Genomic DNA, 57,671 nt, shown 5'->3' with positions numbered 1-57,671 from the left:
ATCTACAAAGAGGCTTCCGTGGCTTGGTAAGGTGGTTATCGTATACGTCAAACCTGTACCGCTATCATCTACATCGCTTGCAGACAGCGCAGAATTCGTGATGTTTATCGTTGTGCCTACATCAAGCGTTAAACCCGTATTCGTTGCGACAACGGGCGCATCATTAACGTTTGTAACCGTAATGGTGAAGCATTGCTCACTAGTCTCAGTACCATCGGAAACAATTAAACAAATATAGTGATCGCCAACATCGTCGTTGGTCGGTGTACCTGTTAAGGTCGTTTCAGCAGGTGATATCTTTCGAATACGATGGTTACCTGTATCTGCAACGTACACAACGTCATTACTGTCAACCGCAATACCATAGGGTTGACTAAAGCGTGCCACACTTACTAGGCCGTCGGTATTTCCTGAAGCCCCTGCGCTTCCTGCATAGGTTGTTACCACTCCAGTACTGGTGATTTTACGAATGGTGTGTGCAGCTTGCTCGGTTACATAAAGGTTATCTGCGCTATCTGCGGCCACATCATAAGGTTTATTAAAGCTTGCTTGCGTTCCTGTACCGTTTGTTGAACCTGCAGAGCCTGTGCCTGCAAAAGTGGTTACAACACTTGCCGAGGTGACTTTACGAATAGCGTGATTGTTGCGGTCAGCAATAAATAGGTCGTTATTGCTATTACTGCCACCATTATAAGGGAAGTTGAATGTTGCAGATGTTCCTGTTGCGTCCGTAAATCCCGACGAATTTTTACTACCTGCAAATGTAGTTACGACGCCTGCAGGTGTAATTTTACGAACAATATGAGGGTTTGTCTCTACGACATAAAGATTCCCGTTGCTGTCAATAGTAATCCCAGTTGGTGCTGCGAAGGTTGCGGCCGTACCCGTTCCATCATCGCTACCGTAGGTGCCGCTACCAGCAAAGGTCGTTACTACACCTGCTGGCGTAACTTTACGAATAGTATTGTTAGAAGAATCTGCAACGTAAACATTACCAGATGAATCTAGCGTAACGGCTTTGGGGAAGTTAAACGAAGCTGCGCTTCCTGTTCCGTCGTCAGAGCCTGCACTTCCAGAACCAGCTAGTGTCGTTACTACCCCTTCAGGGGTTATTTTACGGATAACATGGTTACCATAGTCAGCGACGTACACGTTACCGTTACTGTCGGTTACCAAGTCATACGGCGATTTAAACGAGGCGGCAGTGCCTGTACCATCTGCATAGCCCGAACTTTGACCTGCAAGGGTCGACACCGTTGCCTCTGTGCTTGTGTTTAAGCTTAACCAGCTAGGAAGCGGAGTACTAGCCGAGACGGAAACGGTGACTGCGTCTTTGTCTGGGTCGCTAGTTGTCACTGAATATTTGTATACTGAATCCTCAGTTGATGCAGTGACCGCTGTAGAAGTAAACGTTGGCTTATCGTTGACTGCCGTGACGTTTACTGTGCTGGTTGCGGCACTACCATCAACGGTACCATCATTCGGCGTAACCGTAAGCGTCATCGCCGTTGTAGCGTCTGCTGCCGTGGTAATGTTGAGTTTAGTCGTCACATCGAGGTAGGTATTAAGCGCAGCCGCCGACCCACTTAATGTCATACTTGCGGTACCACTTCCAGCTATTGTGACGCTGCTCACTGTACCATTGCCATCAGTGCTTGCGATGGTGCCGCTGTCCAGCGCTAAGGTGACTGTTAAGTTGTCATCTTCTCCATCAGCTAACGTTACTGCAGAGAGAACAATCGTTGTCGCGACATCTTCTGTCACAGTAAAACTTGTTGGTAAATTGCTAATTGTAGGAGCTGTGTTGGAGATATTAGCGTCTAGATAGGCTGACTCATGCCATGCAACACAGATAAAGTTGATAGCGTTATTACAGGGGATACTACCAATTAATGCATACCAGCTGCCATTTTGATTGACTATTCCTTTGACGCTACTTGAGGATGAAGTACCTCCTGAGCAGTTGCTTGCGGTACTTAGAGTGCCATTGGATTCTGAAAAGCTCCAAAAGTATTTAACGTTACCTGAAGATTCTAATATATCTGGCGCATTACTGTTAAGAGAGCTCAATGTTCCATTAACAAAATCATCCCAATCTGTATCTGCCAGTTTTGTGCCACCGGTATTATAGACATTGACACTAGGCATACTGTAATTGGTGTCAAGGCTGGCAATATCATCCGATGCAGTGAATGACATAACTGCGTGTGCGTTGACGGGTCCATTACTTACAGCGGTTGGCGCTGAACTATCAATTATATTGTTTAAACGGCTATGCTTGCGTATAAATTTACTTTTGCACATTGCATCAGCATTCGCTCTGGCTTCTGCTGCAGTTGCACCAAAGTTACCATTACTCAATTCGCTTGTTTGGTCGGCGTAGTCAAATACCATGAGTTTATCTGAAGCAGGCAACGTTGTGCCATTACTAACATAGTAGGCCTCAAATACTTCAGGTTTAATACGGTTACTCGCCGGTAACAACGAGACAACACCATTGTAGCTGGCAAGGTCACCTCCAGAGAGCGTAACGTGGTAAATCGAGCTATTACCCGAGTCGACGGTGACTTGTGTGACTGATGCGGTTGTTTTACTACCTGTGTCAACAGTTGTGTTGTTGTCAGTGTCTTTCTCATCACCTAGTATCGTAAAGTCACTGGCAGTTGGTGCAACGGTATGTGCATTAACAAACGTGACTTTAAAGACCAGTTCATCAGCATTTGTCACTTCATCTGATGGCGTGAGTCGTTCGACTTTCTTCCAATTTTCGAGTGCAAATGCGGATGAGGTTAAGGCGAAAAATATACTGCCAGCTATGCAGCTGTTAGAGACAATCTTACGAACACGGCTTAAAAGTGAGCGCTGTGTAATCATAGTGACCCCTGAGTGTTTCAGTTACTAGGTTGATAACATTAATAGAACTGCTTTGAATGACATCTTTGTGGGTTTTTTATACAAAGATGTCATTTGAGTGTAGTTGATGTTTTGAAGCCTAGTATCGACAGTTATTAAAAACCGTCACCTAAAGCAGGGACTTATAGGATTTTTGTTTTTATTTTTGCAATTGTTTTTTTCGTAAAAATTTAATAGAACAAATTTATTAACAATATTTCAATGTAATTTGATGAATAAAGTTATTAATTGGTCGGGTTTAATATCGTTCGTTTTGTTAATGTCAATTATTGGGTTGGCGTTCATTTTTGACTAGAGGAGGCTGGCTGTGTTGTTACTTTCAAAGCTACATCAACTTCCTCTGTTGTTATATTTATGTTATTGGAGAAAACTGAAGCCGCTGTTTATCAATCATCATTTCCAATAGGTACGAAATACTGGTATCAAAATCTTGATACGCTTTACCGAACTTTGTACGCAATGTAGCTTGTAATGATTCTTGTATCTTTGCTGGCGTTGTACCTTTTACTAGTGCTTCATGTACTGCATTCGAGGCATAAGTTAAAAATTGAATATCTCTAGAAACTGATTTCACCGAGGTATTTTCCCCGTGTCCGGTTAGTACGAGGAGAGGGCTTAATTGCTCCACTTCTTTGAGTACCGAAATGAGCTGGGTAATGTTACCTCTAGGTGTCATAATGGGCATAAAGTTGGAGTTTACTACGTCACCACCAATTAGAATGCGTTGTTTGGGTAGCCAAAGCATAACATCACCTGGCGAATGGCCATCGTTGGCGAATACAAATTCAACTTCAGTATCACCAAAAGTACGGGTTTGTTGATGTAAAATGATTGAGGTAGGGATGACGAGTGTGCTCTCACCAGTTGCGCCTTTAGTCATATTAAAAAATGCCTTAACATCAACCGGTCCATCGCTTTTCATCGTCTCAGCGGACAAAGAGGTGGAGATAAGCTCTGCACCGAGCTTTGCAAAAGCGGCATTACCAAGCCAATGATCGGCATGGCTATGAGAGTTGACTACCCAGCGAATTGGCTGTTCAGTTACACGTTTAATTGCTGCGATAATAGCGTTACCAATGTGCTCGGATGAACCAGAATCGAACACTAACACACCTTGAGTCGTAATAATAAAATGACTGTTTGAATTCCACCCTTTATTTTCAACTGTTGGTCTGCCATAAAAAGGAGATATTACGCTATAGACATTCTTTGAGACCGAAACGGCTTCTAACTCAAGTGATTGAGATTGTGCACTGACGTGAGCACAGAAGAGCCCAACAATCATGAGCCCTGATTTGATTCGATTTAGCATCGTTTATCCATATTGTTATTATTTATATCAGTGCTTGAAGCTGTCTACTTCAAAGACCAATTGAAACTACATTTTCTCCAAAATGAGTTCAAGCGCTTACGCTGCTTAAAGTGTAAGCAAGCGTGTCACCTTATTAAACTCGCTTTTTAAAGCCTCAAATTATCGTTCAGCAGTCGAACATCGATGATCTTATGCATACGTATTCAATAGATTGTTTAGCTAGGAATTCTATATTGTTAATCTTGTGTGAATAAGAGGCGCAATAATGAAAAATATAAAACTAAACCAAATTGCAGCGGGAGTGTTGTTAACATCCAGTTGCGTTACACCAGCACATGCCGCTGAAGGCGACCCAACAACATTCGTTCATTTATTCGAATGGTCTTGGCCAGATGTTGCTACGGAATGTGAAACGTTTTTGGGGCCAAATGGCTACGCGGCAGTGCAAGTATCACCACCCAATGAGCATATTACAGGGGATCAATGGTGGACTCGTTATCAGCCAGTCAGTTATGAGATTGCGAGTCGTAGTGGCAGTCGAGCCGAATTTGCCGATATGGTCGCGAGGTGTAAATCTGCCGGAGTAGATATCTATGTTGATGCCGTTATAAACCACATGGCTCATGGCAGCGGGACCGGAGTTGCGGGTAACACTTTTGGCAACAAACAATATCCTATCTATAGTCCACAAGATTTTCATGAAACCTGTGCAATAAACCCTGAAGACTACGGTAATAATGCATGGCGAGTACAGCACTGCGAACTCGTAGGGCTTCATGATTTAGACACCGATGCGAGCTACGTACAAAATACCCTAGCGGGCTTTTTGAACGATTTACAGTCTCTGGGCGTGGCAGGGTTTAGGTTAGATGCAAGCAAGCACATGCCTGCAAGTGATATTGGCGATGTGTTAGCCAAGTTAAATCAACCAGCGGTCGTTTTCCAAGAGGTGATTGATCAAGGAGGCGAGGCGGTTTCTGCTTCTGAATATCATCAAAATGGTTTAGTCACTGAGTTTAAATACAGCATTAAACTGAGCGAGACATTTAAGCAAGGCAAGTTGGCTTGGTTAAAAAGCTTTGGCGAAGCTTGGGGTATGATGCCAAGTTATAAAGCCGTGGTATTTACAGACAACCATGACAACCAACGCGGGCACGGTGGTGCAGGCTCCATCGTTACCTTTCATGATGGTAAACTGTATGATTTAGCGAATGTATTTATGCTGGCATATCCTTATGGTTATCCTAAAGTGATGTCGAGCTACGAATTTAATGGCGACACTGATGCTGGTGGCCCTTTGGTGCCTGTTCATCAAAATGGTAACCTCAATTGCACCAGTCAATTATGGCAGTGTGAGCATCGTCGCCCAATGATTGCAGGTGCAATGCAGTTTAGAAATCATACTAATGGCAATTGGACGGTGGCAAATTGGTGGGACAATGGTAATAACCAAATTGCATTTTCTCGAGGTGATTTAGGCTTTGTCGCCATTAACCGCGAATCTTCTAGTATGGTCCAAAGCCTGCAAACGGGGCTTTCTGCCGGAACCTATTGTGATGTGCTAAGTGGAGGTATCGGCCAAGAAAACTGCGCGGGTAGAAGCATCGAAGTTGATACCAATGGTTACGCACAAATTAATTTAGCTGCTATGGATGCCTTAGCCATTCATCATCAAAGTAAACTGGCAACACCACCAGAGATTGGTGATTGGCAACGCACATTAGTCTTTATTAAAGCAGAAACTCAATCTGGCCAGGATATGTTCGTTCGAGGTGGCCTTGATCATGCCGCAGCATTGCAGCGCGGGATTGATTGTAGCGCCAATCCTATTCTTTGCTCTTTACCTATCAAGCATTTGAACATCCGAAACATGACAACTGCGGCTTGGAAAGTAGCTGATAACAGATTGGATTGGCTAGCGGCTGAAACTGGGCAGTCTAGTGATGCCCAAGGGAGTCCGCTGGATTGGACAACCAATATTTGGCCTGCTAACTGGGGCGTGGAAAAACGTTACGACAGCGATGGTTTTGGCGTCATGTCACTCAATCAATGGGGAGCACATTACTGGTTGCTGGAAGTAGAAATGGACTGTAGCAAAACATTCAACGGTTGGTTTGAAGTAAAAGCATTCGTTAAAAATGGTCAAGGTTGGGAAGGGGATATTAACCAACAAGACACGCCATATACGAGCAATAATCACTTTGCTCAATGCGGAAAGTTGAACGTGTTTGAGTTTGGCACAAACTCAGTCTCTATCTCTTCATTATAATAAAGATGGACTAGGGCTAACCTAGTCCAGATTTACATTCCTTAGTTCTGTAAAGATTACATCCAATCAATACATTAATCTTTAATGTTTATATATATCATAAGGTTATATGGTGGTATCAATTCTGCATGTGCTTCTATCTCAATATCAGTAACGTATTGAAGGAGAGAATGATGACGGAGTCAGACAATATTTCAGTCGCGATCTTAGCCACTGATGGATTCGAACAAAGTGAGCTGATTAAACCCAAGCAGGCGCTTGAAAGCGCAGGATTTAATGTTGATATCATTTCATTAAAAAAGGGAGATATTACCGCTTGGGATGAAGACCATTGGGGTGAGAAAGTCGCCGTTGATTTAACCTTGGGTGAAGCCAAACCCAGTAAATATGCGGGGCTCGTTTTACCAGGCGGGTTATTCAACCCTGACAGACTAAGGCAGGAAAAATCGGCGGTTAAATTTATTCAAGCCTTTTCACAGTTTGGTAATAAGCGTCCAATTGCAGCGATATGCCACGGCCCTTGGCTGTTAATCGAAGCCCAGTTGGTGGAGGGAAAAACGCTTACCTCTTTCCCAAGTATCAAAACCGATCTTAAAAATGCAGGCGCAGACTGGATTGACCTTAAAGTTGCGGTAGACGACAACTTGATCACAAGTCGCAATCCAAATGATCTTGATGCTTTTAATGAAGCAATTATTGAGGCTCTGCAACAAGATACTATCAATTAATTGAAAGAGTGGGTTTGTGCCGTTTCAAGCAGACGCTAATTGGTATAAATAAGGAGAAGATAATGTCAGACATAAAGAAAACTTTTTGGGAAGCGCTAGACAGCAGCCCCAATGTGATGATTGGTTTGAGTGATGACAATAATCACCATGAGCCAATGCGAGCACAGTTGGATAAAGATGCCAACGGCGAGTTTTGGTTTTTTACCAGTAAAACAAATCGTATTGCTAAGTGTGGCAAAGCAACAGCACAATTTTCCAGTAAAGGGCACAATGTATTTGCTTGTATTCGCGGACACTTAATTGAAGAAACACGACAAGACGTACTTGATGCTCATTGGTCAAGACAGGCCGAGAGCTGGTTTGAAAAGGGTAAAGATGACCCCGAGCTTATCATGCTCCGTTTTGAACTGGATGATGCTGAAATTTGGCATGTTAGCCCCGACTTGAGCGGCTTATTAAAACTAGCCGTGGGTAAAAATGTGGAACCGGAAGAAATGGGTGAGCGAGAAACCATCCGCTTTAGGTAGCTATATCACCCAATATAAAGAAACAACTAGGGCGCAAAGACGGTACTTGTTTTTGCGTCTTCATTGCTTCCACTTACATGAAAATGTTCCCAAATGTATTGTTGGTAGTTTAAATATTTAGGACTTTGGGGAATTCTCTGGACAACGGCTAACACTGTGATAACAATGAATGTATTGATTTAAAAGTAAGTTGTTTCAGCTAATTCAGGAGTGTACATGGCCACCGGGGATACCTTTGATAATTGGCAACAGGCCTTATCTGCCAGTTACGAGCAATTAATCAATCAACTTGTTACTCATACACCGCAACTATTGGGCGCGGCACTTATGCTGCTCGTCGGATGGATAGTGGCGTGGCTATTGAGCAAACTGACTATTTCGTTATTTAAGCTTTGCAATCGCGCATTGGCGGGCTTGAGCCAACGAGTGCAAACTGAACAAACGCTTCAGCTAAATCTAAAACACGCTCGATTAATAGGGAAAACCGTGTTTTGGGTCACGATGATGTTTTTTATCGCAGCAGCCACGTCCAGCCTTGGCTTAAACTTCTTCAGTGATTGGATCTCCTCGCTACTTAGTTACTTACCAAATCTACTCGCTGGTATATTTATTATCGTTGGTGGTTATCTGCTTGGTAATTTGGCCAGTGCCATGGCAAGAGCCGGAGTGCAGTCAGTTGGGTTTGCGCGAGTCGAAGTTGCGGGTAACATAGCCAAACTCGCTATCCTATTTACCGCAACGGTAATCGGTATTGAGCAATTAGGGATCAATATTCAATTTGTGACCAATATGGTGGTGGTGCTGACAGGCGTATTGTGTGCAGGAGTTGCATTGGCCTTTGGTCTTGGGAGTCGAGAGCTAATCGCAAATACCGTCGCGGCAAAACAAGCGCTGCGTCACTGTCGAATTAACGATCAAATTGAAATTGCAGGCGTTTCAGGTACGCTCACCGAAATCACGGCAACGATGCTAGTGATTGAAACCCAAAAAGGGAGAACCCTAATACCGGCAAGGCAATTTTTAAAAGAATCGGCACATATTACCGCGACACACAGCCATTCAAGTAAGCAGTAGGGAGGCTCTATGTCAGCGTTAAACCTCAAAATTGCGCAACACTTTTTACAAGAAGAGCCAGCTGGCGCCGCGCGCTTACTTTCTTTGCAAACGCCAGATGTAGCTGCCGAGTTACTAAAAACGTTACCAAATGAAGTTGCTTTAAACGTGCTTAAAGTCATGCAGCCCCGCAGTGCAGCGGAAATTCTGATAACGCAAACGGATGTGGATATTGCTAGGTGGCTTGGCAAAATGAAGTTGGCTGATATTGCAGCTATCTTTAGGCATTTACAGGATGAAGAACTTGCCCGTTTTCTTAACCTCATCTCAGTAAGACGACAAACACTCTGTAAGATGTTGATTAGCTACCCTGATTATACCGTGGGAGCATGGGTTGAAACGGACGTATTAATTCTTGAAGAAACAATGACAGTTGAGGAGTCACTGCTGCGCTTAAAAAAACGTGACTATATCGGGTTTACGCTAGTTTATGTGGTAAACCAGCATCGCCATGTGGTGGGTCAGCTATCACTAACTCATTTGCTTCGCAAAGCGCCGCAACAGAAAATTGCAGATTTAATGGATACTCACGTCGTTTCTCTAAGTGGTTATACCGAGTTGCATAGTGCATTGAAATCGCCCGTTTGGGCGCAACAAGATCAGGTTGCAGTTGCCAATCGAAGTGGTGATTTTATTGGGGTATTGCCACATCACAGGGTGAGAAGTGCACTGGGTCGAATGGATGAAACAAAAGACAAGCCAAGCGAATCTTTAGATTTGTTAGATACCTACACCAGTTCGTTTGCCAGTATGTTAGATACATTGGTGCCAGTTAAGGTCAAGGGGAAATAAGCGATGGGCGCAGCAAAAGATACATTAGAGTCAGCGGTAGAGCAGCTCAGTGATGAGTTTTTAAATAAGTTTCCGCTCAAAAGTGCGCAGCTCCTTGGCACTTTACCTCCAGACGAAGCCGCTGAATTATTACAACAGCAGGCACAACATATCATTTATCGTTTATGGAAATATTTGCCGCCGGGAGCCGCTGAACAAATTTTCCAGCAATTTCCGGTGGATTATCAAGCACAATTTATCGTGAGCCTAGATAGCCATATTGCGGTCGGGCTTTTGAACAAGCAGTCGCAGGAAGCGCAGCAGGTGCTACTCGCTAAATTAAAAGAGCAGCATTCAACCATAGCGAATGAGCTCAGTGAGTTGCTGGTTTTTCCTGAAAATACCGCTGCGAGAATGATGAACAAAAAGGTGCAAGCGTTTTACTCAGATACAACACTACGTGAAGTGCTCGCGCAACTGAAACGATTAGACGGTAAAGTGCCAGACGTCATCTACGTATTAAACGAGCAGCAGGATTTAGTGGGTGAGACAACACTCAATGTTTTAGTGGGAAGTTCCTCAAGTAAAACGCTAATGCAGGTTGCGACGCCGATCCGAGTCACGCTAAATGTGATGGATCATAAAGATCAGGTCGTGGAAGCGTTTGAAGGGCACAAAGTGCGAGCAATTCCAGTACTTGATGCGCAGCAACAGCTAGTTGGGCAGATCCGATTTTTTGATGCCTACCAGTCAACCAAAGAAGATTTAGCGAGTGATATGCAGACCATGGTAGGTGCAAGTAAAGACGAAAAAGCCCTATCAAGTAGTTGGTTTGCAGTAAAGAAACGGCTTCCGTGGTTACAAATTAACTTGTTAACCGCATTTGCAGCCGCTGCCGTAGTGGGGGCATTTGAGGGTTTGATTGCTCAAGTTACCGCTTTAGCTATTTTGCTGCCAGTAGCAGCTGGGCAGTCGGGTAACGCAGGGGCTCAAGCTTTGGCTGTAACGATGCGAGGCTTAACACTACGAGAAATTTCAACGCGACACTGGTATCAGGTGATGCTAAAAGAAATGATGGTTGGGCTGTTAAATGGCATAGCAATAGCGGTTACTTGTGGCATTGGCGTATATTTGTGGAGTCAATCACTCGGCCTTGCACTTGTTATTGCGCTGGCGATGATATCGTCTCTTGTCATTGCGGGAAGCTCAGGCGCCATTGTACCAATAGCATTGAAAAAATTTGGACTCGACCCTGCGCAATCTTCATCAATTGTACTTACGACAATTACAGATATAGCGGGTTTTATGTCATTTTTGGGGATTGCGTTGTTACTGTCAGATATGTTGCCGAAAGGCTAAGTGAGGAGTGGGGGAATTCGTAGAGCTAGTGCAGGCACTAGCTCTGAGCAATACGTATTAGTTAACTACTACGTTGCTTGCTTGAGGACCTTTCTGGCCTTCTTCAACTGTGAAAGACACTGATTGGCCTTCAGTTAAAGTTTTGAAACCGTCAGAAACGATAGCACGGAAATGTACGAATACATCTTTACCGCCGTTTTCTTGAGTGATGAAACCAAAACCTTTCTCTTCGTTGAACCACTTAACTGTGCCGTTTACTGTGTTAGACATAATTGAAACCTTTTTCAAAAAATTAAATATGTGGTGAAAATCACCGATAAAGCGATAGATAAAACTTAGCTAGTAACGCATTGGTATATCTATAAACGACTTTTTAAAAAAAAGAGTATCAAGAAAAAACAGTGCAGCAGTAGTAAGTGCTCTAAGTATCTAAAGCCTGCATATAGTATAGCGTTCTTAAGGCGCTGTCCAATGAAGTTTGCAACTTTTTGTTTAAAAAGTGAGCAAAAGTGAATTTTGAGCGGATTTATTGGTGTCACGTTGATTAGGATGGACGAATTTGAAACATGTGTTTTCTAGCCTTGCGTGTTTAAAATCTACGGTTGTACAAGACTTCGCTTAGAGCTATCTTAACGAATACCTATTTGCTCGGAAGCGCTGAGAGATAACGCTTCCAAACTTCTAACTATTTGTATCTGTTGATTTCAACTTGGATCACCCCATCTTCAGGCGTTGAATTAAAGTAGAAGGGGTGATCTTGCCAGCGTTTATCGCTCCCAAATATTTTACCAATAGCCGTTGCGGTTTCGATTGGTTCATCTTTATTGATATATATATCCACTCGACAGGCCGTTTCACGGCAGTCAATATTAGTTACGCGTAGCTTGTTTAGAATGTTGTTTTCCATGAAAAAGTAATGAATTTGATCGGAAAATTCGAATGCCCAAGTTTCGTCTACAGATTGTTCGTTAAAGCCCTTATCATTCGAAGGCGTGATTGTTCTTTCCTCACTTTCTTTAGGTGTTTTGATTTCAGTATATTGGTTAGTGCTATTCTCATCCGCAAACTTACCATTAGGCTTTGGCTTGCTGATAGCTACTTCTTGGAGGTGTGGCTTTAAATTGTCGGAAGCTTTAATGTTGCTGGAGAGAGCTGCGATACGCTCCTCCAAATTATCTCGCTCAAACTCTAAGTCTGAGATTACCGTATTCAGATAGATAGAGTAAGCAGCTAATAAAAAAGTCCCTATTGCTGTAAGGTATCGCATAGTAAATCCTTGTTTATATTGTAATTATTATATTTTTAATAGTTTTCTCTATCATTCAGTCATGGTAAACGGAACTGAGCTAATAGTGTTTTAGCTTCAACACTATCAAATTGCCCACCAATATGCAGTATGTGTTGGCTAGATTTGTTAAAGATAAAAAGCTCATCAAAACTACGAGTGTTGTTGGTTAGCGATACGGCCAGCCAGTCTCCAGTGTTAAATATGCCAATGTCGTTAGGTGATGTAAGCTCATGGACTTGATAGGCAATATTGTAATCAATGGCTGGCTTATCTTTGTTTTTCAATGCGATAAAATAAGACGCAAGATCAAGCTCATACTTACTATGTAGACCGCCGGTAATATTCTCAGCCGTTTGTATCTGAAAAATGACTTCACCATACTCAGTTGTAACGGTGAACGAGGGTAACTCTGAATGAAGAATATTGAGATGAGTAACGTTTTGCTTGGGGATGCAGAGCTTCACTGTACTAAATTCAAGCCAGTATGGCTCGCCTTGGCATTGTGGTTTAGGCCAGCTTTCTGCATAGCTAGAGGTGGGTAATAGCGCAAAAAGTACAATTGATAATAATAACTTCATTGTTACACTCCAATGGCTGCAGACTCCTTTGTAAAATGCGCTTACAGTATTTTTAGCCGACTTCTCTTTGTTCATTTTTACGTCCTTATAAATGATACATTTAACAAAGAGGAGCATATAATGCATGAATAAATACTTAATTAAACTTGAATTTTAATCTGAATTCCTTTTTTACGAACGGCTTACTCTTCTGCCGCTGCTGCGTTGTCTATTACCTGCCTCAATGCTGCATCCATCTTTAGGATAAAATCTTGTTTAAATGGATATTTTTCTTCAAATCCTTTTAAGTACCCAATGTGGGCAGTGCGACGCATTACTATTTTATCTTCAACAATATTACTGGTGTTTAAACTTGGTGTTATCTGTGACATTTTATTAATACCAAGTAACGTGGAAAGGCGATCATTGACGTAACAATCAATGCGCCCACGTGCGAGCTTTTCGATATTTGAACGTGTGCTTTTGTTTTCCCAAAGTTGAATAAGTCCTTGTTTTTGCGCTTCCATTAGGCTTTCATCTAAGATGATATAACCGGCATTAATACCAATATTAAGCACTCTTTCTGGTTTTACATGAGGCAAGTTTTTTAACGTGATCCCCTGATTGCAAAAGGCAACCACCACCTCTTCTTGAAGAGGAATTGAATACGGCCAGATATAGGGGCGTTTTTTGATATGAATATAAGGTGGCATTAACGCCATTGCATCACCGGATGCCATAGAGGAAACACCTCGCTTCCAAGGTACCGCTTGCAAGTTAACTTGATATTCATGACTCAGCAAACGCGCAGCTTGCTTCACTATATCGACATAGATGCCATAAAGCTCGCCGTTAATTTGATAACTATAGGGTGGGTAAGCATCGTCGACCAAAATGGTTACTTTAATGGGTGCCGAGTATTCAGGTTTATGGGGAGCAGCGCTAGATAAAAGCGGCAGAGAGATACAGTAGCAAATAAAAACAAAGCGAAATAAATTCATTTTTCACTTATGTACGGAGTAGTCATTTTTTAAATATAGCCAACAAATAGCTAGTTTGTTAGGAGAGGGTACTAAACTTGTGTTATGGAGAACTTGGGCTAAAAATTCCCAATATTTATGTATTTAATATGCTTCATCAATGCTTAGATTGACGCACTTAGGTATTGACACTGCTAAAGTATATTTAACCTGAGCTGCGGATAATTAATGTCTTTCTAGCAGCCAGTTTTAGCGCTAACTGCGTTGAATTCACTTCCAATAGCAAGCTATTGGTGCGTAAATTCGCCTTGTTTTCCCTAAAACTCTCTGGCTAGACAAGGAAAAAACTAAGTTGTGCTTTAGCAACAATGAGTTGGAACATTCCTTATCCAAACCTCAGGTTATTTAGATCTTTTTAGGGAAAATGTGTACTAAAGAAAGTCAGTTGAATAGTTGGGCAAGAGCAATCAAAGGAGGCTGAAGCCTCCTTTGTATAATGTGAACGTTTACTACAGTTTATTCTCAGCAAGTGCGATAAAGAAACTATAACTTAATGCGACATCGTGGATACGCTTAAAGCGACCAGACGCACCACCGTGGCCTGCTTCCATATCAGTTTTTAGCAGCAGTAGATTATCGTCTGTTTTATATTCGCGTAGCTTAGCGACCCATTTCGCAGGCTCGAAGTACTGCACCTGAGAATCATGCAAACCCGTGGTTACAAGCAGGTTTGGATATGCTTGGGCTTTAACTTGGTCGTAAGGTGAGTAAGACAGCATGTAATCAAAATACGTCTTCTCATTTGGGTTGCCCCATTCGTCGTACTCATTTGTAGTTAGCGGTAGCGTTTCGTCAAGCATGGTATTGATCACGTCTACAAATGGAACTGCCGCATGTACACCATCGTACAACTCTGGCGCTTGGTTAATGACTGCACCCATCAATAGGCCACCTGCGCTGCCACCTCTGGCATAAATACGTGAAGCATCCCCATACTTTTGCTCAACGAGTGCTTTAGTGACATCAACAAAGTCGTTAAAGGTGTTCTTTTTGTTTAACTTTTTGCCATTATCATACCAAGGACGGCCAAGCGTTTCTGAACCACGAATGTGTGCAATAGCATAGACAAAACCACGATCTAAAAGGCTTAATCGGCTTATTGAAAAGGTTGGCTCAACATTAGAACCGTATGAACCATAACCATATTGTAATAACGGGTTTGAACCATCTTGCTTAAACTTATCTTTACGATAAACAATTGAAACCGGTACTTTTATGCCGTCACGTGCGGTGATAAAAATACGTTCAGATTGGTAGTTTTCAGGTGCAAAGTCGCCCAATACTTTGTCTTGCTTTAATAATGTTTTGTCCAAACTAGCAAGGTCGACATCATACACAGAAGCCGGGGTCGTCATACTCTGATAACCAATTCTTACCGCATTTGCATCTAGGTTTTCGTTACTAGTTAAATAAACGGCGTAAGCTGGGTCATTAAAGGTTAAACGCTTGCTTTCGTTATTATCTAAATTTAATACAGTGATTTGGCTAAGGCCATTTTCACGCGTTTCGTAAACTAGGTGCTGATTAAATAGCTCAAAGCTGTCTAGTTTTGCATCGGCATTGTGCGGTACAACGGTTTGCCATTTTGAAACGTCACTTGCATCACTGGCTTTAACGCGCATCAGCTTAAAGTTTACGGCATCTTTATTGGTGTGGATGTAATACCAGTCGCCAAGTTTAGCAATGCTATATTCGTGACCACTTTCTCTTGGAATAAAGCGCTCAGGAGTTGCTTTTACATTATCAGCGTCGAGTAAAGATACACCTGACGCCTCGGTACTTGAATGGTGAATGTATATTTTGCTCTTGTCTTTACTCTTTGAGATATACGTGTAATAGCTGTTATCTTTTTCTTCGTAAATTAATTCATCTGTGCTTTGTGCTGTGCCTAGAGTATGGCGGAACACTTGATAACCAAGCAAAGTAACCGGATCTTTTTTGATGTAATAGATAGTTTTGTTGTCATTTGCCCAAACGATAGGACCCGAAGCGCCTTCAATCGTATCGTCCAATAACTTACCTGTCGTTAAATCTTTGATTCGAATCGTATAAATTCGACGGCTTAATGTATCTTCAGCAAAAGCTAACAGGTTTTCGTTGGTTGAAATGGAAAGACCACCGACACCATAATAGTTTTGACCTTCAGCGCGGATATTCGCATCAAAGATAGCTTCTGCATTTTTACCATCTTGATGTTCGCTGCGGTAATAAGTGAAGTATTCTTTGTCACCCTCAGTGGCACTAAAATAATAATAACTGCCGTTTAATACTGGCACGCTGCGGTCATCTTTGACCACTTTGTTTTTAATTTCGTCAAATAAAGTTTGTTGGAGTTGCTCTGTGTTTACAAGCTTACTGTCGGTATAGGCATTTTCTTTGTTTAAGTGTGACAACACCTTTTCGTCACTTCTGGTATCGTCACGTAGCCAGTGATAATTATCAACAAGTTCTTGACCGTGAATGGTGGTCTTGTGTGGGATCTTTTCAGCTACAGGTGCAGTTACCGCTGTGGATTGTTCAGCTGTGACTTCAGACTTTGTGCGTTGTGACGGCGCTTCTTGACAACCGAGTACAGCAACCAAAGATGCTGCTACTAATGTAAATTTAAATTTCTTCATTTTTATTCTTCTGTAATAAATCAATTTATCGAGTCTAACTAGTTCTTATTATGAGGACAACTAATTGAGACGATATTTTGTCACAATTGCGAAAAACAAGATATTAGTTTTCTATTCAGTCAATATCAAAGCGGCCAACCAAACGCTCTAAGTCTTTGGCTAAGCTAACTAATTGGTCAGCACCTGCATTTAATGCGGCTGTTTCTTCTCCGACTTGTCGTACAGAAACATCCACCGAGTCAATCAAACGTCTAGTGTGGCCTGCATTTTCTCCTTGTAATGAAGCTTGTGATGCTATATTTGAAACCGAAGTTTTAATTCTTGATACTGCCTGCGCGATATCAGTAAATGCTTGCTGCGCGCTTTGTGATTGTTTGATAGTCGTCTCTGACTCGCTTACGCTTGACGTCATTTGGGCTGATACCGTCCTCGTTTGGGCGATAAGATTGGTTAACACTTGCTCTATTTCCTGCGTGGCGTCATGTGAGCGCTGCGCAAGGGTTCTTACTTCATCAGCAACCACCGCAAAGCCCCGACCTTGTTCACCTGCACGGGCAGCCTCAATCGCTGCATTTAACGCTAAAAGGTTAGTTTGCTCTGCGATAGAACGGATCACGCCCAAAATATTAGTGATATCTTGGCTTTCACTTTCGAGCTGGTTCATGGCGTTGGCGGATTCAGCCAACGAATGATTAAGCCTCGCAACCTGCGATACTGTACTTTCTATTGTGCTGTTACCACGCTGTGCGTGTCCGTCCGCAGTGACGACATCCTCCAAAGTATGACCGCAGCTTTCACTTATTTCAGTGGCAAGTTGTTCTACGGTTTCAGTGGTTGTGGTAGCACTGGCGGAGTCTTCAGCCTGCGCATGGCATTGATTACGGATATCATTGATACTCTTTTGTGACCCTAATGCAGCATCATTCAATGTTGAGGCATTGCTTTGAATATCTTTTACGAGCGAGTTAATTGAGTCCAAGAATTTATTGAACCACGCGGCCAGCTCTCCAATTTCATCATTGGTGATGACTTTTAAACGTTTGGAAAGGTTGCCTTCACCTTGTGCTATTTCTTTTAAACCATCAGACACCATTTCAATAGGTTCAACTATTTTATTGGCAAGTGTGATTGCAATAATAATAAATAAAATCACCATGATGACTGCGATAATAGTGATACTAATCGTCATATCGTAAGCTGAAGCTAAGATTTCATCTTCATCGATCACCGCGATAAATTGCCAACCGAGTGTGTCAGAGCGATAAATCTTAGCATCATAGGTTTTATTATCAGTTTCAATAGTGAGGTAGGGTTCGTTTGTGGCGCTGCGAATGGCCTTGTAAAGTGGGCTGGTGAGATCTTTAATGTGTTTAAAGTTATGATTTTTATTTTTAGGATCGGCAAGTACAGTGCCTTCGGCATCAAGAAGGATTAAATATCCTGACTCCCCAAGACGAATATTGCTAACGATATCGGTCAGTGTAGCAAGCGTTACGTCTAATGATTGTACGCCAATTACTTTGCCGTCACGTTTTATACCTGTGGCAACAGAAACCATGGCTTGTCCTGTTACTCCTTGATAAGGCTCAGTAAGGATAACTTTGCTGGGATCTTTAGAGGCATTTTGATACCAAGGGCGTTTTCTTGGATCGTAATCGCCAAGGGGCTCCGCAGGATACTGAATAAAACCACCAGATCCAGTGCCAAGATATACAAACAATAATTCTTCGTGGGTTTGTCCAAATGCCCGATAAAGCTCAAAAATATTGCTTTCGGTTTGACCGTTTTGTAGCGGAGTCATCGGTTTCTCTGCACCAAAATAAGTGGTGGTGTCTTGACCCACTTGTTGCACAGCCTTGGACTCGGCGAGGAAGCGAGCATTTTTCTTCATCTGCTCAAAAAACAGTACAAAAGACTGTTCGGCTTGTCTTATCTCATTGCCAGAAGCATCAAGGAATTTATCGAGAGAGTCACTTTTGGTCTGAGAAATGCTGACCACAGAAATCGCTAAAATAGGAATGATCACAGTGAGAACAAAGCTAATAATGAGCTTTTTGCGCATTTTCATACAGACAACCCTTAACTATCCGAGTGTTTTTATTATGCTCCTAGGAGGAGCGCATATTCTCGGGGCTAACTTGAGCCACGGGCGTGGCTCGTTCAAGTCCGTATAACAAGCTCTTTGCCGTGGTAAATTTGACCAAGCAACGTGCTTCAGAAATTAAAACTAATGTTACCCCTCTAATAGGTTTAGCACTGGATCTCATGTTTTTTAAGTAATTTGTAAAAATCAGAGCGATTGCGTTGTGCAAGTTTTGCAGCTTCCGACACATTCCCTTCGCAAAGTGCCAGTACTTTTTGGATGTAGTCATACTCGAACTGGCGTTTCGCCTCATTTAATCCTGTAAACGCATTCTGCTCTTTATCCTTAGGCAGGGCTTTTTGTACGATATCTTCAGTGATCATTTTACCTGGCGTAATAGCAACACAGTGCTCCACAATATTATGGAGCTGACGGATGTTGCCCGGCCAATGATAATTCAACAAATGCGTAATACTTTGTTGGTTAAATTGCTTTTCGCCATCGCTAAGTGCACTTAAGAAGCGTGATGCAAGTAGTGGAATATCTTCCAATCGCTCTCTTAAGCTTGGGATTTCAACAGACACTACGTTTAATCGATAGTATAAATCTTCACGAAATTGCTTTTCGGCAACGGCGCTTTGAATGTTCTTATGGCTTGCAGAGACAAAACGAACATTGACCTTATGCTCAGTTTGGCCACCCACAGGACGAACGGTTCGCTCTTGTAAAACACGCAGTAGCTTAACTTGCAAATCAAGCGGCATATCACCAATTTCGTCGAGGAATAGGGTGCCACCATCCGCTGCTTGTACTAAACCTTCTTTGTCGCTCACTGCGCCGGTAAACGCGCCTTTTTTATGGCCGAATAGCTCAGACTCCAGCAGGTGAGCGGGCATTGCGCCACAGTTAATCGCAATAAACGGACCTTGCGCTTGGTTACTGGCCAAATGGATTGCTTTTGCCGTCACTTCTTTACCGGTACCACTCTCGCCTTGGATGAGAATGTTTGCATTACTGCTGGCAAGTGCTTGAATTTGTTGTACCAATTGACGCATGGCGGCACTTTGGAATAACAACCCATGGAAGTTATTTGGATCCGAAGTTTGTGCGGTTCTCACTTTTCCTGCAAGCGCCTCATTGATGACATCGAGCATTTGCTGAGAGTCAATGGGCTTGGTTAAAAAGCTCACAAAGCCTTGCTGCATGGCGTCAACAGCGTCAGGAATAGAGCCGTGAGCGGTCATCATCACAACGGGCATGCCAGTATAATACTTCTTTATTTGCTCATTAAGTTCAAAGCCGTTCATGTGCGCCATCTTCAAATCGGTGATGACCAAGTCGATAGGCATTTGCTTGAGGATATTTAACGCTTGCGTACCGCGGTGCGCAACTTCAACTTCGTAGCCGTGACTTTCTAAACGCATGGCCAGTAGCTCAGTTAAAGACGTATCGTCATCCACTAAAAGTAACTTTGCGCCTTGTTGTGTTTGACTCATAGTGAATCCTCCTCAAGTGATGGGTTTTCAGAAAGATCGGTTTCTAAACGTTGTTTTTCTATGTCGGCAAGCTTTTGTTTTAGCTCGGCAAGCTGCTTTTGGGTTTGTAACAATTGCTCTTGGTGCTGTTGCGCCTTATTGTCAGAGTAATAATTACTGATTTTTTGCTCACGAAGGCTTTGAGTGTGCCAAGCCAGCGATTCAAACCAAATGTTGTAATCGTCTGGCCAATAATCTTGTAGCTTTACTTCTTCAATGGCTTTAAGTTGCTTGGTGGTTGAGTCTGTACCGCAATAGGTGTGAATAAAGCCCTGTAAGTGCAGCGCACCTTTATAGTAATCGTTAAATGTCACGTTATGTTTTTTGGCGCATTGGCTGACTAAGGCTTTGATCACCTCAGCTAAAGGTACAAACTTAGCGCTGGTTTCTGTTTTTACAGGGCCAATAAATTGCTTTGTTTGCTCGACGTTTTGCTCCGTTGTGGCACAACCACCGAGCAAAAATAGCGTGATACTTAATGCGATGTATTTCATTTTGGATCCCTTTTTGGAAAGGCGACTTGAATACTGGCGCCAGATTCTACTGATAGCCATTTCACATAGCCTTTTAATTGCTTCACACACTCAGAGACAATGGCTAAACCTAAGCCACTGCCATTATTATTTTTATTTTTCTCACCACGAACAAATGGCTGGAATAATGAATCGGCTTCACTGATGTCGATGCCATCACCGTCGTCACGGACTATCAACAATACTTCGCCATTTTGTTCTTCAATTGAAATAGTGACATTGCTTTTAGCGTGATCAATGGCATTGCTCACTAACTGAGTTAACACTAATTTGCACGGTAGATAAGGTACTTTTAGGTCATCATGATTTTGCCAGTTCACTATCACATCAGTCTTTCCTAGCTTATCGCTAAGATGCTTTGAGACTTCTTCTTGGATAAGATTCATTTCGGCGTCGTGATGTAGGCTATCAGGGTGACTGGCCGCGCTATAGCTGAGCAAATCATCGATCAATGATCCAAGCTTTGCAACAGAGTTTTCCATAATGATGAGAATACGTTGTTGTTTTGGGTTAACATCTCCAAGCAATCCACTATTTAATAAGCTGCTTCCTTCGTTTAGCGATGCCAAAGGGGTTTTAAGTTCATGAGTAACATGGCGCAAGAAGGTTTCTTTTTGTTGTTGAATACGCTTAAGTTCGAGTCTTAGCCAATTTAACCTGTCACCCAATTGCTGCAATTCATGGCTGCCAGAGAGTTCTACCGACTTATCAAAATTACCTTTACCTACTTCAGATACCGCAGATTCTACCTGATTAAGCTGCTGACAAATCCGGTTGATCAAAAAGATACTGATCACGATAAGGGTGGGTAGCAAGATAACGAGACCAAACATAAACCATGTTTGCAGCTGCACGAAATGGGCTTCTTGATCAGATAAGCGTTTATTAAGTGTTTGCTGAAAGCTTTCCTCGAATTGATTAAGCACCTTAACCAATTGTTGAAATTCTTCAGCTTTTGAAGTGGCATTGATCTCATCAGGAGCGAACTGTCGCCATTTAGCAACAAACAGCGAATCGGGTAGGTTTATTTTTAATAATTGAATGCGTTTTTTGGTGTTTTGCCACTTCTGCTCGATGCTTTCTTGCAGTGTTTCACTTTGTAGTAGCTGATTATTTTGCAGCGCTTTTTCAAGCGCGCTGATATCTGCTTTTACAAAATTGTACTCAAGAATAAGTTTTTGATTTTTATTATAAATATCCTGTGTTTTTTGTTGGTTTTTGGACAGTGCTTGGGCGTACCACAAAGTCAGTGTGAGTATTGGAAGCACACCAATAAACATGGCAATAAGTGCCTGTTTTTGTAATGACTGAGAAAAAATTTTTTTCACGATGCTAAATCCTTTAAAAGGGTGCACAAATTTCAATCAAATGGTGTTGCGAGATTTGCAAAATTTTCTACCCCAAAATTTACCTGTTGCAAAGCTGCGACAATCTAACTTTAAGAAAAATAAAGACTTTTTATTTTTCGCTTTTTTAACTGTTGCCATTTAGCAACAGCTTGCCTTAATCCAACCTTAATCTTTTCATGTGGTTTTCCTTAACTAGTTGATAAACCGTGTTTTTTCAATTTTGGCATCAAAGTTGGAATAGTTATCTCGAAAGCGAAAAACGAAACGCAAAAACAAATGCAAAATCAGTTTTTAGCTTTAATAGCAAAACGTTTAACACAGAATTTAGTTTTTAATCTTATGAGGAAAGCACGATGAAAAATCTAGCAATCGCAGTATCAGCAGCAGTAATGACTTTGGCATCAGTAGGTGCACATGCAAACACTGATTTCGACAAACTAGACATGAATGGTGACGGTTACATCTCTATTGAAGAAGCAAAAGCAGATGAAGGCCTTCTGGCTCAATTTAATGAGCTAGATGCTGACCAAGATGGTCAACTAAGCCAAGCAGAATTTGATAACTACGAAGGTTAATTTTCCGAGTTATCACATTATTTAAATCGTTAAGGAGAAGATTATGAAAAATTTACTAGCAGCACTATCAATCACAGGTATGACATTGGTTTCAGCATCGGCAATGGCGATGGACGACTTCGAAAAGTACGACACTGATGGCAGCGGCACAATCAGCATGGCTGAAGCACAGGTTAATCCTAAGTTAGCTGAGCAATTTAAGACACTTGACGTTGACGGTAACGGCGAGCTGAGCGAGTCAGAGTACGAGCACTTTGAAGGCTAATTTGAAAGTTTGGTATCGGTGAGTCTTCGGACTCTCCGTCAAGACTGAACTTTAAGGAGAATATGATGAAAAATCTACTAGTAGCAGTATCCCTTGCTGGCCTGTCAATGGCATCAGTTAATGCAATGGCTGGTGACGACTTTGCCAAATACGATGCCGATGGTAGTGGCACAATTAGCATGAGCGAAGCGAAAGTAAATCCAAATCTTGTTGAGCAATTCACTCAGCTAGACGGTAACGCTGACGGCGAGCTAAGCGAAACAGAATTCGCAAATTTTAAAGGCTAAGTAATAGCCCTCCAATTTCACGAAACGAACAGTATTTAAAATTTTTGAGGAATAAATGATGAAAAACGTACTAATTGCACTATCAATCTCAGGTTTATCTTTCGCGTCTGTTAATGCAATGGCGAGTGAAGACTTCGCAGCGCTAGATACAGATCAAAGCGGCACAATCAGCATGAGTGAAGCACAAGTGCATACGGCACTTACAGAGCAATTTAAAGAGCTAGACGCTGATGCAAACGGCGAGCTAAGCGAAACAGAATTCGCAAACTTTAAAGGCTAAGTAATAGCCCTCCAATTTCACGAAACGAACCGTATTTAAATTTTTGAGGAATAAATGATGAAAAACGTACTAATTGCACTATCAATCTCAGGTTTATCTTTCGCGTCTGTTAATGCAATGGCGAGTGAAGACTTCGCTGCGCTAGATACAGATCAAAGCGGCACAATCAGCATGAGTGAAGCACAAGCGCATACTGCACTTGCAGAGCAATTTAAAGAGCTAGACGCTGATGCAAACGGCGAGCTAAGCGAAACAGAATTCGCAAATTTCAAAGGCTAAGTATTAGCTCTCCAATTTCACGAAACGAACCGTATTTAAATTTTTGAGGAATAAATGATGAAAAATGTACTAATTGCACTATCAATCACAGGTTTATCTTTTGCTTCTGTTAACGCAATGGCGGGTGAAGACTTCGCTGCGCTAGATACAGATCAAAGCGGCACAATCAGCATGAGTGAAGCACAAGCGCATACTGCACTTGCTGAGCAATTTAAAGAGCTAGACGTTGATGCAGACGGCGAGCTAAGCGAAACAGAATTCGCAAACTTTAAAGGCTAATTAGAGCTCGAGAAGTAGATTTACCTGCGCAAAGGAGTGACAGAGGAAAAGGAACTGATGTCAGGGAGCAGGGAATAGAGTTCAAAGATTATGATTATTGTTGAGTTACTTGGCAACATTACTGATTTGTTCAACTAAGCGCCTTCTTTCGGGCAAGTTTAAACAAACTGGTATAAAGGAATACTTACAGCGAGGCATCGCTATCAGAATCTTTGAGCTCCAAATAGAGAGTTTGGATGTCATTATGGAAGTAAAGTGAAGGATCATAGTCGGTAAGAGTAAGGCGGTTATTCGCACCGCACCCAAAGCTTGGCTCAATAGCCAAGCTTTTTTTGTTTTGAGTGTATTGATTTTTGTAAGGTGTTAAATGTAATTCTGTGGATAGCACTTAAAGTTAATATTTTTTCAATCATTGGCTATGGCAGCGCAAAGCTAACAAAAATGAATTTTGTACTTTTTGGCAAACTTAAGTCTGTCTTGTTTACTCAAGGCTGTTCCATCTGACAACCTTGCGATATCTCGAATAAAATTTTCCGACGGTCCTGAAGGTGAATTTATGACAAGTAAATGACTATCGGTCAACGCTTTAAAACGCCTCTTAACATTAGGACCAGCCATAAGTAAGTCACCTTTACCTGCAGTAATAACCTCGTTTTCAACACCAAATTCTATAGAGCCATGGATGATATAGAAAATTTCATCATCTATTTCATGGTAGTGCCAAGGTGCGGCATTGCCTTGTGGTATCAGGCTATCAAATATTGAGACTCTATTGTTGGTATCTTCTCCCGTAACAAGTAGTGATGTTATTTCTCCACCAACAAGACGATGAGTTTCTGCGCTATTAGCTTTAATGTATTTGTATCTCATAGCAAGCTTCTTTTTCAGCTAGCCATAAATCGTTCAAGGCGAGGCTTCACAGTCAATGTCATAAAAACTGAAATTAACAACCCGACAGGCAGCGCGATGGTAAATGCATGAAACCAAGTGTTGATAAATTCACTCATGGATCTGTAAGGGACATTATTAATAGTTGTAACCGCGGCCATAATTCCTTCCATGATAATGGCCATTGATATACCAATTACAGTGTTTTTAAAGATCTTTGCTGTGTTTGGCATCAGTGATTCAGCAACCTTTGAGATTACCATAACCATGACAAAGCCAATTGGAGCAATAGTTGTGGCAGACAATAAAGTAGAGGTCAGCCATTGCTCAACAAACCGGTTGGTAAACCCTATATTTTTATAGGTCATCACGAAAGTTAATATACCCACCAATGCGACTACCATAGGGGCCGCAACAAGTACCTTTTTAACTAAATTCATAATCGCCTCCTTATTAAAGTTGATATTATCAACTGTTGATGCTTTAAAGGTTAGGTGTTATTGTTGATAATGTCAACCAATAAAGGAGTGGATTTTGATCAGAGAACTTCCAGATAGCTTTTTAGCATTAACCTTTAAGTTTAAATCTCTAGTTTTAAAAGCAGTTAGAGAGCAGGGGATTGATGTGGTACCGATGGAAATTCAGTCGCTTCATCTAATTAATAGAACAGAAAACTGTACAGCTGCTCTGATGTCAGAACTAATGGATAGAGATAAAAGTCAATTAGCGAGATTGATTAAAGAGATGTCAAAGAAGGGGTTAATAGAAAAGACAAAAAATCCAAATGATACTCGAAGCCATTTTTTAGGTTTAACAAAGGATGGCAAAGCGATATTGAAACGAATGCTTGTCATAGAGGCTGAGTTGATACAAAAAATGTGTACTGGCCTATCTCACGAACAAGTAGAAGTATTTAACAATATTGCGGTGAGCATGACAGCTAATTTGACAAGAGAACCATAGATGTTGGCTTAACTGTTGTTATCGGTGTTTTATTATGAATTGTATGTTGGATGTCTTGAGATGAACGCCAGTGGGAGCGACCCCAAATTACTTATAGATACCAGTTTGCTGTTCAGAACGCTTTGGAGATAACTGCGCTTCTTGCTCGCACTAAGGTGCCCACACTTTGTAGGCAAGGCGAATTGAGCTGGCGGTTGGAACTGAGTTTAACGCTGCTAGCTTAAAACCTACTCAACGCTATAAAATGGGTAAACTAGCAACTCAAAACAAAAAAGTCGCCCGAGGGCGACTTGGAAACGTGACATCATGTAAAAACAGGGGGAAGTGACCTCAATCGATTATTTATTTTCGATGAGATTGCCTTTGCCAATTTCAATCTTTCTTGGCTTGAGTGCTTCTGGAATCTCGCGCTCAAGGTCAATGACTAACAGGCCGTTTTCAAGTCCTGCGCCAATCACCTTGACGTGATCGCCAAGTTGGAATTTACGCTCAAAGTTACGCTCTGCGATGCCTTGATGGATAAATCTGCGCTCAGCTTTGTCTTCTTTGTTTTGCTTTTCGCCTTTGACTGTCAGAGTATTGTTTTCTGACTCAAGGCTAAGCTCTTGCTCGGTAAATCCGGCAACAGCCATGGTAATTTGGTATTTGTCTTCACCGGTAGCTTCGATGTTATATGGCGGAAAGCTTGGTTGCTTTTCGTTGCGTGATGCTGCATCCATTAACTGTGCTAAATGGTCAAAACCGATGAATGAACGATAAAGTGGAGATAGGTCTACTGTACGCATAATTTGTATCCTCATAAAGCGATAATTAAGCTATTTATTGCTTCAATTAAAGCCAATAAATAGCATATAAAACATTTACTTAGTTTGGGTTGGGACCCTGTCGGCGTCCTCACAATACTATCTATGGACGAGGCAAATACTTTTCAAGAAACTTTTTTAAAAAAGTTTTTATTTACCTGAATTTTATAAGATTCTTTTTCAAGAAAATTGTCTTTGCAGGTGAAGAAGCACCATTTGATGCCTCTTTTTTAGTGCGTTATTTAGGACTTAAGTTTTGCTGTCTCAACATAGAGACTTGATCAAACCCTATTCCCCAGTTGTCAGTTTCAACTTCCTCTATAACGACAAAAGTAACTTGTGGCGCTTTATCAAGGACATCCACCATAAGCTGAGTTGCACCTTTTATTAAGGCTTGCTTCTGAGCAGGTGTAACGCCTTCCTTTGTGATTTTAATATTGACGATAGGCATCGATTATCTCCTACAGATCATCATACATTTTGTTGACGATACGCCATTGTCCATCTTCTTTAAGTAAACCAATAAAGTCGATATAGTGATGTTCAAATAGTGGGCAATACAGCTTGACCATTGCTTGATGGTTTACAACATCCACCGACAAAATACGGTAATTAAAAGCAGCGCTTTGGCTTTCGGGCGTTTGTCGAGATGAGACCAAATCTAGCCACTGTGATTTGGTGCGCCTCATCCCTGGAGCTTTGACCACCGCGTCAGCGTGGAAAATCGCATCCAACTTTTTAATATCTCCTTGGTGTAGCCCTTCAAAATATTGTTGAATAACCGCAGTTACTTTGTCTAAATCCTGTAGTTTGAAAATAGGCTTAGTCATATTAAGCTCATGCGTCTGTACTGTGTGCTTGTTCAGCTGCTATCGAGGCGATAAAGCTGGGCCTTGCCTCAACTTCAGCTAACATTTTGCTGACCTTTTCTGGAATGACAATGTCGACTGGAAAATAGGCGCCCCAACGCGCATATACAGCCAGCATGATATCCGCAGTGGATACCTGATCGCCGCCTAAAAATGCTTGCTGCGCTAATTTTTTCTCGACTAACACCCATAATTCGTTGATGGCAACTGCTGCCGCTTCTAAAAATGGCTGGCGTGCATGCTCGTCAGCAATCGCACCTGTGGCAAAAAACAGACGATTGTAAGCCGGGTGCATCGTAGCATTAGCAAACAGAATGTTTTCTATCGCTTGTTGCTTTTGAAAAACATCAGCTTGAGGAAGAAGGTTATTTTCGTGTTTATTGAGTAGATAAAGTAAGATTGCAGCTCCTTCTACTAAGCTGTTTTCGCCATCATTAAGAACTGGGATTTTACCTGTTGGGTTAATGGCTAAAAAGTTATCAACACCGCGTTTGTCAACCAGTTCGAAGGGTTGTCTTAGTTCTCTTAATATGACTTGCGTTGCTAGCGCACAAGCACCTGGTAAGTAATATAACGTATACATAATGGTTTTCCTTATTTGCTTCTTGGCTAAAAGACAAGCTCAGTGTATAAACTAGATGCTGTTTGATATATAGCTACAATGAGAACCAAGAGTTCACATGGTGGAAACAATAATCAAGGAAAGTATGAACAAGCTACGAGCGATAGAAATGTTTGTAAAACTGGCTGAAGTACGCAGTTTTACTCGTGTTGCAGAGCAATATAATACGTCCAAATCCATGATCAGTAAGGAGATCAGCCGACTAGAAGCTGAGCTTGGTGCGCGGCTTATACATCGCACCACGCGCAATTTACAGCTCACGCATGTTGGAGAAGGCTATTTACAACGTGCTAGGGATATTCTCAATAAGTTAGAGGATGCAGATACCTTCATACAAGAGTCGCAGCAAGCACCAAAAGGCAAGCTAAAAGTGAATGTGCCAATGGTGCTTGGGATCACTGACTTGGCAGCAATGTTCGCCGACTTTATGCAAGCGTATCCCGATGTCGATCTTGAAATACATTTAGGGGATGAGGATATCGACTTAGTTGAACAGGGGTTCGATTTAGGTTTTCGGGCTTCCAGTCGCCCGTTCGACTCAAGTTATATAGGTAAAGAAATTACTCAATTTAATTATCATGTATGCGCCTCACCACAATATTTAGCTAGTCACCCTGCAATCGAATCAGCACAAGATTTAATTTATCATAATTGTTTTGAATACAGCTATTCAAAACGCAAGAACTTATGGCCATTAGACGAAGGTGTGCGAATAAAAGGCTCTCTTAAAGTGAACAATGTCCTTTTTATGTTACAGGCAATTAAAAGCCATTTGGGAATAGGAATTTTACCTGAATTTGCCTGTAGAGAAGCACTTGAAAAGGGCGAGGTAGTTAGTATATTACAGCACGCTGACAAGCCAACTCTAGCCTTATATGCACTGTATCCCGCACGCCAATTTGTGCCAGCCGCAGTACTTCAATGTATCGAGTTTTTACAGGCTTGGTTTAAGCGTGAAGGGCACTGATTGTTAAGCAAATAAGGTGGTTTACATTACTTCATTACTTTGCCACATTAACTATTGGTTTAGATGATGGAACAATCAATGAAATGTGATAAACAAAATGCCAATCGAAAAATAGGTCTGGGGCTCGCTATCGGCGCGGGAATAGGCACAGCCGTGGGCGTTGCATCAGGGCAAATCATGTACACCTTGCCTATCGGTATTGCTATGGGAATATTGATTGGCCGTAAGTATTTTTAATCTATTTTGGCACTCGGGGCGTATGTGTGATTCTGATTAGAACACAACAAGATTAAGCAAGTGCAATTTAGTGACTCAGAAATTTCCAGGATCATTGAAATGGCGTGGGAAGATAGGACGCCATTTGAAGCTATCGAGCGACAGTTTGAGCTTAGCGAGCCTGACGTGATCAAGTTGATGCGTTGTAGCCTAAAATCTAGTAGTTTTAGGCTATGGCGGCAACGAGTAAATGGCCGTAATACAAAGCATATTAAACTTAGAAGCAAAGCGGTAAATCGCGGATACTGCAAAACGCAATACAAGCAAAGGTAATTAAAATGCAGAGGCCGTTAAGCCTCTGACTATACTAATGAAGGTTACCTATCGTAAAGTGGTAGCGCAACGCCTTCAACGTTAGTGAATTCTAATACCGCGATAGGAGTAAACTGCGTTTTGCGTAAAAATCGCGTGGTGACACTTTTTGGTGAGTGAATCGTAAACTTACCAACGAAAGGCAAGATCCAGCCGCTAGCTGAGGTCAATACGCCACTGAGTTGAGGGATCTTAGACTCATCGGGAAGGTTAAAGCTGGGCACAACATTGTCACCGACCGAGTACAGTGGTGTGTTTGTGCCAATTTTGCGCTGATATTCAGCACTGAGTAAAGGCTTACCATTTTTCTTGGCCAGCTCAAGACGATGTGTATTTTCACTTAGGGTGATGTCAACTTGGGCCAATTGTTTGGGGTAACCCCATATTTCACCGGCCTCAACCGCTTTCGCATTGTCCAGCATCAAATGAAAGTTGAATGAGGCGTAGTCGTGAGGGAGCCCCATCGACTGCTTTTCAGCATTGGCAGTATTGATAGTTGTAAATGCAGCCATTGCATAGTTTACCTGTGCTTCAAGGGAGTTCAGGTCGCTTGGACAAGGTAAATCGAGATCTGGCGCATTTCTGCGTTGAATAAAAAACGTCGCGACCGTTTCGTTGTATGCTCCTGCTGGACTTTCTGTGATTTTTTGAGTGTAAAAAGCCGCAATACCTTTTCCGGAGCTTTTGCCATCACATTTTGGCGTAACAACTTTCCAACCGTCATTCCATAAAAATCGTTTTGCTCGTTTTGCATTAACTAAACCGAGGACTGCACTGGTTGCTTCTCCCTTGACATGAAAAGGGACAGAGATTTCAGTGCCGTCATCCAAGTATTTTATTTCAGTGGTTGGGTATGTATTTTCGAGGTCAAAGGCGAGAGTGTGGGCGCTAAAGATGAGTCCTAGCACGACTGCATTTTTTATCATTTTGCTTTCCTTAAGTAGTGAGATCAACAAAGTAGATTGTCTAATTCAAGACAAGTTGAGTAATTGTTTCCTTTTTGGGGATGTTATGTTAACAGCGGAATGTGAAAAATCAAAGTGCTTTAGTTGATAGAGTATATTGGTGGTTAGCTCTCAAAGCGACATTAAGTATGTCGCTGATTTAAAGTGATTAAGTAGCTAATTTAATTTAGGGAAAAGGCTATTAGTTTGGTTAGTTTACATCGCTTGCAAGTAAGCCATATAGTGCAGAGTCTGAAACTTCGCCAGCAATTTCCCAGCGAGCACGTAAGTGACCTTCTTTAGTAAACCCAAGTTTTGCCAGTACTTTGGCTGAGCCGGTATTAGCGGGATCAATCTCTGCTTCAATACGCCTTAACTGTAGTGTTGAAAAAGCATAGTCAATGAGTGCAGAGCCTGCTTCTTGAATGACACCTTGTCCCCAGTGAGATTTGGCAATACCAAAGCCAATTTCGGCGCGACGTGACTCTTTATCCCAGCTAAACAGTAAACACTTGCCAATTAATGCTTCATCAATTTTTGAAACAATGGCCAGTGTGATCGCTTGTTGCGTAGTCAAGTCTTCGTGTGATTGCTTGATAAATTGCGTTGCATCGTCAAGGCATTCCCAAGGTGGCGTGTTCCAATAGCGCATGACGTCTGCGTCCGAGAATATGGCAAATAGTGCTTCGGCATCTTGTAAAGTTAGGGGTCTAAGTGTGAATCGCTCGGTGTCGAGTTTGATTGTCGTTAAATGCAATATCTTTTTTCCTTGATAAAAAAGGGCGCAAATTAGCGCCCCTAAGCTTGCTTACTTATTTATTCGCGTCTTTAACTGCTTTTAGCTTCGCCGCGTGGTCAATTTCATAATCTGGCATGTCTTTTTTGCCTTCGATTAGGTAGTTGTCCATCCAGCGCATCAAGCGCAAGCTGTAGTCATATTGAGCCGCTGCTTTGCGGTTACCGTGACCTTCGCCTGGATAGTAAACTAGACGTACGTCTTTACCTTGCACTTTCATATAGCGATATAGCTCCATAGATTGTGCTGGGTGTACACGCGGGTCATCTTTACCATGCATAATTAGTAATGGCGTCTTTGATTGACCAGCCCAGTAAATCGGACTGCGCTCTAGGTACCACTGCCATTTATCCCAAGGGTAAGAGCGAGCGTGCACTAGGTACATTTCGTTTGAGATATCGGTAGTACCAAACTTAGATAGTTGGTTAGTTACCCCAACAAACATCACGCTTGCCGCAAAGTGTTCAGTTAGTTTTGTAGCACCCCAAGCAGAGGCATAACCGCCGTAAGAGCCACCAGTAATACCAACACGCTTGGTGTCTACTAAACCGGTATTGACTAGGTATTCTTTCATATCTACTAAGTCGTCAAACTCTTTACCTGCGTAGTCGCCTTGGCCAAGTTTTGAGTAATCAACGCCTTTACCTGTCGAACCACGGTAGTTTGGATAGAATACCGCATAGCCGCGTGCTGCGCCCATTTGACCTGGATCTGAATAGCTCGTGAGCCAGCCATTCTTATCGTGGCTTTCAGGACCACCGTGCACTGACATGATCAGTGGATAACGCGTACCTTCTTGATAATCAAGTGGATAAATTAATACGCCACCAATTTCAACACCATCGCGGGCTTTGAAGTTAATAGCCTCTTGTTTTGCAAAACGTTTGTTGTCTAACCACGGGTTTGAGTTTGATAGACGAGTTGCCTTGCTTGAGCGGATCACAAACACTTCATTTGGGTGCTTAGCTGTATTCGCACGTAGGGCAATGGTTTTGTCTGAATCAGAGATTGATAGATTCGATGCGATAAACTTACCTTCTTTGATAAGTTTCTTGTATTTGTTTGAGCCAACTTTAATTTGGCCAACAAAACTTTCAGCGCCGACGTTTGCGACAAAAGTCAGCTGGTTCTTACGGTTTGACCACTCAAAATCACCGATGTGACCCATAAAGTTTGGGATCCACTCTTCTACTTTGCCGCTTTGTGCATCGGCAAGGTACAAGCGACCAGTTGCCGGGTCGTGCTTGTCTTCAGCGCCTAAAATAGCGATGTATTTACCATCGTGAGAAAACTCTGCGGTACCAAGCTTACCTTCTGTTTTGAATGACGTGGTAATTTGTTGTGTTTTCGCATCAAGTACATGCCATTGTGACTTCATATACTTGTCATCAATAAGCGCTGTTGGCTGGGTTTTTACCAGTAATTTAGAGGCATCGTCAGCCCAGTTGATTTCACTAACATAGCCTTCGATGTTCAGTGCCGCTGGAGTCAGCGGTTTTTCTGATGCTGTAAGATCAATGATATGAAGCTGTTTGTTTTTTAAACCCAGTTCATACACTTCAGCCATAAAACCAAGCTTTTTCAGCTCTTTTTCTGACTTATCGGCAGCTGGCATTGCAAGGATCGCAACCTGTTTGCCATCAGGACTTAGGCTATAAGCCGAGATCCCAGTTCCTTTTAGTGAAAGCACTTTCTGTGCTTCCCCACCGTTTACCGCGATGCGATAAAGAGCGCGTTGCTTGTCTTCTTTTTTCTTGGTTAGGAAATAAATGAACTGACCGTCGGCTGACCAAGAGATGCTTGAGATGCTCACTTTACCAGTGATAAATGGGCGCTCTACCCCTTCGTCGTCAATCACATAAAGTTCACTATAATTAGAACCATTTTGGTCAACGTAAAGCTCGCGCGGTACAGAGCGAGTAAAAGCAACGAGTTCGCCGTCAGGACTCACCGACGTTGAGCTTACCGATTGGATCTTTGGGATGTCTTCAATAGTGATGGTATCGCTTGCGAGGCTTGCAGCACTGGTGAAGCCCATTGCTAAAGCCAAAGCAGACTTAAGTAGTTTCATTATTTATCCTAAATTTTCATTCACTTGTTGTAACTTCAAGATGAAGTTTTTAGGCATTCTACTTGTCACCAGAATAAAAACCAATGTTTGCGATTAATTGTCGGTTAAGCCTGATAAAGCGAAGCAGCTATCTTTTATAGGCCAAAATTCAGCACGCCTGAATAATCAGCTTGAAACGGCATAAGGTGATTAAGTGCATACGAAATGTTGCCTTTGTCATCCATGATGTAGATAGAAGCACCACAGTGTTTGCAAAAACCATGCTCTTGGATGGTTTGAGCTTTCGAATGCGGCACCACAAATCGTTCGAGAGATTTACAAGGATTTTCGATAAGACCGTGAGCCTGAATGAACTGCACACCAGTGCATATTTCGTTGGCTGTTGTCGTGGTGAAAATACGATAGTGGATCTGGCCGCAGTGGCACGACGTGGTGATCATGTTGATGTCCTTTATTTTCTTTTGAGTTAAGTGTACTTTTTATTTTTAGTTAATATATATTCATTTGGTGTAAAGACTTTTTCCTAAGAGGAAATAATGAGAAAGGAATACGATAAACTTCACTTACTTAAAATATTATGTTGTGTCGCTGAGCAGCACTCTTTCAGCCGAGCTGCAGAGCAGCTCGGTACCACGACATCAGCGGTGAGTAAATCGATAGCTCAGCTAGAGTCGTCTTATGGACAAGTACTTTTAAATCGAACAACCCGTAAACTCGCATTATCTGATGCCGGTAAGTTGGTGTACGAAAAAGGGAAAAAGATCCTTCGCGCGCTACGCGATTTGGAAGAAGAAGTCGAACAGGTTGGAGTGCATCAATCTGGTCACCTAAAAATAACCTTTCCAAATACGATAGGGCGTATGCTACTGAGCCAAATTTGTATCGATTTTCAAAAGCGCTATCCGCAAATAAAGTTAGAGCTGATGTTTACCGCAGCAAATCAGGATCTTATCGAAGATGAGATTGATGTGGCTTTTAGGCTGTCTGCTGCACTCAAAGACAGTAAATTTTATGTTTTGAAATTAATCAATATAAACTCGACTTTTGTAGCCACGCCGAGCTATTTGACCACGCACGGGAAGCCCGAGCAATTGAGCGAACTGAGTCGGCATAACATGTTGTTATCTAAACTTAATCATGTTGAAGATAGTTGGCATGACGGAGCTCGAAGTTATGCTCTGCAAGGTAATTTGATAGCGAACAGTCGCTTTCACATTCGAGAGGCGGTGTTGGCAGGATTGGGGATTGCCATGCTACCGTCTTATTTCTGCCAACGAGATATCGATTCGGGCGCTTTGGTTGAACTGTTCCCCGAGCAAAATAGACCCGAAGTTACTTTGCATGCCATATATAAAGTGAAACGAGAGCATTCTGCAAAGCTGGATCTATTCTTAGGGTTTGTACAGGCGCAATTATCATGCAAATCAGAATTGGTATCTTAACCCCGCGTAGTAGCGCCGACCATTCACATATACCCCTGTTGGTGCGTACTCATTGCGATCATAGGTATAGATTTGTTCGTCGGTTAAATTAATAAACTCAAATTGCGCATCAAGGTTATCACTTAATTTCACCGTGAGGCTGCCGTCTAATTGGCCGTAATTATCCATCATGGTCTCTCCTACACCGGTGGCAAACTGGGTTCGATAATTATAGCTAAGCCGTGCGCTAAATTGGTGGTTCTCGTAGTAAGCGGTGAGATTAGCGCTGTGTTTTGAGGTGCCTGGCACTTTGTCCTGTAGGCCAACGTCAGCGTTGTCACGTTCGCCATCAACGTAGGTGTAATTGGCGATTAACCCAAATCCGTACGCAAGTGTCTGCTGGTAGCTTAGTTCAACGCCACGGATACTGCCGCCAGCGCCATTACTGGGTCTATCGATAGACATCAAAATGCCTTCATGACGCTCAAGTTTTCGCTCAAACTCAATAAAAGACTCCACATCCTTATTAAATAAGGCGATTGAGGCGAGTCCGGCATCGTCAAAGTACCACTCAAGGCTGGCATCAAACTGCGCCGCTCTATATGGATCTAGGCTGGCGTTACCACCTTGTCCTTGAGCTTGGGTCACGTTGTAATTGGTTGAGGGCATAAGGTGGTGAAATTGCGCTCGTGACATGACGCGCGCAACGGAAAAACGGCCAACTAGACTCTCGCTTAAATCAAACTTGATATTGGCGCTGGGTAGAATATCGATGTAATCCCGAGATTCTTCATGCCAAACATAGCTGTCGGGCGCTTCGATGGGGGAGGAGACACGTTTAAATGCGGCAGAGTCTTGAAAGGTTTTGACCACCCGTACCCCAATGTTGGCTGCATAGGATTCACCAGCGAGTTGCATTTGACCGTAAGCGGCGGCAGTTTTTTCTGTAATATGAAAACGACTGGCCTTTTCTATCTCTTGTTCAAAATTGAGCGTATCGAAGTCTTTGGCGAGCAGCGTAATATCGGCATAACTGTAGTTTTTTAAGGTGTTTGCACTACCTACGCCGCGCAAATAATCATCCACAAAAGTGCTCGGATAGGCGGCCAGTGTAGTGCCAAGCTCGCCGGCTAAACCATCAAGCCCTCCATCTTTGGAGCGATAGCGCAAAAAGTCCCGTTGATGATCCTTGAGTTTAATGCCAAATTTAATCGCGTCGACCTGTTTAAAGTCGATATCGTACGCAAAATCGGCTTGCGCGAAGTATGATTTATCTTTGCCATCTTGGCTGTCATTTCGAGCTTCGGTGATAAACCAACTCGCCGCATCTAACGGTGAAGTCCCATAACTTGCGACGATATTTTTTCGCATTGACGTATCAACGTGAAAACGGGTATTAGCAGAAAACTGTGACGTGACGTCTTCTTTGGTGCCACCTGAGCCGTGGCTGAGGCCCACTTGAAACTGGCTCGACCAATAAATGCCATCATAGACCAAGTCTAGATGGGCACTTTTGGTGCTGATCTGCGAGTCTCGCCAAATGGCTTCCATGCTGGTATTGAACGGCGCTGCTGTGGGTAAATAGTTGGCGCTCACCAAAGTACCATCTTGTACTTGTAAATCGGTTACCCCGCCGCCTAGGTCAATAGACTTTGCACTTTGCCAGAGAAAGTTTTGATTGTTGTTGTCTGCGTTTAGGTGAGAATAAAGTAAGTGACTATTTAACCTAAGTCGTGGGGAAAGCTGAAACGCGGCATTGACTGTATAAGCCTGCAACTCTCTTTGCTGCTGAAAAATCGCCGAACCCCCACCTCCAGGAAACCATAACGTCTGGCTTTTATCTTGTGGGGTCTGCTGGATGGCGTACCAAGTATCATCATCACCTTGGTATAAAGTCCTATCGTGCCATCCCCAAGATTCTAAGCCGTCGCGTCTGAGGCTGCGATCTCGCCGTGTTGCAGTAAAAAGCACAGCATAGTCGCCACTTTCGCTATGGTAGTTATAAATTGCAGATAATTGTGGGTCGAGTTTATCGCTCAAGTCACTGTATTGGAACTGGGCCGTTACAACGCCATAGCCTGAAGGCGTAAGCAGAGGGTCGCGGGTTTTTATATTGATTGCACCACCTAATGACCCTTCATCCTGCATAGCTTGTGGTGTTTTGAACACCTCAAGGCTAGAGACTATTTCACTGGGTAATAAAGTAAAATTAAAGCCACGGCTTGGCTGACTTGAGATCCACCAGTCAGCGGAGGCGAGATATTGACCATTCAAATAGGTCCTATTTTGCTCGGGGGTTGTGCCTCGCACGCCAATCCGTTCACCTTCACCTTGTGCTCGAGAGAGTGAGATACCGGTGATCCGTTGCAGCGCCTCTGCCACGTTTTTATCTGGAAACTTACCTATGTCTTCAGCACTGATCGTATCTGAAACTTGTTGATTGTGGCGTTTATTACTGAGAGACTTGACAACGCTGTCATGGAAGGCACGGATTTCGATGCGTTCTATGGTATTTTCAGCTGTCTGATTTTGCTCAACGGCATAACTTGCAGCTGTGATAAAGAATGCGCTACAAGAAACTGTTCGGATGAGAAATTCTGACATTGTGCTCAACTTATAATACGAGTAAGTTACCTTTAGTTGATACTCATAATACGCTTTTATTACGAGCCTAACCATAGTTTTACAAATTTTTAGTAGTTGATGGTTGAAAACTTAGATAAACGTTTTTTAATCAATGAGATACTTGTCGACCTGAGCAATTTGTCTGTGTGTGTTGACGGTTCTTGGAGAAGCATCGAAGCGAAGCATGCGGCATTATTGCGTCTATTGATTGCTAACAAGGGACAGGTTGTTACCAGAGACGCCATCTTAGATATCGTATGGCCCGGTACTATCGTCAGTGATAACTCTGTTAGCCAGCTGGTGGTACAGCTACGTAAGCTGCTTGGTGACAGTTCAAACGAGCCAAAAATAATTAAAACGGTACCTCGCCTAGGTTATCAATGTATTGCACAAATTGAAAAAGCCCCGACGCTACTTGAGCAAGTAGAGGAGCTGTCTCGTGGGCGTGGTGCACAATTTGCGCTGCTCGGGTTTTTTATGGGTCTTGTGGTGACTTTGCTTGGCGTTTTTATTGCCAAGCAGTGGCAAAATGAATTGCAACAGATGCCCGTCACTGCAACTCGGATCACATCCTCGCCGGGTGCTGAAGTCTTTGTGCGCTTTTCTCCAAATGGTAACTATTTAGCCTACAGCTATTTAGCTGAGGGAGCCGATCAATTTGATTTGGCGGTCTATGATATTGAAACTAAAACAACTCATACGATAAAAAGCAGCGGTTATAGTGAAGAGTCAGCAAGCTGGTCTTTAGATGGTAACTGGCTGATTTATTCGCGCTCGGATCCGGTTTCCTGTGAAGTACGCGCGTTACACGTTAAAGGTCCAATAGAAATGTGGCGACTAGCGCGCGATAGTGTACTTGGCAGCTGTAATAGCGCACAAGACTCAGCGCCTTGGCTTGAATATCGATCGGGCCATTTTATCACTAAGTCTTGGGATAAAGCTGGGACCTATTTGCAATCTGTAGCGGTCACTTTTGCGCATAATCATCCTAAAGTGCTCAACACTACGGCGTTGCCTATTCGCGATGTAACACATTATCAAGTTAACCAACAAACGCTGTTGTATCAGGTAAAAGAACAGGGCGTTTATCGCCTAAATCTGGGGCAACTTGGGGACCCTGAAAGGCAAACTACCACACTCTCCAAGCAGTCTTTTTCGGCATTGAGTCATGGTTATGAGGACGATACGGTTATTATCGCCAAACAAAACTTGAGTGTACTTAAAGGTCGTGAGCAACAGTTATTATACTCCGGATTTGGTGCGATATCTGAGATTGATGTCAATGCGAACTTGCGTGCTTCGGCGCACACTGAGGGCGTGGCTGAAATTAACTTTTATCAGCTTGCTGTAGACGCACAAAGCGAAGCACAGCAAAAGCAGTTGACGTCGCCCGCTCGAATGGACCTACTTGCCGCATTGTCTGATGATGGCGCACATTTTGTGTATGCCTCGGTGACAACCAAAAATAATGATGCGCCACAATTTGAGCTGTGGCATAAACATGCTTTTCGGCCAACGTCGAGTTTGCTTGGTACGATGCCGCTGGGAGAAGTGCCTATTTTGCTATTGCTGTCGCCTAATAACGAATATCTCGCCGTATTATCAAAGTCGCATAAAGTGTATTTAATAAGCTCTTTTACTAAAGAGGTGAAAAAAGTAGTTGATAACTTTGCCGAAATTGCCGACTTGCATTGGTCACAGGATGGTAGAAACCTGTATTATCGAGCGAAGCTCTCGGCGGAAGCAAAATGGCAGGCATGGCAATTTACCGTATCTCAAGGGCGCAGTGAGCAACAACCTCTGGTAACGCACTCACCTGATTTACCTCTTACTCAAAAGAACCCTAGCTTTGTGGGGTATAAAGAACAAGTTAGGGAATACCTAATTACTGCGCTCACTGAGACATTTGATGTAGAGCAGTTACGTGGGTCTTTATCTCTTTACCAGCCAGCAGTATATCGAGACGGGGTTTACTTTGTACTGAAAAGAGGCCACCAATTGGTGCTTTATTGTTATTTAAGTAGTGAAAACAAGGTCGAAGAAATTCAACCAATTGGGTTACACCTTTACGCGGGGTTTACCGAGTTACAGGTATTATCAAGCTTTGATGGCAGTCAGGTAGTATTCAATCGGATCAACAACTATGAAAGTGACATAGTATTACTGGAGTACGGTGACCGATGAAGACATCAATGTTACGAAGCCCAGCTTGGGTACAGTTAGTTAACCTGAGGTTTGGGTAAGGAATGTTCCAACTCATTGTTGCTAAAGCACAACTTAGTTTTTTCCTTGTCTAGCCAGAGAGTTTTAGGGAAAACAAGGCGAATTTACGCACCAATAGCTGGCTATTGGAAGTGAATTCAACGCAGTTAGCGCTAAAACTGGCTGCTAGAAAGGCATTAATTATCCGCAGCTCAGGTTAGTTAGCTAGCTTTTGCTGGAATAAGCGTATTGCTTTACTACTCCAATTGCGCTGTGATGCCGACTTCAATGCTTGTGAGGCAAGCTTCTTGGCCTCTGCCTGATTATCTGTAAGCTTGGCAGACAGTAGCAGCAGTTCAGGATGTTCGGGATCGATGGTGAGACCATGGCGGAGCCAAGTCTTGGCCTGAGTTTTGTCGTTGAGGCGAGTTAAATAAGTGTTTGCTAATAGAAGTGTGGAGCGCAAATGGCCGTTATTCGAGGCCTCTATAAGTACTTGTAGCGCACGTGGAGTATCTTGCAGCTCTGTGTTTGTAAGTAGTGATCGTGCTAAGCGATATTTTGCGATATCCATGGTTTGTGCTGCGTGTTCTAGCCAAAGTACACTAAGTCGATGCTCTCCCACATTGATAAGTTGAGTTGCTAAACGATATTGTGCCAAGTCCAAGCCATTTTTGGCTGCAGCTAAATATAATTCATTTTCTGGTTCTTCAGCGCGCCAGTGATAGCGCAGCAGCTGATACGCGTTGTAATCTTTCATACTCAACCAGTTAGCAATATAGTATTGTACTTGCGCCACACCACGCTCTGCCGCATCGATATTCTGCTTTAGCTGTTTTTCGTAGGCCTTCTTTTGAATGGCTAAGGTTTCGCGATATTGCTCGCCTTTATATGTCGCAAAATGGTAAATCAAGGTGTGTGCTTGTTTTGGACCACTATAGCGCCACTTCTCTACCGCATTTAACAGGCTAGCGGTGAATATATGCTTGGGATAGCTATCAACAACCTCAATATTGGTTGCCTTACCGCTTTGGTCGATATCAAACTCTAACCAAACCCAGCCCTCAACCCCTTGTCGTACGGCCTCATCAGGGTAGTCAGGTAATACATCATGAGTTTTACTCGGCGTAGAAACGATATTGGGTTGTTTGAGCCGGGCAAGGGTTGAATCAAGTAAGTAGGTGTCTGCTAAACGATTCTTTTGAAGTGTTACGAAGTCCTTTAAGCCACTTTGGTCGTCGGACTGTTGCAAAACGAGTTGCGCAGTTTGAAAGGCTTCAGCAATACCGAATTCTTTAGCCAATGAAAACCAAGCAAAGGCATTTGCGGCACTTTGTTCGGTTCCTTGACCGTACAAATACATCACCCCAAGATTATACATGGCGTCTGCATTACCTAACTGAGCTAGGCGATTGAATTCAGAAAATGCAAGAGTGAATTCTTCATTCTGATAGGCGAGGGTAGCATCATAAAGATCGGCTTTTGTCTGCCAACTTATACTCAGAAAAAATGAAAAAATAAGCCCAGAAATGAGATTGTTGCGCATTTTATTGATTACTCATCCTCGGACTGCTCTTTGGGGTTGCTATGGTCATTTTTAATAGGCTATATAACCACAATATAAGGGAAATTTAAATAATAAAAGCTGATAGCAAACGCTATCAGCTTTTTGGAACTCCGGGCAGGGAGTTTACTAAGTCGAACCTGTGTTAGCTTGGAAGCGACTTAATTCGAGTCTGAAACTATGTCTTTACGACTAATAAGACCAGATTTAGTGGTAAAAGTTTCATTCGCTATTCGGTGTTAGAAGTTAAATCTAACCCCCGCGCTAAAGCGCCTTCCATCGGCATAGACACCCGTTAGTGCTTGCTCAACTCCCTTTTCCTGATAGCTAAATGTATGTTCATCCGTCAAGTTGATGGCCTCAAGAATAAATGCCACATTCTCGTTGTAGTTATAGGTAAGGTTGGCATCTACTTGACCATAATCGTCAATGTATCCTGGCCAGTCGCGACCTGTATCATACCCTGTTCTGAAGTTGTATGAGATACGGGCACTAATGAATTCGTTTTCATAATAAGAACTCAAGTTAACGGTATGCTCAGAGTTGCCTGGGATGGTGATGTCGTTACCTTCATCATCTTTGGCTTCACCATCTACATAGGTATAGTTAGCGGCAACGCCAAAACCTTCGTACAATTCTTGTTGATAACCGACTTCCAGACCTTGAATACGACCCGCTTTACCATTAACTGGACGGCTGATCAGTACCTCTTTACCTTCGTGAGTTTCAAGTGCCGGTTGGCTCTCGATAAACGACTGAATATCTTTGTAGAAAAATACCGCAGAAAACAGACCTGCGTCGCTAAAGTACCACTCGATACCGGTATCAAACTGCGTCGCTCTATATGGGTCGATGTCAGGGTTACCGCCAGTGCCGGTTTGTGTTTCTAGGTTGTATGAGGTTGATGCGGTCATATCGGCGTAATCTGGGCGAGACATAACTCGTGCCGCAGAAAAACGCATTAATAAATCGTCATCTAAGTCAATTGCCAAGTTAATGCTTGGAAGAATGTCGAAGTAGTCCTTTTCTTCCGTTGTCCAAACCTCAGCACCTGACTCACCTGCAAACGCGGATGAGGTTTGTTTGGTATTTACAAGTCTTACACCTAAATTACCGCGTAGACCATCTGCATCCAGATTCGCTTTAATGTAGCCTGCGGTAATTTTTTCATTGATATCGAAAGTACTGGCCTTCAATACTCGGTAATTCCAACCCAGCGCATCACCTTCTTGGCGTATTTTGTCTGAATCAGTGATTGCATAGCTGCGCGTTGTGCCTGCCGAGCCTATGCCTGAAAGGTAATCAGAAGGCATGGCTTTGGAGTAATCAGCCAGACTCCAGTTTAAGTCGGTACGATTATCCGTTGTGTGTTTGGTATTAAAACGACTGTGATCACGATATTTAAAGCCTATCTTGATTTGGTTAAAGATAGCGACATCAATTGGGCGTTTAAAATCGGCTTGAAAATAAGTTTCATCATCTTTCGCATCATTGCTGTCATAACGTAAAAAGCCTAAATTCCATTTATCACCATCGTTTGGATCGGCGGCATAACTGGTTTTTACGTCTTCCTCTTGTGACGCATCAAAGCTGTGAACATAGTTGCCTTCCCAACCAACGGAGCGATCCGCTTGTGAACCACCCGAACCTTCTGTGTAACCTAAGTGATACGAAGATTCCCAAAGTTGCCCTTGATGTTCAACTTTTAAGTCGTACGATTTGGTTTTGAGCTCAGAGTTACGTACTTTGGTCTCATCCAGAATGTTATTACCATCTGGTGATAAGCCAAGTGTACCGCCGACGGCCATCTTGCCAACTACGGGGTGGTCGATAACGGTAATGTCAGTATATTGTGAGCCGCCGTAACCGGGTAACCACAGGAAGTTTTGGTTTTCATTGTCGGCTTCAAGTGTAGAGTCTAACGCATTGAATACAATGTCCATATTTTCACTTGGACGATATTGCAAGGCGAGGTTTATACCCGTGCGCACGCGCTGCTGTGAGAACATTGCAGAGCCGCCACCGCCAGGGCTGTAGACATTGTCGACGACGGTACCGTCTTCAAGTGTGATATCACGATAGGTCCAAGACCATGCTTCAATACCATCACGACGCAAGTTACGTTCTTGGCGCACGACAGAAATTAAAGCGCCAAAAGATTCATCATCGGTCTTAAAGTTGTACATAGCGGAAAGTTGCGGGTCGGTTTCACCTGACACCTCGCTGTGCTGTGCGATAATTGAACCTGCGATTTTATTTGCTTCTAAATCAAGCGGCTTACGTGTTCTAACAATCACGGTTCCACCAATAGAGCCTTCGTCAATATCGGCTTCTGGTGATTTGTACACTTCAAGCCCTGAAATGATTTCAGAGGGTAACATGGTATAGTTAAAACCACGGCTCGCGGCTGAGTTAGTCCACCAATCCGCTGAGCCAACGGCTTGACCATTCAATAAGGTCCGGTTTTGGCTTTCACCTGTGCCTCGAATGCTAACGCGCTCACCTTCACCAAAACTACGCGTGATTGAAACACCGGTAATTCGTTGTAGTGATTCGGCAACGTTTTGATCTGGAAATTTACCAATGTCCTCGGCGGTTACTGCATCGACAATGGCGTCAGAGTATCTTTTTGTATTGAGTGATTGAACAACGCTGCCACGGATCCCTCTAACTTGAATAACTTCAACTTCACCATTTTTAGCTGTTTCTTGATTGTTGTTTTCTTCAGCGAACGCTAGACCTGGTGCAAAAAGTACTGAGCCGAGCAAAGATTGGCTGATTAGTACAGCCAGTTTTTTCTTATTATTGCGAAACATAAATTCCCCTTGAGTGCATATACCAATTAGCCTTAATACTTGCTCAGTTTGAAGGAGTAAATCTGACGCTAACTGCGTTAAAAATTTCTTATTTAGAGCAACTAAATAGCAAAATTTTTGCCTTGTTATCGACAAGGTTTTCTCGCCTCAAAATAGACCACTTAATTAAGATAATTGGTATTACTTGTGATTGAGAGGTTGACCTCGAGAAAGATTAAACACCAGCGGGGTTTGTTAAATCTTGAATTGAAATGAATAGTTATGAATTTGGAGGTCTTTTACTTTTTATTTTCTTATTTTATTGAAATTTATAGATATAAAATAATTTCTTCTCGGTGGTTTTCGGTTTAAGTTAAGTTTACTGGAGTGATTTCACTTTGTTTTTTGTTAACATTCACAACTACAAAGAACTGGAAAGTCACCTTTCCAGTTCTTTTTGTGCGTTATAAGCTCTTTTTGGGTGGCAGCACAACGTTTGAGAAGATAAGGCCAGCGATAAGAGACATAAATATTAAGAAGGTTTGTTGGCCAATATGATCCGCATGAACAAAGCTTTGGCCTTCGATCAGTGAATTAAGTCCAATATAGGTTTTAGAACCAGGTACTAACACAATTAAACCTTGCATTGCCACAATGGACGCAGGGGCATTTACCACACGGTTAAATATATTACTAAAAACTCCCACTGCAAATGCACCCACAAAAGTACCAAGCGCATAATCAAAGTAAACAGCAGAACTGATACTGGCTGCGTAGGCGATAAAGCCTGATGCGAGTGACCAACTTGCATGGCGTAACTTTGTTCTAAAGATAATAACTAGGCTGCTACAAAGTAATAGCACTGCAAGCCAAGCCGTCCAACGTGGTAATGGTGATGGTTGTATAAAATCAACTTGACCAAAAAACGCAAACCCTAAACTGATCCCCAAAAATGCACCGAAGTAGAGCTTAAAAAGCAACATAATAGAGTCCATGACTCTTGCGGTGCCTGACACTAGATGACGAGCCGATAATTCAGCAAACCCAAGCGCCAGCGCCAAGCCAGGTATAAACACGATAATGGCCGAAAGTACCACCAAACGGATGTTGATCTGTGGGTCAATGTAAACAGATACTGCACAAGCAGCAACCGCTGATACGATGGCGACCAAAGGTTCAAGCATATGTGTTACACGTTTGGAAATACTCGCCCAAAGCACGAATAAGTAGACCACAAGCGATAATAGCGCCGACCACCATACGTCATTCCAGCTAGTCCCCATCAGCATTGCAAACGCACCGCCTGAAGTTGCAAATGCAAGACCCGTCATTAACTTATTATATGGAGGCTTAGCGTGCAAAATGGCTTCAAGGCATTGTTCGGCTTCTTGGATTGAAAGCTCACCAGATAACACGCGTGTTGCAACGTCATCCGTATCTGCCAATGAACCTAAATCATGGTCGCCAGGGTCAACACGTGCAACATGTGTATATTCTTCTTCATGACCTTCGGTCCAAATCACAAAAGTGACGGACGTCGGAGACATGACAAAGGAAGACTTTAACCCTAAGTGTGTGGCTACTTCCATTAAGTGTGCTTCGAGTCGATAGGCAGGGGTACCGTATTTGTGAAGCATTTTGCCTAACTTCACAATAAAGCGGCGTTTCTCTGTAAAGGTTGCGTTATTCAACGAAAGAGAACCTTAAATATGTAATACCAATTCTACTGAATGCAGTGAATTGGCGAAAATGTTAAAAAAGTATGGTGTTTGAAATTAAAAAAATCAAACTGAGCTCATCATGGGTACGCGCTGCTAGTAAGATACATATCATCTAGATTTTAGTTATGTTTTTGCACACGAATTTGATATTCGCAACAGACTATTTGCATAGGTAAATTTGGCGGCCAAGATTGCTGCGAATTCTATCCAGATTCTCAGTAATGTCTATAGTTTTGGCCGCAAATATTTGCATTTTTTATAAACAGGTCTCGGCGATACATTTATTGCTAAATGCTAAGAGTTACGATGATTCTCTGATCTGCAATGAAACATCCACCAAGGTTCTTACGGCAGGCTGTGATTTGTTTAAAATTTCGGACAGTGTATGGCATGTCCGTTTACCGATGTCGTCGGCATCAATTCTGACACTCGTTAATGCGGGTTTCATCAGCTGGGAGTCTTGCAAGTCATCAAAACCGACAACTTTGATGTCTTCACCAGGTACCAGTCCATGTTCGCGCATGGCTTCAATTGCACCGTATGCAATGACGTCACTAAAGCAAACGATAGCTTTTATCTCTTTATGGTCAGCGATGAGGGTATTAAACGCTTCTCGGCCCCCTTGGCGATTGGTTGGAGCAGCGATCGCAGGTTGCGCTTCATTTAATCCGTTGAGTTTTAGAGCGCTTTGGAAACCAGACAGTCGCTCATGGTAATCTGAGATTTCGGGAGTACCACCCAGAAAAGCAATGTCTTTTATGCCTTGCTCAATGAGGTGGGTCGTTGCTAGGTGAGTCCCTTTTTTATTGTCAGGTAGAATACAGGGGGCTTTCGCGAAGGCCACTTCACGCATAATGGTAATAACTGGAAATCCAGAGTCAGCCAATTGGTCCAGCCACTCTCGTGGAGTACTTGGTGCAGGCACCATAACAAAGGCACAAACATTGTATTCTTTAAGAGTATTAACTACTTGACGCTGGCGATTGAAATCTTCACCTGTATTTACCAGCATAGGCACCATACCTAATGCGTAAATATGTTTTTCTAATCCGACAGCAAGCTGAGCAGAGTACGGGTTAGTTAAGTCGTTGATAACAACCGCAACAAGATTAGACTTTTTACTACGTAGCGCTGCTGCGTCGCGATTATAAACATACCCCAGCTTTTCGATGGCTTTTAGTACTTTCTCTTTGCTTTTATCGCTGACTTTATCGCTATGCGTTAGGACAAGGGATACTGTTGATTTAGAAACTTGTGCCTCTTCGGCAACATCAAAAATGGTAACCTTAGCGAGTTTTTTATCGTTGTTCATGCTAATTCGTATCAATTATGGCTGGTTAAGTGACTAAGTGTACATCAAGTTTTCATCGCATTAAATCGCAAATCTCTGCACATTTCCCGATAATCGTTATATGATCACCTGCTAAACGCCGAAGATAGGTAAATACAGTGAAATTATTAAAACAAATCACATTTATCATATTAATGACTACCGTATCATATACGGTATGTGCACAAGAGCAAGGCTACATGACACCTTCTCCAGAGCTGGCAAAGCTTGTTGATGCACCATTGATCCCAACCTCTAAATTGAGTGCAAATGGTAATTGGTTGGCATTGTTACAGCGCAATAGGGTACTCACGCTCGAAGAGCTTGGGCAGCCAGAGCAAGCGCTTGCGGGGATAAAGTTCAATCCGCAAACCTTTATGCGGACCTCCAGCCGCCAATATAGCTCTATTGAGTTTAAACATGTCGCAACCGGTGCCTTAATTAAGGTGACAGGTCTACCTAAAGGCAAGATCAAGTCTCCAAGCTGGAGTGCAGATAGCCGCTATCTTGCGTTTATTCTTGAACAAGAAAATAGTGCTACGCTTTGGGCTTACGATATTGAGCAGCGCAATCTTAAACAGCTTACTCAATCAACATTAAATGGCGTGGTGACTTCAACGCCATACCAGTGGTTGCCAGACAGCACTGCAATTATCGCGAATATTGCTATTAATCATGGCAAACAGCCAAGCGCAAAAGATAAATCCAGCCTAACGCCAATAATACAAACCACATCTGGCAAAAAAGCATCAACACGCACTTATCAGAATTTATTATCTAGTCCCTATGATATTCAGCTATTTAAGTTTTATTCTGAGGGGCAGTTAATTAAGCTAAATCTGAATGCCAGCGCGCAGCAAATTGGTAATCCAACGTATCTTAAACATTTCTCTGTTTCGCCAGACTCTACCAATCTAGTGGTTGGTATGATGGCAGATCCCTTCTCATTCCAAGTGCCTTACAGCCGTTTTCCAGCGGTATGGCAAGTGTGGGGAATGCGTGGCTATCCATTATTTGAAGTGACAAGACAACCACTAGCCGACGCACTGCCTGCGGGCTTTGATAGCGTGAGAGAAGGGCCTCGAAAGATCCAATGGCGTGACGACCATGGCGCGACACTGATATGGGCCGAAGCGCAAGATGGTGGGGATATGAGTGTGGAGGTTGACTATCATGACCACCTTTATACGATTAGTTCGCCATTCAAAAAGGAACCTGAACTTTTCGCAAAAGTAGAGCGTCGTTTTTCAAGTATTGAATGGGCTGATAACAATGTTGCGATTTTGAATGAATGGCGCTTTGCCGATCGCAGTATTCGTTCTTCTGTATTTTCTCCGCGTAATCCAGAGCAAAATCGCGTGGTGTTTTCTGAGCGCAGTTATAATGATGCATACAAAGATCCTGGCAACTTTGTATATGAAAATAGTGATTTAGGTTCAAGAGTATTGAAGTTAGTTGGAGGCAGGTATTTGTTTTTAACGGGCAACGGTGCATCTGAGAAAGGCAACATTCCTTTTTTAGATCGTTTTGACGTAAAAACCAATACTTCAACTCGTATTTGGCAGTCGAGCGAACCTTATTACGAAAGAGTGCGTGCAATGTTAGATGACGAAGGTATGCGCTTTATTACCGTGCGTGAGTCACGCCAAGAACAACCCAACTTTTTTGTCCGTGACTTACAGTTTGATACTTTGGAGCAGCTAACTAAGTTTGCGCACCCTTATCCCGCATTTAAAGGTGTTGTAAAAGAGCAAATCAAGTACAAACGTGATGATGGCGTTGAGCTATCCGGTAATCTTTATCTTCCTACAGATTATGACCCATCAAAAGGCCGTATACCTGTGTTGATGTGGGCTTATCCGCTCGAGTTTAAAGATAAAGCCGTTGCTTCGCAGGTGCGTGAATCGCCTTATCAATTCCCATATATTGGCTATTGGGGGCCAATGCCGTATTTAGCAAAAGGTATTGCTGTTTTTGATGATCCGACGATGCCGATTGTGGGGGCTGGTGATACGCAACCTAATGATACATTTAGGCAGCAATTGGTCGCGAGTGCAAAGGCAGCTGTTGATACCTTAGTCGAAAAAGGTATAGCAGATCCTAAGCGTATTGCGATTGCAGGGCATTCGTATGGAGCATTTATGGTGGCCAACTTACTTGCCCATAGTGACTTGTTTGCTACTGGTATTGCGCGAAGCGGGGCTTATAATCGCACCTTGACGCCATTTGGTTTTCAGGGGGAGCCGCGTAACTTCTGGGAAGCGCAAAACGTCTATGCCTCTATGTCTCCTTTCTTCCACGCGGAAAAAATCAACGAACCTATGTTGATGATCCATGGAGAGGAAGATCCAAACTCAGGTACTTTTCCTATGCAATCTAAACGTATGTTTGCTGCAATGAATGGCTTGGGTGGTAATGCTAGGCTGGTGATGTTGCCAGAAGAAGGCCATGGCTATAAAGCACGAGAAAGTATTTTACATGTACTTTGGGAGCAAGAGCAGTGGCTTGAAAAGTATCTGTTCCCTGAGAAGGAAGAAGCAATCCCTGAAGACACGTCAACAGATGAAATGATACCGGTTGTAACGGAAGCGACAGTTAACTAACAATAAATCGATACGATAGAGAGAGTAGTGGATCTACTCCCTCTATTTACCCTATTCAGTTATACGAAAATTAAGTTAACCTGAGGTTTGGATAAGGAGTGAGCTAATTCATTGCTTTTAACATTACATTAAACTATTTCCTTATCTAGCCAGAGAGTTTTGGGGATAACAAGGCGAATTTACGTACTAATAGCTGGCTATTGGAAGTGAATTCAACGCTGTTAGCGCAAAAACTGGCTGCTAGAAAGGCATTAATTATCCTAAGCTCAGGTTAAACTACCTACTCTTTACTTGATACTGAACTGCCGACGGAAGCGGTAATTACCATAAAAATGGCAAGCCATTGCCAAACAGTCAGCAACTCTCCGAGAATTAAAAAGCCAGCCAACGCCGCAACCGCAGGTTCAACGCTCATTAAAATACTAAACCCTTGTGCGGGCATTTTTCGAAGCGCTACCATTTCTAGGCTATAAGGCAGGGCGCTGGATAATAAACCAATCGCGATACCTAATGGGATCAGTGACCAATCAAGTAGTGCAGCACCTTGAGACACCACGCCAAACGGCACGATTGCAAGGGCAGCAACCGTCATGCCGATTGCCACAGTCACTCCGCCAGAGCTTTCATTGCCTGAGCGCTTACCGTAGAGAATATATCCAGCCCAACAAGCACCAGCAACCAAGGCTAAAGCAACACCGACTGGGTCTAAACCATTGACATCGCCAAGATCTGGTAACAATAGCAAGATCCCCAAAATAGCAAATGCAACCCACAAATAATCACGTTTCCGCTTAGATGAAAACAGTGCTACGGCGAGCGGCCCGGTAAATTCTAATGCCACACCAATGCCAATAGGGATACGCTCAATGGCATAGTAAAAGGTGATATTCATACCACCCAAGCACAGGCCATAAACGATGAGTGGTCGCCAGTTTGTTGGTAAATGACGCCAAGGTTTGAACACCAAGCATAAAATAAGAGCTGAAAATCCAAGGCGATATGCTGTGGTACCCTCGGGCCCCACAAACGGAAATAACTGCTTGGCAATAGAGGCACCGGATTGAATGGTGACCATAGCGCAAAGTAGGCATAAAATCGCAATGACAAAGTCGCGGCTAAGTAGTGGCATTGAGACCCCAATAAGATAAATAACAAGCTTAAAAATGGCGATATAAGGCTAGTCTAATCGTGTCTAAATAATGGCTCAATTACTTTTGTATATTTTATGCCTTTCTTGGTTTTTGAAATGGTTATTTGTTGATTTGTTTACTTTTAATTTTCAATGTTTTCTTTTTGTTATTGTTCCAATTTTGTTTACGTACTCAGGTAGTTAAGCCAAGCACTTTCATGTTTTTGCATATTTTTATGCTTTTTCGAGTCTAAGTGCCCGAGCTTATCGCTGTCATTGATAAAAGGGCCTGCTCTACAAATGGTACAGTAATTATCACCCAAGTAGTCAGGCACTTTGAGTTTTTCTTTTATGGCGTGAGCTGGGTTAACAGACCAGTAATAGCTAATACCACTGGTGTCTTTTACGTGCTTATCACGGTCGACATTGCGAATTTGATATTCTGGGAATTGTGAAATCTCAAATCGAGATTGGCCGAGGTAATATTGCTCAAGCCCGGTGATCAGGCTGCCTTCTAGATTCCACTCAATATAGGGCTTTACGTCCTTTGACGTAATGATCCCGAGCTGAGCGCCACTTGGGTCGAGTGCATAAGCCGCTGCGTTTATTAAGAATTCTCGCAGTAATTTCCGATTGAGGCTGTTAACGCTCAAGGTCTGGTTTTGGAAGCTTTCAAACGAATCAAATGCAGGAATGAGAGGAAATTGAAAAATAACTGCATCAAAGGCATGCGGCGGCACTTTTTGCCAACAATGTGCCTCAGTGACATCAAATTGAGTCACTACATTAACCCTTAAATCATGCAGCTTATCAAATGCATTATCTTGATATTTATGCTTAAGTTCACTTTCACTGTCGTAAACACTGGCAGTAAGATGGGCTGGAGCAAAATGTTTTGCTAATGAATATGAGAAGCTTAAATCGCCATCGCCAACGGTAAGAATACGCCAGTTTTTATCGAGTATCATGTAACAATCTAAATCAGTAAAAGGAGGAGTTTATCAAATCCGGCTATTATCTTGTAGCAATTGGCTCTTTTATTAGTTTAAAGCCAACTAGACAGAATACACCAGCCAAAAACCAAATTCCTCCAGCCACAATTGCAAAACTGGTGGTTTTTTCAGGGGAAACTATGGCTAGCGGCAGTGTAATTGCTCCCCTTACTAAACATAACGTTGAAATAGTAAAGATGGCGGGGCGAAGCATAGGTAATGGTTTGATCCACTTGAGGGCGGAAAGTGCGTAGGCGGCAGTGGTTAGAAATAATGCAGAGATAAAAACGGTTGCAGTAGGCGCATACCAAGTGCCTGCGATGGCGGAGTCGATAATATCTGCTGGGGCAAGTTGCGCACGATAGCAACTAGCACCCAAATAAATACACGAAAGATGTGCAACTGCGGTAAAGATTGCAATACCCGCAAATGTTGAAAGGAAAATACAGCCTATTATCCGTTTAGTCTGGTATCGCATTGATTTCCTTTACGTTAAGCGGGTTAATTGAAAAGCTTTGTAGTGCTTTTTATCAATGCCCTAGTTGGTCGAGTAAGTCCATTACTTCAACGCTGGCATGTTCCATTTGGTTAAGCTGTTTTACTGCGCCTTGAGAATCGCCTGCTTTAAACTTTTTCATTGCTTCTACACCAGCTCTATGGACTTCTTTATGCGGAGCTTCTAGGCGTTTAAACGCGTTGTGACCGCCAAACTTTTGCGCGCCATCGCCACTAAACCACTTACCTAAGCGGCACATTGTATGATCGGCAAAGTCGCTGATGTTTTTATGGCTATTGCCAATAATAACGTTGTATACGTCTCCTTTCCAAACGACATGATCGAGTTTTACTGTCTGGATAAAAGTTTGGGTGGTAGAAACCAAAATGGTGTCTTTCATTGAATCACAACAACTTACTATTCCTTCGTATTCATCGTTTAGGTGTCCAATACTGTCAGATAGGGTGATATTAGACGCTTGAATTTCTTCCACGGCACTCACGGTTGTATGAGTCGTATCGATGATCTTTTTGACCAGATCGGAGACTTCGTTGGCGGACTCGTTGGTGTTGGTTGCCAGTGCACGTACCTCATCGGCGACAACCGAAAAGCCACGGCCAGCTTCACCCGCCCGGGCGGCTTCAATAGCAGCATTAAGCGCTAACAGATTCGTTTGATCTGAAATTTTTGAAATCGTCGTGACAAAGGTATTAATACTATCGGCCATCTGTGATAGGCCAGAAATATTGGTGGTCATTCTGTCCATATTGCCGCCGAGCTGCTCCATTCCCGTGAGTATTTTACGCAATGCGGTTTCAGATTTAGAAAAGGCGGAGTTTACTTGCTCAATTGAATGGCTTTCTTCTTCAATACTCATAAAGCTTGCAAGAACGGTTTCGCGGATCCCTTGCACTTGGCTTAATCCAGTCAATGCACACTGCAGTAGTTGATTGTCAGTATTATCATTGAGTGCAGCTTGTGAGCTTACAACTTCTTGTTTTAATGACTCATTTTCAGCAACTAATTGCGCATTCGCATGTTTTAAACTGGCAATCTCTTGTTGCGCGGCTAATAAGGCTTGTTGGGTTTCATTGTTTGTAAATAGTTTTGCAAACACGTTATTTTCCCTTGTAACTTGATATTAACGCAAGCTTAGCACTATTTTGGAAAATAGTGCTACTTCTTTAGGTTTTAAAAAAGCTATAAATTTAGAGAAGTTAGCGTAGAATTGTGATTGGATTTTGGCGCGCTGAGCGTCATTGAAATTGAATCAATAAAACTGTGTTATGGTGTTATCCTCGAGCACTAGATCTGAGTGATTTACCGCGTTTATCGCCATACATATGCTCATCGGCTTCGTGGATGATGAGATCTGCTTGTTTAGCTGGGTCAACTTTGACCATTCCAATACTGACGTTAATTTTGTAATCGTGTAATCCCTTTAATAATGCCGCCCTTACTTCGTCTGTATCTGGAAGCACCGCATTAATATAGGCAATAAATTCGTCTCCCCCGATACGAAAGCTGTAGTCTAAGCCAAAGTAATCTTTCATATTCTGCGTAAACTTAATCAAAACCTCGTCGCCAATATGATGGCCATAGTTGTCATTCACCTGCTTGAAATTATCCAAATCGAGGTAGAGCAGCCATTGATTATCAAAGCGATGTGTTTGCAAGCCTTCAAAACATGCGCGACGACTGCCTACACCCGTCATTGCATCATGGTTAGCTTCATACCGCATCCGCTCCTCTAACAACCTTCTTCTCTCTACTTCTTTTTTTAGCTCTGTAATGCTGGCTCTTTTATTGGTGATCATGCAGTAAAAACCAAAGCTGATGAGTAAAAAACCGATATTTTTCAAAGAAGTGTCAAAATTAAGTAAGGAAATGGAAAAACCGTCGGTAAAATTATCAATAATATCAAGGAGTAGGCCCGCACAATACACAAGTAGGGCAAGGCGTAAGAACGGATTTGCGATTTCTCTGGTGATCAAATTGAATAAAGTGAAAGAAATACCGAACCAAAACAACTCTTCGTAGCTTTCGTATTCGTAGTGACCAATATAGTACATATAGCCACCAAAAAAGATGATGGCTATCCATATGACTAAGGGAGGTAACGCGCGTTTGATCAAAATACTTTGGCTTCTGATGCTTCAGTTATCTTTAGTTATAGTTAATTGAGCTTCAGAAGCAAGCCGCTTATGCGTTTAACTCAAGTGCTTGAGCAATCATAAATAGATGACTAACAAAAACGAGAGAAGTTAGCACTGTTCGCATTTTTTGATAGTCTTTATGATAGTCACCCCAGCGAGACGAACTGCGTTCTACAAAATATACGAGCCAATATGCGATAGCGAGATAGAGAAGCAACCATTGTGGTGCTGCAATACTAAGTAAGGGGTAAGGGATCACGACAATCACGGCCAGTATCGCTTGTTTGTAGGTTTGCTCACCTGCACGCCATAAACTTCCGGCCATAAAAGCTAGAATCCCCAGACTGTAAAACTGAAAAGCATGAAGCACGTCACTTGATACACCTGTCATTAGCGTCCACGCGATACAAGCCAAAAAGGGAACGAAGCCAAAGTAACCAAGTTGAATATGATTGAAGTACGGGTGCATAGTCACGCTCTGCTATAGTTAATTGCTGGGATCATACCGTAATTATCTTATTTTTATACTCTTATGCTGAATTAGTTGATCATTTAAAAGTGAGTTATCGGTTTTTTCGATCACAGTGATTCAAACAATCCATTTTATTTAATCATCACTTCCCCTTATCTTTGTACTCAAGCCAAGGCGAACACTAATCGCCAACATTATTTTAAACTAAACAACAGTGAGGAAAGCGATGAGCACTTCATTAATCAATACTAAAATTCAACCATTCAACGCAACTGCATACCATGGTGGCGACTTCGTAGAAGTTTCTGAGCAAGACTTGCTAGGTAAATGGTCAATCGTATTCTTTTACCCAGCGGATTTCACTTTCGTGTGTCCAACAGAGCTTGGCGACTTAGCTGACTACTACGCACAGCTACAAGAAATGGGTGTAGAAGTTTACTCTGTATCGACAGACACGCACTTCACGCATAAAGCATGGCACGATGCGTCAGACACCATTAAGAAAATCCAATTCCCAATGATTGGTGACCCAACAGGCCGTATTACTCGTAACTTCGGTGTGATGATCGAGGAAGAAGGTCTGGCACTTCGCGGTACTTTTGTTATCAACCCAGAGGGCGAAATCAAAGTTATCGAAACGCATGACCTAGGTATTGGTCGCAGTGCTAAAGAGCTAGTACGTAAAGTACAAGCTGCTCAATACATCGCATCTCACGATGGTGAAGTCTGCCCGGCATCTTGGCAGCCAGGTGAAGAAACGCTAGCGCCTTCACTAGACCTAGTTGGCAAAATCTAATTTGTCAGGGGAGTGCTGCATGCACTCCCATCTCAACCGTCAAGATGAATCAAATTCATCGTTTTTGCGAATTTTTACTGTAGTTTCTGCAGAGGGTTACCTTATATGTTAGACAACCAAATTAAAACTCAACTACAAAGCCACTTTAGCTCTCTACAACATCCGATTGAACTCGTCATTACTGTTGATGACAGTAAAAAATCGCAAGAGCTAAAAGGGTTAGCACAAGACTTAGCGTCCTTGAGCGATAAAATTACTTTATCTGAATCAAGTGAAGGTGAACGTACCCCACAAATGGTGGTGCGTGGCGTTGAAACAAAGAGCGAAATTACGTTTGCCGGTGTGCCTATGGGACATGAGTTTACCAGCTTGGTACTTGCATTATTGCATTCAGGTGGCCATGCCACTAAAGCATCGGCAGACGATTTGGAACTGATCGGGAATATAGATAACGCATTGAACTTTGAGGTTTACATTTCACTGAGTTGCCAAACTTGTCCGCAAGTCGTACAGGCCTTGAATCTCATGGCGGCTGTTAACCCAAATATTACCACCACTATGATTGACGGCGCTTTGTTCCAAGAAGAAGTGGGATCACGCAACATCATGGCCGTGCCAACCGTGTACTTAAATGGTGAACAATTTAGCCAAGGCGCAGTGAGCCTGAGCGATATACTACTCAAATTGGATAGTAAAGCTGGTGAAAAACAAGCGGCTCTACTTAACGAGAAAGACGTGTTTGACGTGCTCGTTGTAGGTGGCGGCCCAGCTGGTGCATCAGCTGCTATCTATGCTGCTCGTAAAGGGCTAAATACAGGAGTAGTTGCGGAGCGCTTTGGCGGTCAAGTTGCCGATACTTTGGGTATTGAGAACTTTATCTCAGTGCAAAAAACCGAAGGTCTTAAGCTGGTTGCACAGTTAGAAGAACATGTTAACCAGTATGGCGTTGATGTGATGAAGAACCAGCGTGCAGCGGCTATTAACAAAGGTGAAACCATTGATATCACGCTTGAAAGTGGTGCGGTATTAAGGGCCAAATCTCTAGTCTTGGCAACCGGTGCACGATGGAGAAGCATGAATGTACCCGGTGAAACCGAGTACAAGGGTAGAGGTGTAGCATATTGCCCGCACTGTGACGGTCCATTATTTAAGGGGAAACCTGTTGCAGTCATTGGTGGCGGTAACTCGGGTATTGAAGCGGCTATCGACTTAGCAAATATCGTTGAACACGTCACGGTATTAGAATTTGCCGATACGCTCAGAGCTGACGAAGTTCTGATCAAAAAGGCGAAAAGTCTTGATAACGTTACCATTATTAAAAACGCACAAACCACCGAAGTAGTTGGTGACGGCAATAAAGTAACGGGTTTGAACTACACAGATAGAGTGAGCGGCGGATCGCATTCATTACCATTGGCCGGCATTTTTGTACAAATTGGGCTTGTACCAAATACTGAATGGTTAAAGTCGAGTGAAGTTGCACTTAGCCGCTTTGGCGAAATCGAAATTGATAGCAAAGGTGCGACTAGTCTAGCGGGCGTTTACGCCGCAGGCGATGCAACCACCACACCGTTTAAGCAAATCATAATTGCGATGGGTGGTGGAGCGACAGCAAGTTTAGGCGCTTTTGATTACCTAATTCGGTTAGGACAAGACGACGAGCAAGCTGCTTAACTTCTCGCATTACTGGAAAGAATCATTGCAACAATACACCCATGCAATGCTCCCAAGCCACACTTCAACAGTGTGGCTTTTTTTGGCTTAGGTTTCTAAGACTTATCGCTGCGTAAAGCATCTCCTACTCCAAATTGTATAGTGCTCTGTGGGAGATGTATGGACTCCTCCCCCTTAACGGGAGAGTACGGTATAAAGATATTGCAAAACACTTTTACCAAATA

Annotated in this window: 53 protein-coding genes (1 of these 53 running past the window's edge); 21 read left to right on the top strand and 32 right to left on the bottom strand. The window is 42.7% G+C overall.

Going from position 1 to position 57,671, the window contains the following annotated elements; translation table 11 throughout:
- Window positions 1–2,874, bottom strand: the start of a protein-coding gene (locus NO992_RS20475) for an Ig-like domain-containing protein (RefSeq protein ID WP_371380178.1). The gene continues 4,269 nt to the left of window position 1, outside the view; only the first 2,874 of its 7,143 coding nucleotides appear in the window; its start codon is at window positions 2,872–2,874; its stop codon lies beyond the left edge, outside the window.
- Between the two features lie 391 nt (window positions 2,875–3,265).
- Complete coding sequence (locus tag NO992_RS20470) at window positions 3,266–4,225, bottom strand: MBL fold metallo-hydrolase (protein ID WP_010369653.1); 960 nt, start codon at window positions 4,223–4,225, stop codon at window positions 3,266–3,268.
- Window positions 4,226–4,490: 265 nt separating this feature from the next.
- Between NO992_RS20470 and NO992_RS20465 the strand changes: the two genes are divergently transcribed.
- From NO992_RS20465 to NO992_RS20440, 6 genes are all read left to right on the top strand, one after another.
- A complete protein-coding gene (locus NO992_RS20465) occupies window positions 4,491–6,494 on the top strand; it encodes an alpha-amylase family protein (protein WP_371380176.1) in 2,004 nt (667 codons plus the stop codon).
- A 173-nt stretch (window positions 6,495–6,667) separates the two neighbouring features.
- Window positions 6,668–7,222: a type 1 glutamine amidotransferase domain-containing protein gene (locus NO992_RS20460; protein ID WP_010369647.1), complete on the top strand. Its 555-nt coding sequence runs from the start codon at window positions 6,668–6,670 to the stop codon at window positions 7,220–7,222.
- Window positions 7,223–7,284: 62 nt separating this feature from the next.
- Window positions 7,285–7,749: a pyridoxamine 5'-phosphate oxidase family protein gene (locus NO992_RS20455; RefSeq protein ID WP_010369644.1), complete on the top strand. Its 465-nt coding sequence runs from the start codon at window positions 7,285–7,287 to the stop codon at window positions 7,747–7,749.
- Between the two features lie 216 nt (window positions 7,750–7,965).
- Window positions 7,966–8,823 (top strand): mechanosensitive ion channel family protein, encoded by an 858-nt coding sequence (locus NO992_RS20450; RefSeq protein WP_371380174.1) that lies wholly within the window; start codon window positions 7,966–7,968, stop codon window positions 8,821–8,823.
- A 9-nt stretch (window positions 8,824–8,832) separates the two neighbouring features.
- Window positions 8,833–9,654: a magnesium transporter MgtE N-terminal domain-containing protein gene (locus tag NO992_RS20445; protein ID WP_253107295.1), complete on the top strand. Its 822-nt coding sequence runs from the start codon at window positions 8,833–8,835 to the stop codon at window positions 9,652–9,654.
- Window positions 9,655–9,657: 3 nt separating this feature from the next.
- Window positions 9,658–10,992 (top strand): magnesium transporter, encoded by a 1,335-nt coding sequence (locus tag NO992_RS20440; protein ID WP_371380172.1) that lies wholly within the window; start codon window positions 9,658–9,660, stop codon window positions 10,990–10,992.
- 57 nt (window positions 10,993–11,049) lie between these two features.
- On the opposite strand, the gene NO992_RS20435 is transcribed toward NO992_RS20440, so the two are convergent.
- The 9 genes from NO992_RS20435 to NO992_RS20395 all read right to left on the bottom strand — a co-directional run bounded on the left by NO992_RS20435 (window position 11,050) and on the right by NO992_RS20395 (window position 21,974).
- Complete coding sequence (locus NO992_RS20435) at window positions 11,050–11,262, bottom strand: cold-shock protein (protein WP_010369631.1); 213 nt, start codon at window positions 11,260–11,262, stop codon at window positions 11,050–11,052.
- A 415-nt stretch (window positions 11,263–11,677) separates the two neighbouring features.
- On the bottom strand, window positions 11,678–12,259 hold the full coding sequence (locus tag NO992_RS20430; protein ID WP_010369629.1) for a hypothetical protein: 582 nt from the start codon (window positions 12,257–12,259) through the stop codon (window positions 11,678–11,680).
- Between the two features lie 59 nt (window positions 12,260–12,318).
- On the bottom strand, window positions 12,319–12,858 hold the full coding sequence (locus NO992_RS20425; protein ID WP_371380170.1) for a hypothetical protein: 540 nt from the start codon (window positions 12,856–12,858) through the stop codon (window positions 12,319–12,321).
- A gap of 182 nt (window positions 12,859–13,040) precedes the next feature.
- Window positions 13,041–13,838 (bottom strand): substrate-binding periplasmic protein, encoded by a 798-nt coding sequence (locus tag NO992_RS20420; RefSeq protein ID WP_371380168.1) that lies wholly within the window; start codon window positions 13,836–13,838, stop codon window positions 13,041–13,043.
- A 488-nt stretch (window positions 13,839–14,326) separates the two neighbouring features.
- Complete coding sequence (locus NO992_RS20415; protein ID WP_371380166.1) at window positions 14,327–16,495, bottom strand: S9 family peptidase; 2,169 nt, start codon at window positions 16,493–16,495, stop codon at window positions 14,327–14,329.
- Between the two features lie 115 nt (window positions 16,496–16,610).
- On the bottom strand, window positions 16,611–18,563 hold the full coding sequence (locus NO992_RS20410; protein WP_371380164.1) for a methyl-accepting chemotaxis protein: 1,953 nt from the start codon (window positions 18,561–18,563) through the stop codon (window positions 16,611–16,613).
- A gap of 182 nt (window positions 18,564–18,745) precedes the next feature.
- Window positions 18,746–20,074, bottom strand: coding sequence for a sigma-54 dependent transcriptional regulator (locus tag NO992_RS20405; protein ID WP_017217572.1), 1,329 nt, complete (start codon window positions 20,072–20,074; stop codon window positions 18,746–18,748).
- Window positions 20,071–20,607 carry a hypothetical protein gene (locus NO992_RS20400; RefSeq protein WP_010369621.1) on the bottom strand — a complete coding sequence of 179 codons (537 nt, stop codon included), beginning with the start codon at window positions 20,605–20,607 and terminating at the stop codon, window positions 20,071–20,073. Before NO992_RS20400 ends, NO992_RS20405 begins: the two co-directional genes overlap by 4 nt.
- Window positions 20,604–21,974: an ATP-binding protein gene (locus NO992_RS20395; RefSeq protein ID WP_371380160.1), complete on the bottom strand. Its 1,371-nt coding sequence runs from the start codon at window positions 21,972–21,974 to the stop codon at window positions 20,604–20,606. Before NO992_RS20395 ends, NO992_RS20400 begins: the two co-directional genes overlap by 4 nt.
- A 374-nt stretch (window positions 21,975–22,348) precedes the next feature.
- Between NO992_RS20395 and NO992_RS20390 the strand changes: the two genes are divergently transcribed.
- The 6 genes from NO992_RS20390 (at window position 22,349) to NO992_RS20365 (ending at window position 23,960) form a co-directional block, all read left to right on the top strand.
- Window positions 22,349–22,570 (top strand): EF-hand domain-containing protein, encoded by a 222-nt coding sequence (locus NO992_RS20390; protein ID WP_010369619.1) that lies wholly within the window; start codon window positions 22,349–22,351, stop codon window positions 22,568–22,570.
- A 43-nt stretch (window positions 22,571–22,613) separates the two neighbouring features.
- Window positions 22,614–22,835, top strand: a complete 222-nt coding sequence (locus NO992_RS20385; RefSeq protein ID WP_128727334.1) for an EF-hand domain-containing protein — start codon at window positions 22,614–22,616, stop codon at window positions 22,833–22,835.
- Between the two features lie 65 nt (window positions 22,836–22,900).
- Window positions 22,901–23,122, top strand: coding sequence for an EF-hand domain-containing protein (locus NO992_RS20380; protein WP_119232707.1), 222 nt, complete (start codon window positions 22,901–22,903; stop codon window positions 23,120–23,122).
- A 58-nt stretch (window positions 23,123–23,180) separates the two neighbouring features.
- Window positions 23,181–23,402, top strand: coding sequence for an EF-hand domain-containing protein (locus tag NO992_RS20375; RefSeq protein ID WP_371380157.1), 222 nt, complete (start codon window positions 23,181–23,183; stop codon window positions 23,400–23,402).
- A gap of 57 nt (window positions 23,403–23,459) precedes the next feature.
- On the top strand, window positions 23,460–23,681 hold the full coding sequence (locus NO992_RS20370) for an EF-hand domain-containing protein (protein ID WP_088533060.1): 222 nt from the start codon (window positions 23,460–23,462) through the stop codon (window positions 23,679–23,681).
- A gap of 57 nt (window positions 23,682–23,738) precedes the next feature.
- Window positions 23,739–23,960 carry an EF-hand domain-containing protein gene (locus tag NO992_RS20365; RefSeq protein WP_010369611.1) on the top strand — a complete coding sequence of 74 codons (222 nt, stop codon included), beginning with the start codon at window positions 23,739–23,741 and terminating at the stop codon, window positions 23,958–23,960.
- A 432-nt stretch (window positions 23,961–24,392) separates the two neighbouring features.
- On the opposite strand, the gene NO992_RS20360 is transcribed toward NO992_RS20365, so the two are convergent.
- The gene (locus NO992_RS20360) at window positions 24,393–24,830 is read right to left on the bottom strand and encodes a cupin domain-containing protein (protein WP_045963241.1); all 438 of its coding nucleotides are present in this window, start codon (window positions 24,828–24,830) and stop codon (window positions 24,393–24,395) included.
- A 14-nt stretch (window positions 24,831–24,844) separates the two neighbouring features.
- Window positions 24,845–25,288, bottom strand: coding sequence for a DUF2798 domain-containing protein (locus NO992_RS20355; RefSeq protein WP_371380154.1), 444 nt, complete (start codon window positions 25,286–25,288; stop codon window positions 24,845–24,847).
- A gap of 94 nt (window positions 25,289–25,382) precedes the next feature.
- Here NO992_RS20355 and NO992_RS20350 point away from each other — a divergent pair, with 94 nt between their 5' ends.
- The gene (locus tag NO992_RS20350; protein WP_371380152.1) at window positions 25,383–25,811 is read left to right on the top strand and encodes a MarR family winged helix-turn-helix transcriptional regulator; all 429 of its coding nucleotides are present in this window, start codon (window positions 25,383–25,385) and stop codon (window positions 25,809–25,811) included.
- Window positions 25,812–26,149: 338 nt separating this feature from the next.
- Here NO992_RS20350 and NO992_RS20345 read toward each other — a convergent pair whose 3' ends face one another.
- From NO992_RS20345 to NO992_RS20330, 4 genes are all read right to left on the bottom strand, one after another.
- Window positions 26,150–26,596 carry an Hsp20 family protein gene (locus tag NO992_RS20345; RefSeq protein ID WP_017217561.1) on the bottom strand — a complete coding sequence of 149 codons (447 nt, stop codon included), beginning with the start codon at window positions 26,594–26,596 and terminating at the stop codon, window positions 26,150–26,152.
- A 256-nt stretch (window positions 26,597–26,852) separates the two neighbouring features.
- A complete protein-coding gene (locus tag NO992_RS20340) occupies window positions 26,853–27,065 on the bottom strand; it encodes a 4-oxalocrotonate tautomerase family protein (protein WP_371380150.1) in 213 nt (70 codons plus the stop codon).
- Between the two features lie 10 nt (window positions 27,066–27,075).
- Entirely contained in the window at window positions 27,076–27,444 is a 369-nt protein-coding gene (locus tag NO992_RS20335) for a nuclear transport factor 2 family protein (protein WP_371380148.1), read from the bottom strand.
- A 7-nt stretch (window positions 27,445–27,451) separates the two neighbouring features.
- Window positions 27,452–28,066 (bottom strand): glutathione S-transferase family protein, encoded by a 615-nt coding sequence (locus NO992_RS20330; RefSeq protein ID WP_371380146.1) that lies wholly within the window; start codon window positions 28,064–28,066, stop codon window positions 27,452–27,454.
- Window positions 28,067–28,190: 124 nt separating this feature from the next.
- On the opposite strand from NO992_RS20330, the gene NO992_RS20325 reads away from it, so the two are divergent.
- The 3 genes from NO992_RS20325 (at window position 28,191) to NO992_RS20315 (ending at window position 29,621) form a co-directional block, all read left to right on the top strand.
- Window positions 28,191–29,072 (top strand): LysR family transcriptional regulator, encoded by an 882-nt coding sequence (locus NO992_RS20325; RefSeq protein WP_010379325.1) that lies wholly within the window; start codon window positions 28,191–28,193, stop codon window positions 29,070–29,072.
- 78 nt (window positions 29,073–29,150) lie between these two features.
- Entirely contained in the window at window positions 29,151–29,309 is a 159-nt protein-coding gene (locus tag NO992_RS20320) for a hypothetical protein (RefSeq protein WP_019647622.1), read from the top strand.
- 60 nt (window positions 29,310–29,369) lie between these two features.
- Window positions 29,370–29,621 carry a TIGR03643 family protein gene (locus NO992_RS20315; RefSeq protein WP_010379323.1) on the top strand — a complete coding sequence of 84 codons (252 nt, stop codon included), beginning with the start codon at window positions 29,370–29,372 and terminating at the stop codon, window positions 29,619–29,621.
- Between the two features lie 44 nt (window positions 29,622–29,665).
- Here the strand turns inward: NO992_RS20315 and NO992_RS20310 are convergent, their stop codons facing one another.
- The 4 genes from NO992_RS20310 to NO992_RS20295 form a co-directional block, all read right to left on the bottom strand.
- A complete protein-coding gene (locus NO992_RS20310; protein ID WP_010379321.1) occupies window positions 29,666–30,586 on the bottom strand; it encodes an acetoacetate decarboxylase family protein in 921 nt (306 codons plus the stop codon).
- 229 nt (window positions 30,587–30,815) lie between these two features.
- Window positions 30,816–31,361 carry a GNAT family N-acetyltransferase gene (locus NO992_RS20305; protein ID WP_371380143.1) on the bottom strand — a complete coding sequence of 182 codons (546 nt, stop codon included), beginning with the start codon at window positions 31,359–31,361 and terminating at the stop codon, window positions 30,816–30,818.
- A 55-nt stretch (window positions 31,362–31,416) separates the two neighbouring features.
- Window positions 31,417–33,471, bottom strand: a complete 2,055-nt coding sequence (locus NO992_RS20300; RefSeq protein WP_010379317.1) for a S9 family peptidase — start codon at window positions 33,469–33,471, stop codon at window positions 31,417–31,419.
- Between the two features lie 134 nt (window positions 33,472–33,605).
- Entirely contained in the window at window positions 33,606–33,911 is a 306-nt protein-coding gene (locus tag NO992_RS20295) for a hypothetical protein (protein WP_095728325.1), read from the bottom strand.
- 96 nt (window positions 33,912–34,007) lie between these two features.
- On the opposite strand from NO992_RS20295, the gene NO992_RS20290 reads away from it, so the two are divergent.
- Window positions 34,008–34,913, top strand: coding sequence for a LysR family transcriptional regulator (locus tag NO992_RS20290; RefSeq protein ID WP_371380140.1), 906 nt, complete (start codon window positions 34,008–34,010; stop codon window positions 34,911–34,913).
- Here the strand turns inward: NO992_RS20290 and NO992_RS20285 are convergent.
- Window positions 34,896–37,496, bottom strand: coding sequence for a TonB-dependent receptor (locus tag NO992_RS20285; protein ID WP_371380138.1), 2,601 nt, complete (start codon window positions 37,494–37,496; stop codon window positions 34,896–34,898). The two genes, NO992_RS20290 and NO992_RS20285, sit on opposite strands and share 18 nt — an antisense overlap.
- 99 nt (window positions 37,497–37,595) lie before the next feature.
- Between NO992_RS20285 and NO992_RS20280 the strand changes: the two genes are divergently transcribed.
- Window positions 37,596–39,701, top strand: a complete 2,106-nt coding sequence (locus tag NO992_RS20280) for a winged helix-turn-helix domain-containing protein (protein WP_371380136.1) — start codon at window positions 37,596–37,598, stop codon at window positions 39,699–39,701.
- Between the two features lie 235 nt (window positions 39,702–39,936).
- Here NO992_RS20280 and NO992_RS20275 read toward each other — a convergent pair whose 3' ends face one another.
- The 4 genes from NO992_RS20275 to NO992_RS20260 form a co-directional block, all read right to left on the bottom strand.
- Window positions 39,937–41,265 carry a TonB family protein gene (locus NO992_RS20275; RefSeq protein WP_371380135.1) on the bottom strand — a complete coding sequence of 443 codons (1,329 nt, stop codon included), beginning with the start codon at window positions 41,263–41,265 and terminating at the stop codon, window positions 39,937–39,939.
- Window positions 41,266–41,522: 257 nt separating this feature from the next.
- Complete coding sequence (locus tag NO992_RS20270) at window positions 41,523–44,099, bottom strand: TonB-dependent receptor (RefSeq protein WP_371380133.1); 2,577 nt, start codon at window positions 44,097–44,099, stop codon at window positions 41,523–41,525.
- Window positions 44,100–44,542: 443 nt separating this feature from the next.
- Window positions 44,543–45,769 (bottom strand): threonine/serine exporter ThrE family protein, encoded by a 1,227-nt coding sequence (locus NO992_RS20265; protein ID WP_082083451.1) that lies wholly within the window; start codon window positions 45,767–45,769, stop codon window positions 44,543–44,545.
- Window positions 45,770–46,100: 331 nt separating this feature from the next.
- A complete protein-coding gene (locus tag NO992_RS20260; RefSeq protein WP_010379361.1) occupies window positions 46,101–47,111 on the bottom strand; it encodes a LacI family DNA-binding transcriptional regulator in 1,011 nt (336 codons plus the stop codon).
- 137 nt (window positions 47,112–47,248) lie between these two features.
- Here NO992_RS20260 and NO992_RS20255 point away from each other — a divergent pair, with 137 nt between their 5' ends.
- Window positions 47,249–49,732, top strand: coding sequence for a prolyl oligopeptidase family serine peptidase (locus tag NO992_RS20255; protein ID WP_371380131.1), 2,484 nt, complete (start codon window positions 47,249–47,251; stop codon window positions 49,730–49,732).
- Window positions 49,733–50,012: 280 nt separating this feature from the next.
- Here NO992_RS20255 and NO992_RS20250 read toward each other — a convergent pair whose 3' ends face one another.
- The 6 genes from NO992_RS20250 to NO992_RS20225 form a co-directional block, all read right to left on the bottom strand.
- Window positions 50,013–50,861 carry a DMT family transporter gene (locus NO992_RS20250; RefSeq protein ID WP_039491207.1) on the bottom strand — a complete coding sequence of 283 codons (849 nt, stop codon included), beginning with the start codon at window positions 50,859–50,861 and terminating at the stop codon, window positions 50,013–50,015.
- A 185-nt stretch (window positions 50,862–51,046) separates the two neighbouring features.
- Window positions 51,047–51,829 (bottom strand): class I SAM-dependent methyltransferase, encoded by a 783-nt coding sequence (locus tag NO992_RS20245; protein ID WP_371380128.1) that lies wholly within the window; start codon window positions 51,827–51,829, stop codon window positions 51,047–51,049.
- A 46-nt stretch (window positions 51,830–51,875) separates the two neighbouring features.
- Window positions 51,876–52,331 (bottom strand): hypothetical protein, encoded by a 456-nt coding sequence (locus NO992_RS20240; protein ID WP_371380126.1) that lies wholly within the window; start codon window positions 52,329–52,331, stop codon window positions 51,876–51,878.
- A 52-nt stretch (window positions 52,332–52,383) separates the two neighbouring features.
- A complete protein-coding gene (locus NO992_RS20235) occupies window positions 52,384–53,466 on the bottom strand; it encodes a methyl-accepting chemotaxis protein (RefSeq protein WP_010607417.1) in 1,083 nt (360 codons plus the stop codon).
- A gap of 175 nt (window positions 53,467–53,641) precedes the next feature.
- Window positions 53,642–54,421, bottom strand: coding sequence for a GGDEF domain-containing protein (locus NO992_RS20230; protein ID WP_371380124.1), 780 nt, complete (start codon window positions 54,419–54,421; stop codon window positions 53,642–53,644).
- A gap of 130 nt (window positions 54,422–54,551) precedes the next feature.
- The gene (locus tag NO992_RS20225; RefSeq protein WP_349196403.1) at window positions 54,552–54,974 is read right to left on the bottom strand and encodes a DUF3429 domain-containing protein; all 423 of its coding nucleotides are present in this window, start codon (window positions 54,972–54,974) and stop codon (window positions 54,552–54,554) included.
- 229 nt (window positions 54,975–55,203) lie between these two features.
- On the opposite strand from NO992_RS20225, the gene ahpC reads away from it, so the two are divergent.
- Window positions 55,204–55,773: an alkyl hydroperoxide reductase subunit C gene (gene ahpC / locus NO992_RS20220; RefSeq protein WP_010377859.1), complete on the top strand. Its 570-nt coding sequence runs from the start codon at window positions 55,204–55,206 to the stop codon at window positions 55,771–55,773.
- 105 nt (window positions 55,774–55,878) lie between these two features.
- The gene (gene ahpF / locus NO992_RS20215; RefSeq protein ID WP_371380121.1) at window positions 55,879–57,447 is read left to right on the top strand and encodes an alkyl hydroperoxide reductase subunit F; all 1,569 of its coding nucleotides are present in this window, start codon (window positions 55,879–55,881) and stop codon (window positions 57,445–57,447) included.
- Window positions 57,448–57,671: the final 224 nt, after the last annotated feature.

Origin of the sequence: Pseudoalteromonas sp. DY56-GL79, from assembly GCF_041414765.1 — a bacterium.
In the GTDB taxonomy this organism is placed as follows: Bacteria; Pseudomonadota; Gammaproteobacteria; order Enterobacterales; family Alteromonadaceae; genus Pseudoalteromonas; species Pseudoalteromonas piscicida.
The sequence above is the reverse complement of the archived record's forward strand: the minus strand, read 5'-3'. Positions and strand labels throughout refer to the sequence as shown.

What these genes read in the sequence shown, in the direction of transcription:
- NO992_RS20420 (WP_371380168.1), bottom strand. Translation starts at nt 13,838, where the DNA reads ATGAATTTATTTCGCTTTGTTTTTATTTGCTACTGTATCTCTCTGCCG.
- NO992_RS20275 (WP_371380135.1), bottom strand. Translation starts at nt 41,265, where the DNA reads ATGCGCAACAATCTCATTTCTGGGCTTATTTTTTCATTTTTTCTGAGT.
- NO992_RS20245 (WP_371380128.1), bottom strand. Translation starts at nt 51,829, where the DNA reads ATGATACTCGATAAAAACTGGCGTATTCTTACCGTTGGCGATGGCGAT.
- NO992_RS20385 (WP_128727334.1), top strand. Translation starts at nt 22,614, where the DNA reads ATGAAAAATTTACTAGCAGCACTATCAATCACAGGTATGACATTGGTT.
- NO992_RS20240 (WP_371380126.1), bottom strand. Translation starts at nt 52,331, where the DNA reads ATGCGATACCAGACTAAACGGATAATAGGCTGTATTTTCCTTTCAACA.
- NO992_RS20230 (WP_371380124.1), bottom strand. Translation starts at nt 54,421, where the DNA reads ATGTACTATATTGGTCACTACGAATACGAAAGCTACGAAGAGTTGTTT.
- NO992_RS20430 (WP_010369629.1), bottom strand. Translation starts at nt 12,259, where the DNA reads ATGCGATACCTTACAGCAATAGGGACTTTTTTATTAGCTGCTTACTCT.
- NO992_RS20435 (WP_010369631.1), bottom strand. Translation starts at nt 11,262, where the DNA reads ATGTCTAACACAGTAAACGGCACAGTTAAGTGGTTCAACGAAGAGAAA.
- NO992_RS20375 (WP_371380157.1), top strand. Translation starts at nt 23,181, where the DNA reads ATGAAAAACGTACTAATTGCACTATCAATCTCAGGTTTATCTTTCGCG.
- NO992_RS20410 (WP_371380164.1), bottom strand. Translation starts at nt 18,563, where the DNA reads ATGAAAATGCGCAAAAAGCTCATTATTAGCTTTGTTCTCACTGTGATC.
- NO992_RS20295 (WP_095728325.1), bottom strand. Translation starts at nt 33,911, where the DNA reads ATGATCACCACGTCGTGCCACTGCGGCCAGATCCACTATCGTATTTTC.
- NO992_RS20285 (WP_371380138.1), bottom strand. Translation starts at nt 37,496, where the DNA reads ATGTCAGAATTTCTCATCCGAACAGTTTCTTGTAGCGCATTCTTTATC.
- NO992_RS20455 (WP_010369644.1), top strand. Translation starts at nt 7,285, where the DNA reads ATGTCAGACATAAAGAAAACTTTTTGGGAAGCGCTAGACAGCAGCCCC.
- NO992_RS20330 (WP_371380146.1), bottom strand. Translation starts at nt 28,066, where the DNA reads ATGTATACGTTATATTACTTACCAGGTGCTTGTGCGCTAGCAACGCAA.
- NO992_RS20260 (WP_010379361.1), bottom strand. Translation starts at nt 47,111, where the DNA reads ATGAACAACGATAAAAAACTCGCTAAGGTTACCATTTTTGATGTTGCC.
- ahpF (WP_371380121.1), top strand. Translation starts at nt 55,879, where the DNA reads ATGTTAGACAACCAAATTAAAACTCAACTACAAAGCCACTTTAGCTCT.
- NO992_RS20450 (WP_371380174.1), top strand. Translation starts at nt 7,966, where the DNA reads ATGGCCACCGGGGATACCTTTGATAATTGGCAACAGGCCTTATCTGCC.
- NO992_RS20360 (WP_045963241.1), bottom strand. Translation starts at nt 24,830, where the DNA reads ATGAGATACAAATACATTAAAGCTAATAGCGCAGAAACTCATCGTCTT.
- NO992_RS20335 (WP_371380148.1), bottom strand. Translation starts at nt 27,444, where the DNA reads ATGACTAAGCCTATTTTCAAACTACAGGATTTAGACAAAGTAACTGCG.
- NO992_RS20425 (WP_371380170.1), bottom strand. Translation starts at nt 12,858, where the DNA reads ATGAAGTTATTATTATCAATTGTACTTTTTGCGCTATTACCCACCTCT.
- NO992_RS20280 (WP_371380136.1), top strand. Translation starts at nt 37,596, where the DNA reads ATGGTTGAAAACTTAGATAAACGTTTTTTAATCAATGAGATACTTGTC.
- NO992_RS20355 (WP_371380154.1), bottom strand. Translation starts at nt 25,288, where the DNA reads ATGAATTTAGTTAAAAAGGTACTTGTTGCGGCCCCTATGGTAGTCGCA.
- ahpC (WP_010377859.1), top strand. Translation starts at nt 55,204, where the DNA reads ATGAGCACTTCATTAATCAATACTAAAATTCAACCATTCAACGCAACT.
- NO992_RS20460 (WP_010369647.1), top strand. Translation starts at nt 6,668, where the DNA reads ATGACGGAGTCAGACAATATTTCAGTCGCGATCTTAGCCACTGATGGA.
- NO992_RS20340 (WP_371380150.1), bottom strand. Translation starts at nt 27,065, where the DNA reads ATGCCTATCGTCAATATTAAAATCACAAAGGAAGGCGTTACACCTGCT.
- NO992_RS20300 (WP_010379317.1), bottom strand. Translation starts at nt 33,471, where the DNA reads ATGAAACTACTTAAGTCTGCTTTGGCTTTAGCAATGGGCTTCACCAGT.
- NO992_RS20310 (WP_010379321.1), bottom strand. Translation starts at nt 30,586, where the DNA reads ATGATAAAAAATGCAGTCGTGCTAGGACTCATCTTTAGCGCCCACACT.
- NO992_RS20445 (WP_253107295.1), top strand. Translation starts at nt 8,833, where the DNA reads ATGTCAGCGTTAAACCTCAAAATTGCGCAACACTTTTTACAAGAAGAG.
- NO992_RS20370 (WP_088533060.1), top strand. Translation starts at nt 23,460, where the DNA reads ATGAAAAACGTACTAATTGCACTATCAATCTCAGGTTTATCTTTCGCG.
- NO992_RS20320 (WP_019647622.1), top strand. Translation starts at nt 29,151, where the DNA reads ATGAAATGTGATAAACAAAATGCCAATCGAAAAATAGGTCTGGGGCTC.
- NO992_RS20225 (WP_349196403.1), bottom strand. Translation starts at nt 54,974, where the DNA reads ATGCACCCGTACTTCAATCATATTCAACTTGGTTACTTTGGCTTCGTT.
- NO992_RS20290 (WP_371380140.1), top strand. Translation starts at nt 34,008, where the DNA reads ATGAGAAAGGAATACGATAAACTTCACTTACTTAAAATATTATGTTGT.
- NO992_RS20270 (WP_371380133.1), bottom strand. Translation starts at nt 44,099, where the DNA reads ATGTTTCGCAATAATAAGAAAAAACTGGCTGTACTAATCAGCCAATCT.
- NO992_RS20380 (WP_119232707.1), top strand. Translation starts at nt 22,901, where the DNA reads ATGAAAAATCTACTAGTAGCAGTATCCCTTGCTGGCCTGTCAATGGCA.
- NO992_RS20325 (WP_010379325.1), top strand. Translation starts at nt 28,191, where the DNA reads ATGAACAAGCTACGAGCGATAGAAATGTTTGTAAAACTGGCTGAAGTA.
- NO992_RS20415 (WP_371380166.1), bottom strand. Translation starts at nt 16,495, where the DNA reads ATGAAGAAATTTAAATTTACATTAGTAGCAGCATCTTTGGTTGCTGTA.
- NO992_RS20365 (WP_010369611.1), top strand. Translation starts at nt 23,739, where the DNA reads ATGAAAAATGTACTAATTGCACTATCAATCACAGGTTTATCTTTTGCT.
- NO992_RS20465 (WP_371380176.1), top strand. Translation starts at nt 4,491, where the DNA reads ATGAAAAATATAAAACTAAACCAAATTGCAGCGGGAGTGTTGTTAACA.
- NO992_RS20405 (WP_017217572.1), bottom strand. Translation starts at nt 20,074, where the DNA reads ATGAGTCAAACACAACAAGGCGCAAAGTTACTTTTAGTGGATGACGAT.
- NO992_RS20250 (WP_039491207.1), bottom strand. Translation starts at nt 50,861, where the DNA reads ATGCCACTACTTAGCCGCGACTTTGTCATTGCGATTTTATGCCTACTT.
- NO992_RS20470 (WP_010369653.1), bottom strand. Translation starts at nt 4,225, where the DNA reads ATGCTAAATCGAATCAAATCAGGGCTCATGATTGTTGGGCTCTTCTGT.
- NO992_RS20390 (WP_010369619.1), top strand. Translation starts at nt 22,349, where the DNA reads ATGAAAAATCTAGCAATCGCAGTATCAGCAGCAGTAATGACTTTGGCA.
- NO992_RS20345 (WP_017217561.1), bottom strand. Translation starts at nt 26,596, where the DNA reads ATGCGTACAGTAGACCTATCTCCACTTTATCGTTCATTCATCGGTTTT.
- NO992_RS20440 (WP_371380172.1), top strand. Translation starts at nt 9,658, where the DNA reads ATGGGCGCAGCAAAAGATACATTAGAGTCAGCGGTAGAGCAGCTCAGT.
- NO992_RS20400 (WP_010369621.1), bottom strand. Translation starts at nt 20,607, where the DNA reads ATGAAATACATCGCATTAAGTATCACGCTATTTTTGCTCGGTGGTTGT.